At 59.5% G+C, this 56,161-nt stretch carries 51 protein-coding genes and 3 pseudogenes (1 of these 54 cut by a window edge); 24 read left to right on the forward strand and 30 right to left on the reverse strand.

Annotation, left to right across the window (positions count from 1 at the left end; all coding sequences use genetic code 11):
* Positions 1–149: 149 nt before the first annotated feature.
* Entirely contained in the window at positions 150–689 is a 540-nt protein-coding gene (locus AC13RC_RS20300) for a carboxymuconolactone decarboxylase family protein (protein WP_113352295.1), read from the reverse strand.
* 17 nt (positions 690–706) lie between these two features.
* Complete coding sequence (locus tag AC13RC_RS20305; protein WP_113352294.1) at positions 707–2,032, reverse strand: aspartate aminotransferase family protein; 1,326 nt, start codon at positions 2,030–2,032, stop codon at positions 707–709.
* A gap of 221 nt (positions 2,033–2,253) precedes the next feature.
* Here AC13RC_RS20305 and AC13RC_RS20310 point away from each other — a divergent pair, with 221 nt between their 5' ends.
* Positions 2,254–3,153 (forward strand): MurR/RpiR family transcriptional regulator, encoded by a 900-nt coding sequence (locus AC13RC_RS20310; RefSeq protein ID WP_368518398.1) that lies wholly within the window; start codon positions 2,254–2,256, stop codon positions 3,151–3,153.
* A gap of 12 nt (positions 3,154–3,165) precedes the next feature.
* On the opposite strand, the gene AC13RC_RS20315 is transcribed toward AC13RC_RS20310, so the two are convergent.
* From AC13RC_RS20315 to AC13RC_RS20410, 20 genes and pseudogenes are all read right to left on the reverse strand, one after another.
* Complete coding sequence (locus AC13RC_RS20315; RefSeq protein ID WP_113390739.1) at positions 3,166–4,098, reverse strand: MurR/RpiR family transcriptional regulator; 933 nt, start codon at positions 4,096–4,098, stop codon at positions 3,166–3,168.
* 9 nt (positions 4,099–4,107) lie between these two features.
* On the reverse strand, positions 4,108–5,157 hold the full coding sequence (locus AC13RC_RS20320; protein WP_113352292.1) for a C45 family autoproteolytic acyltransferase/hydrolase: 1,050 nt from the start codon (positions 5,155–5,157) through the stop codon (positions 4,108–4,110).
* Entirely contained in the window at positions 5,147–5,875 is a 729-nt protein-coding gene (gene glnQ, locus AC13RC_RS20325) for a glutamine ABC transporter ATP-binding protein GlnQ (RefSeq protein WP_113331659.1), read from the reverse strand. The genes AC13RC_RS20320 and glnQ overlap by 11 nt, the downstream gene beginning before the upstream one ends.
* The gene (glnP, locus tag AC13RC_RS20330) at positions 5,872–6,528 is read right to left on the reverse strand and encodes a glutamine ABC transporter permease GlnP (protein ID WP_488558278.1); all 657 of its coding nucleotides are present in this window, start codon (positions 6,526–6,528) and stop codon (positions 5,872–5,874) included. The genes glnQ and glnP overlap by 4 nt, the downstream gene beginning before the upstream one ends.
* Before the next feature lie 59 nt (positions 6,529–6,587).
* Positions 6,588–7,325, reverse strand: a complete 738-nt coding sequence (gene glnH / locus AC13RC_RS20335) for a glutamine ABC transporter substrate-binding protein GlnH (RefSeq protein ID WP_113352291.1) — start codon at positions 7,323–7,325, stop codon at positions 6,588–6,590.
* Between the two features lie 457 nt (positions 7,326–7,782).
* A pseudogene (locus AC13RC_RS20340) lies at positions 7,783–8,188 on the reverse strand (NAD(P)H-dependent oxidoreductase); the annotation flags it as partial.
* The gene (locus tag AC13RC_RS20345; RefSeq protein ID WP_113352290.1) at positions 8,175–9,221 is read right to left on the reverse strand and encodes a ketopantoate reductase family protein; all 1,047 of its coding nucleotides are present in this window, start codon (positions 9,219–9,221) and stop codon (positions 8,175–8,177) included. The gene AC13RC_RS20345 and the pseudogene AC13RC_RS20340, both read right to left, overlap by 14 nt.
* 2 nt (positions 9,222–9,223) lie before the next feature.
* Positions 9,224–10,420 (reverse strand): acyl-CoA dehydrogenase family protein, encoded by a 1,197-nt coding sequence (locus AC13RC_RS20350; protein ID WP_113352289.1) that lies wholly within the window; start codon positions 10,418–10,420, stop codon positions 9,224–9,226.
* Complete coding sequence (locus tag AC13RC_RS20355; protein ID WP_113352288.1) at positions 10,420–11,523, reverse strand: LLM class flavin-dependent oxidoreductase; 1,104 nt, start codon at positions 11,521–11,523, stop codon at positions 10,420–10,422. Before AC13RC_RS20355 ends, AC13RC_RS20350 begins: the two co-directional genes overlap by 1 nt.
* Before the next feature lie 141 nt (positions 11,524–11,664).
* Entirely contained in the window at positions 11,665–12,756 is a 1,092-nt protein-coding gene (locus AC13RC_RS20360) for an LLM class flavin-dependent oxidoreductase (RefSeq protein WP_488558279.1), read from the reverse strand.
* A complete protein-coding gene (locus AC13RC_RS20365; protein WP_113352286.1) occupies positions 12,753–14,456 on the reverse strand; it encodes an ABC transporter ATP-binding protein in 1,704 nt (567 codons plus the stop codon). The genes AC13RC_RS20360 and AC13RC_RS20365 overlap by 4 nt, the downstream gene beginning before the upstream one ends.
* A complete protein-coding gene (locus AC13RC_RS20370; protein WP_113352285.1) occupies positions 14,435–15,283 on the reverse strand; it encodes an ABC transporter permease in 849 nt (282 codons plus the stop codon). The genes AC13RC_RS20365 and AC13RC_RS20370 overlap by 22 nt, the downstream gene beginning before the upstream one ends.
* On the reverse strand, positions 15,280–16,290 hold the full coding sequence (locus tag AC13RC_RS20375; protein ID WP_113331855.1) for an ABC transporter permease: 1,011 nt from the start codon (positions 16,288–16,290) through the stop codon (positions 15,280–15,282). The genes AC13RC_RS20370 and AC13RC_RS20375 overlap by 4 nt, the downstream gene beginning before the upstream one ends.
* Positions 16,291–16,323: 33 nt before the next feature.
* Positions 16,324–17,976, reverse strand: a complete 1,653-nt coding sequence (locus AC13RC_RS20380) for an ABC transporter substrate-binding protein (RefSeq protein WP_488558280.1) — start codon at positions 17,974–17,976, stop codon at positions 16,324–16,326.
* Positions 17,977–18,163: 187 nt separating this feature from the next.
* Complete coding sequence (locus AC13RC_RS20385; protein WP_113352283.1) at positions 18,164–20,464, reverse strand: molybdopterin guanine dinucleotide-containing S/N-oxide reductase; 2,301 nt, start codon at positions 20,462–20,464, stop codon at positions 18,164–18,166.
* Positions 20,465–20,773: 309 nt separating this feature from the next.
* A complete protein-coding gene (locus AC13RC_RS20390; RefSeq protein WP_113352282.1) occupies positions 20,774–21,376 on the reverse strand; it encodes a DsbA family protein in 603 nt (200 codons plus the stop codon).
* Complete coding sequence (locus AC13RC_RS20395; protein ID WP_113352281.1) at positions 21,360–21,956, reverse strand: TetR/AcrR family transcriptional regulator; 597 nt, start codon at positions 21,954–21,956, stop codon at positions 21,360–21,362. The genes AC13RC_RS20390 and AC13RC_RS20395 overlap by 17 nt, the downstream gene beginning before the upstream one ends.
* Before the next feature lie 194 nt (positions 21,957–22,150).
* Positions 22,151–23,017, reverse strand: coding sequence for an IS5 family transposase (locus AC13RC_RS20400; protein WP_488558343.1), 867 nt, complete (start codon positions 23,015–23,017; stop codon positions 22,151–22,153).
* Positions 23,018–23,206: 189 nt separating this feature from the next.
* A complete protein-coding gene (locus AC13RC_RS20405) occupies positions 23,207–24,007 on the reverse strand; it encodes a BtpA/SgcQ family protein (RefSeq protein WP_113352280.1) in 801 nt (266 codons plus the stop codon).
* A 53-nt stretch (positions 24,008–24,060) separates the two neighbouring features.
* Positions 24,061–24,915, reverse strand: coding sequence for a DeoR/GlpR family DNA-binding transcription regulator (locus AC13RC_RS20410; protein ID WP_113352279.1), 855 nt, complete (start codon positions 24,913–24,915; stop codon positions 24,061–24,063).
* Positions 24,916–25,065: 150 nt separating this feature from the next.
* Between AC13RC_RS20410 and AC13RC_RS20415 the strand changes: the two genes are divergently transcribed.
* The 7 genes from AC13RC_RS20415 to atzF are packed head-to-tail and all read left to right on the forward strand — an operon-like array spanning position 25,066 to position 32,340.
* Positions 25,066–25,881: an SDR family NAD(P)-dependent oxidoreductase gene (locus tag AC13RC_RS20415; protein ID WP_113352278.1), complete on the forward strand. Its 816-nt coding sequence runs from the start codon at positions 25,066–25,068 to the stop codon at positions 25,879–25,881.
* Between the two features lie 42 nt (positions 25,882–25,923).
* A complete protein-coding gene (locus tag AC13RC_RS20420; RefSeq protein WP_113352277.1) occupies positions 25,924–27,087 on the forward strand; it encodes an ABC transporter ATP-binding protein in 1,164 nt (387 codons plus the stop codon).
* Between the two features lie 14 nt (positions 27,088–27,101).
* Positions 27,102–28,583, forward strand: a complete 1,482-nt coding sequence (locus tag AC13RC_RS20425; protein WP_113352276.1) for an FGGY family carbohydrate kinase — start codon at positions 27,102–27,104, stop codon at positions 28,581–28,583.
* A 2-nt stretch (positions 28,584–28,585) separates the two neighbouring features.
* Entirely contained in the window at positions 28,586–29,197 is a 612-nt protein-coding gene (locus AC13RC_RS20430) for an HAD family hydrolase (protein ID WP_113352275.1), read from the forward strand.
* Positions 29,194–29,865, forward strand: a complete 672-nt coding sequence (locus AC13RC_RS20435) for a cysteine hydrolase family protein (RefSeq protein WP_113352274.1) — start codon at positions 29,194–29,196, stop codon at positions 29,863–29,865. Before AC13RC_RS20430 ends, AC13RC_RS20435 begins: the two co-directional genes overlap by 4 nt.
* On the forward strand, positions 29,858–30,490 hold the full coding sequence (locus AC13RC_RS20440; RefSeq protein WP_113352273.1) for a cysteine hydrolase family protein: 633 nt from the start codon (positions 29,858–29,860) through the stop codon (positions 30,488–30,490). The genes AC13RC_RS20435 and AC13RC_RS20440 overlap by 8 nt, the downstream gene beginning before the upstream one ends.
* A gap of 11 nt (positions 30,491–30,501) precedes the next feature.
* Positions 30,502–32,340 carry an allophanate hydrolase gene (atzF, locus tag AC13RC_RS20445; protein ID WP_113352272.1) on the forward strand — a complete coding sequence of 613 codons (1,839 nt, stop codon included), beginning with the start codon at positions 30,502–30,504 and terminating at the stop codon, positions 32,338–32,340.
* Positions 32,341–32,474: 134 nt separating this feature from the next.
* Here atzF and AC13RC_RS20450 read toward each other — a convergent pair whose 3' ends face one another.
* From AC13RC_RS20450 to AC13RC_RS20460, 3 genes are all read right to left on the reverse strand, one after another.
* Positions 32,475–33,296, reverse strand: coding sequence for a carbohydrate ABC transporter permease (locus AC13RC_RS20450; protein ID WP_113352271.1), 822 nt, complete (start codon positions 33,294–33,296; stop codon positions 32,475–32,477).
* Positions 33,293–34,237 carry a carbohydrate ABC transporter permease gene (locus AC13RC_RS20455; protein WP_113352320.1) on the reverse strand — a complete coding sequence of 315 codons (945 nt, stop codon included), beginning with the start codon at positions 34,235–34,237 and terminating at the stop codon, positions 33,293–33,295. Before AC13RC_RS20455 ends, AC13RC_RS20450 begins: the two co-directional genes overlap by 4 nt.
* Positions 34,238–34,408: 171 nt before the next feature.
* Positions 34,409–35,683, reverse strand: coding sequence for an ABC transporter substrate-binding protein (locus AC13RC_RS20460; protein WP_488558344.1), 1,275 nt, complete (start codon positions 35,681–35,683; stop codon positions 34,409–34,411).
* A 249-nt stretch (positions 35,684–35,932) separates the two neighbouring features.
* Between AC13RC_RS20460 and AC13RC_RS20465 the strand changes: the two genes are divergently transcribed.
* Both AC13RC_RS20465 and AC13RC_RS20470 read left to right on the forward strand, forming a co-directional pair.
* Positions 35,933–37,396: a SidA/IucD/PvdA family monooxygenase gene (locus AC13RC_RS20465; protein WP_488558281.1), complete on the forward strand. Its 1,464-nt coding sequence runs from the start codon at positions 35,933–35,935 to the stop codon at positions 37,394–37,396.
* The gene (locus AC13RC_RS20470; RefSeq protein WP_113352268.1) at positions 37,393–38,418 is read left to right on the forward strand and encodes a questin oxidase family protein; all 1,026 of its coding nucleotides are present in this window, start codon (positions 37,393–37,395) and stop codon (positions 38,416–38,418) included. The genes AC13RC_RS20465 and AC13RC_RS20470 overlap by 4 nt, the downstream gene beginning before the upstream one ends.
* A gap of 18 nt (positions 38,419–38,436) precedes the next feature.
* Here the strand turns inward: AC13RC_RS20470 and AC13RC_RS20475 are convergent, their stop codons facing one another.
* Positions 38,437–38,766 (reverse strand): hypothetical protein, encoded by a 330-nt coding sequence (locus AC13RC_RS20475; RefSeq protein ID WP_488558282.1) that lies wholly within the window; start codon positions 38,764–38,766, stop codon positions 38,437–38,439.
* A gap of 242 nt (positions 38,767–39,008) precedes the next feature.
* On the opposite strand from AC13RC_RS20475, the gene AC13RC_RS20480 reads away from it, so the two are divergent.
* From AC13RC_RS20480 to AC13RC_RS20515, 8 genes and pseudogenes are all read left to right on the forward strand, one after another.
* Positions 39,009–39,296: a hypothetical protein gene (locus tag AC13RC_RS20480; protein ID WP_488558283.1), complete on the forward strand. Its 288-nt coding sequence runs from the start codon at positions 39,009–39,011 to the stop codon at positions 39,294–39,296.
* Positions 39,289–39,705 (forward strand): gamma-glutamylcyclotransferase family protein, encoded by a 417-nt coding sequence (locus AC13RC_RS20485; RefSeq protein ID WP_488558284.1) that lies wholly within the window; start codon positions 39,289–39,291, stop codon positions 39,703–39,705. Before AC13RC_RS20480 ends, AC13RC_RS20485 begins: the two co-directional genes overlap by 8 nt.
* A 458-nt stretch (positions 39,706–40,163) precedes the next feature.
* Positions 40,164–40,907, forward strand: coding sequence for a FadR/GntR family transcriptional regulator (locus AC13RC_RS20490; protein WP_113352265.1), 744 nt, complete (start codon positions 40,164–40,166; stop codon positions 40,905–40,907).
* Positions 40,908–41,075: 168 nt separating this feature from the next.
* Positions 41,076–42,143 (forward strand): sn-glycerol-3-phosphate ABC transporter ATP-binding protein UgpC, encoded by a 1,068-nt coding sequence (locus tag AC13RC_RS20495; RefSeq protein WP_113396168.1) that lies wholly within the window; start codon positions 41,076–41,078, stop codon positions 42,141–42,143.
* Between the two features lie 152 nt (positions 42,144–42,295).
* Positions 42,296–43,609 carry an ABC transporter substrate-binding protein gene (locus tag AC13RC_RS20500; protein WP_112722171.1) on the forward strand — a complete coding sequence of 438 codons (1,314 nt, stop codon included), beginning with the start codon at positions 42,296–42,298 and terminating at the stop codon, positions 43,607–43,609.
* A 66-nt stretch (positions 43,610–43,675) separates the two neighbouring features.
* Positions 43,676–44,611, forward strand: coding sequence for a carbohydrate ABC transporter permease (locus tag AC13RC_RS20505; RefSeq protein ID WP_488558285.1), 936 nt, complete (start codon positions 43,676–43,678; stop codon positions 44,609–44,611).
* Between the two features lie 15 nt (positions 44,612–44,626).
* Positions 44,627–45,526 carry a carbohydrate ABC transporter permease gene (locus AC13RC_RS20510; protein ID WP_488558286.1) on the forward strand — a complete coding sequence of 300 codons (900 nt, stop codon included), beginning with the start codon at positions 44,627–44,629 and terminating at the stop codon, positions 45,524–45,526.
* A 321-nt stretch (positions 45,527–45,847) separates the two neighbouring features.
* Positions 45,848–46,696 (forward strand): annotated as a pseudogene (locus AC13RC_RS20515) (ATP-binding cassette domain-containing protein).
* A gap of 279 nt (positions 46,697–46,975) precedes the next feature.
* On the opposite strand, the gene AC13RC_RS20520 reads toward AC13RC_RS20515, so the two are convergent.
* On the reverse strand, positions 46,976–47,725 hold the full coding sequence (locus tag AC13RC_RS20520; RefSeq protein WP_488558287.1) for a FadR/GntR family transcriptional regulator: 750 nt from the start codon (positions 47,723–47,725) through the stop codon (positions 46,976–46,978).
* A 358-nt stretch (positions 47,726–48,083) separates the two neighbouring features.
* On the opposite strand from AC13RC_RS20520, the gene AC13RC_RS20525 reads away from it, so the two are divergent.
* Positions 48,084–49,235 carry a mandelate racemase/muconate lactonizing enzyme family protein gene (locus AC13RC_RS20525; RefSeq protein WP_113390721.1) on the forward strand — a complete coding sequence of 384 codons (1,152 nt, stop codon included), beginning with the start codon at positions 48,084–48,086 and terminating at the stop codon, positions 49,233–49,235.
* Between the two features lie 24 nt (positions 49,236–49,259).
* The gene (locus AC13RC_RS20530; RefSeq protein ID WP_488558288.1) at positions 49,260–50,564 is read left to right on the forward strand and encodes an MFS transporter; all 1,305 of its coding nucleotides are present in this window, start codon (positions 49,260–49,262) and stop codon (positions 50,562–50,564) included.
* 154 nt (positions 50,565–50,718) lie between these two features.
* On the opposite strand, the gene AC13RC_RS20535 is transcribed toward AC13RC_RS20530, so the two are convergent.
* Entirely contained in the window at positions 50,719–51,687 is a 969-nt protein-coding gene (locus AC13RC_RS20535; RefSeq protein WP_488558289.1) for an SDR family oxidoreductase, read from the reverse strand.
* 242 nt (positions 51,688–51,929) lie between these two features.
* On the opposite strand from AC13RC_RS20535, the gene AC13RC_RS20540 reads away from it, so the two are divergent.
* Together AC13RC_RS20540 and AC13RC_RS20545 are read left to right on the forward strand one after the other, a co-directional pair.
* Complete coding sequence (locus AC13RC_RS20540) at positions 51,930–52,892, forward strand: NmrA family NAD(P)-binding protein (RefSeq protein ID WP_162749463.1); 963 nt, start codon at positions 51,930–51,932, stop codon at positions 52,890–52,892.
* A 235-nt stretch (positions 52,893–53,127) separates the two neighbouring features.
* Positions 53,128–53,256: pseudogene (locus AC13RC_RS20545) on the forward strand (BBE domain-containing protein); the annotation flags it as partial.
* Positions 53,257–53,385: 129 nt separating this feature from the next.
* Here the strand turns inward: AC13RC_RS20545 and AC13RC_RS20550 are convergent.
* Both AC13RC_RS20550 and AC13RC_RS20555 read right to left on the reverse strand, forming a co-directional pair.
* Positions 53,386–53,793: a GFA family protein gene (locus AC13RC_RS20550; RefSeq protein ID WP_113390717.1), complete on the reverse strand. Its 408-nt coding sequence runs from the start codon at positions 53,791–53,793 to the stop codon at positions 53,386–53,388.
* A gap of 340 nt (positions 53,794–54,133) precedes the next feature.
* Positions 54,134–54,745 (reverse strand): dihydrofolate reductase family protein, encoded by a 612-nt coding sequence (locus AC13RC_RS20555; protein WP_113390716.1) that lies wholly within the window; start codon positions 54,743–54,745, stop codon positions 54,134–54,136.
* Positions 54,746–54,943: 198 nt separating this feature from the next.
* Here AC13RC_RS20555 and AC13RC_RS20560 point away from each other — a divergent pair, with 198 nt between their 5' ends.
* Both AC13RC_RS20560 and AC13RC_RS20565 read left to right on the forward strand, forming a co-directional pair.
* Positions 54,944–55,423 carry a winged helix-turn-helix transcriptional regulator gene (locus tag AC13RC_RS20560; protein ID WP_368518412.1) on the forward strand — a complete coding sequence of 160 codons (480 nt, stop codon included), beginning with the start codon at positions 54,944–54,946 and terminating at the stop codon, positions 55,421–55,423.
* A gap of 137 nt (positions 55,424–55,560) precedes the next feature.
* Positions 55,561–56,161 carry the 5' portion of an alpha/beta hydrolase gene (locus tag AC13RC_RS20565; RefSeq protein ID WP_488558290.1) on the forward strand. It continues 320 nt past the right edge of the window, so the window shows 601 of its 921 coding nt (coding positions 1–601); it begins with the start codon at positions 55,561–55,563; the stop codon falls past the right edge of the window.

The following is a 56,161-nucleotide window of genomic DNA, read 5'->3' on the forward strand; positions in this document are numbered from 1 at the left end:
TTATTCCGGCGTTCGTATTCTTTCAAGAGCATTCAGTCCGAGCACTTCTGTTCTGGCGATCTAAAAGACCACAGGGTACAACGGGCAAGAGATCGGTATAATGAGGCAGTCAAAATCTGCTTCTGACGGAGCACCCCACATCACCTGATCTAAGATAATGGTTTTTCAGCTAGCTCTCCGGCAACAGCCTCATCGATCGGAGTGTCATAGGTCATCAGCACATAGCCAAGCACTGTATAGAAGCCGACTGTGGCAATGAGGTCGAACACCCCTTGCTTTCCCAGCAGGGCCGAAAGCCCTTTTTCCAGATCGGGCGGCAGGCGACGCAGATCGAACAGTGCATCGACGGCCTGAGTAATAAGACCGTCCTCTCCCTCCGGCGTGCCTCGTAGTGTACGGATACGCGCATCGGACATTCCGAGCGCGCGGGCGCGACTGACATGGTGCGCCCATTCATAGGCAGAGCCCATCCGGTGAGCAGCACGCAGGATCACGACTTCGGAGCGGATTGGACCAAGGACGTTATCCTTGACGATGTGCTGGCGCAGCGGAGCCCAGGCTTTGAGGAGCGCTGGATGATGCGCCATGGTGCGGTAGACGTTCAGTGCGCCCGCGAAGCCCGGCAGCATGTCGGTAATTTCGTTCGGCCATTTGTCGTCTGAAAGGGGCGGGCAGGGGGATGTTGTCATCACGAGGGCTCCGGAGATCAGGCCGTTACGGCGGCGTGAATAGCATCGGTCAGCCGGTCGGCGATCATATCAATCTCGTCCTCGCGGATGATGTAGGCAGGAGCGAGCAGGACATGGTCCCCGTAGCGGCCATCGATCGTGCCACCCATGGGATAGCACATCAGACCTCTCTGCATGGCTTCCTTCTTGATCCGGGCATGGATCTTACGCGCAGGGTCGAAGGGCGTCTTGCTGTCCCTCTCCGCTACGAGCTCGACTCCGCGAAACAATCCGCGTCCACGAATATCTCCCACATAGGGCGAGCCGCCGAGACGGGCTTCGAGCCCGGCCTGAAGGCGCTCACCCATCACAGCGACATTTTCCATCAGGCCGGGCCGTGTGAGGATTTCGACGACTTTGTTGGCGGCAGCAGCAGCCATCGGATGGCCGATATAGGTATGACCATGCTGAAAAAGCCCCGAACCTTCAGCGAAAGCCTTATAGATCCTGCGTGACAGCATCACTGCGCCGATCGGTTGGAAACCGCCGCCCAGACCTTTAGCGATGGTGACGAGATCGGGCACGATACCTTCCTGCTCCAACGCGAAAATCGTTCCCGTACGCCCCATGCCGCACATGACCTCGTCGAGGATCAGGAGGACGCCGTATTTGTCGCAGATGTGCCTAATCTTCTTGAAATAATCAGCGATCGGACCGACCGCACCAAGCGTGGCGCCGACGACGGGTTCGGCGATGAAAGTCATGACCTGATCGGGCCCAAGTTCCAGGATTTTGGCTTCCAGCTCCGCTGCCAGACGGGTTGCGTAGGCTTCCGGCGTTTCTTGCGGCAACTTATCGCGATATGCGTAGCAGGGCGAGATATGGTGCGTCTCTGGCAGAATGGGCTGGAATTGCGCGCGTCGCCATGCGTTGCCACCTGCGGCCAGCGCACCGATCGTATTGCCGTGATAGCTCTGCCGGCGTGCGATGATATGGCGCCGCTGCGGCTGACCGATCTCCACGAAGTACTGGCGGGCCATCTTAAGCGCAGCCTCCACGGCTTCCGAGCCGCCCGAAACCAGATAAACGTAATCGAGACCCTCAGGCGTCAGCACCACAAGTTTCTCGGCAAGCTCTTCGGCTGCATCCGTGGTGAAGAAGGATGTATGGGCATAGCTGATGCGGCCCATTTGCTCCCTCATAGCTTCCAGCACTTCGGGGTGATTGTGGCCGAGGCAGCTGACGGCGGCACCGCCGGAACCGTCCAGATAATGGCGGCCTTCGCTGTCAATAATGTAGACCCCCTCTCCAGCAATGGCGTGTGGCAGATCGGATGCGATGGAGCGGTGGAGAATTTTGGTCATCGGTGTGTCCTGGCTGCGCGCTGTTCGCGGTGACGGAGAGAATGTCGTCACGAGCCAGATTGCAGATTTAAAGGACGAGTGCAACGATTGTTTTATATTATGCGAAACGAGACGATTGTATCTTCTCTCGACAATTCGGTGCGGAGCGAAGTGGCGCGCTGTAAAATATTGACTTGCGTGCAGGTCTCGGGAACAGCATGATTGAAACAGTGAGGCACGGCATGAACCAAGTGTTGCAGAACGATTCTCTGCGTTCGCATATTGTCGAACGCTTCGACGGTATGTCGCCGCAATTGCAACAGGCGGCTCGTCACATCATCGAGCATCCACAGGAAGTGGCGCTCGTCTCCATGCGGGAACTTGCGCGGAACGCCGGTGTGCAGCCCTCGACTATGACTAGGCTTGCGAAGTTCCTGGGTTTGTCCGGTTATGACGACATTCGCATGCATTATGCCGAGGTTATCCGTGGCGGTGGCGAGGGCTTTGCCGCTCGCGCGGCTCTAAAAGGAGGACATCGGAGCGGTGAAGCCAAAGAAGGCTTGGCGGAACGGATGCTCAGCGGGCTTTCGGCACAGATTGCCAGCCTTTGCGAGCCCCATTCGCTGGAACGGCTCGGTTCGGCCGCAACTCGGCTGCACGAAGCACGCCGGATCTATGTTCTCGGGCTCCGCTCCTGCCACTCCGTGGTATGGCATTTCCACTATGTCATGAACTTGCTCGGCGAAAAAACCGTGCATCTCGATGGTCCGGCTGGAACGGGCGGCGACGGGCTCATTCGCGCCGGCGCGCAGGACGTTCTGCTCGTAATCTCAATCAATCCTTATGCCCGCGTGACGCTTGAACTGGCGGAAACCGCCCGCGGCAAGGGATTGGGAATCGTTGCGATCACCGACAGCGAGGTTTCTCCACTGGTTTCCATCGCCGACGACCTCATTCTCTGTCCGACCGAAAGCCAGACCTTCTTTCACACGTTGACGCCGGCGCTCGCTATCTCGGAAGTCCTATGTGGGTTGCTGGCAGCGCGGGACGAGTCTGCGGGCCTTGAGGAGTTGAAGCGCGTAGATCAGCATCTTAAAGCCCTGAACACCTATGCGACATCTATTCCGCGTCGGAAGATATGAGCCGGATCGCCGTCATGGGTTATCCGCTTCGATCCGCAGGTCCTTGATCAGCGCTTCACGCCTCGCAAGGGCGCTGACGGCGCTTTCGCCCAGAATGCGCGCAACGAGGTTGAGCAGGCCCTCGCAGAAAACGACATAGGCACCCATGCTGTTGCTGAAGAAGCTGCTGGCATGCGGCACGAAAAAAGCATGTTCGGAAGGTGCGACAAGCGGTGACGACCGGGTGTCTGTCACAGCTATCACACGAATGCCGTAACGCGCGGCAATGGTCGCGACATCCGCTACATTTCGCGTATAGGGCGCGCAACTGGCGACGACAAGCACGTCGCCGGCCGCAAGCTGCGCAATCCCTTCCGCTTCACCGAGTCGCGGTGCGTCAAGAAGGCCGATGTCGTCGCGTAGCATTGACAGTCCGTAGGTGAGGAAGCTTGCGAAGGCATGGAATTGCCGCACTCCATAGACGCGAATACGGGGCGCATGGGCCAACAGCGCCGCGGCGGCGCTCAGGTGCCTGTTGTCGAGTTGGGCAAGGAAGCCGTCGATGTTGGCTTTCGATTCCGTTGCCAGCCTTTCGAGCACCGCATGCTCTTCGCCATCGCCTTGTCGTGCGGAAATCAGCCGGCCTGCCTGACGACTGTAGAAGTAGCGCTCGTCGTCGGTGATTGCTTCGCGAAAAATGCCCTGAAAATCGTTGAAGCCACCATAGCCCAGACGCTGAGCCAGCCGGGTGAGCGTCGATGGGTTGACGCCAAGCGCCGCTGACAGTTCCGAAATGGTCCGTACCGCTGCCTGTTCTGGTATGTCGACCAGTCGCGATAAGACATCGAGCGCTTTGCTGCCCAAAGACAGGCTCGTCTCCCCACGCCTTATGCCGACGGTCAGCGCCCGCAGTTCTTCCAGCGTCTGCGGACGCTCAAAAGTGGTTGGCAGGTCGCTGCCCGTCATTCAAAACCCTCAAGCGAAACAAAGCGCATCGTTTGAAAAACGAAAGCGCGGAACCGATTCTGGGCCATCATAGACGGTGCATTCCACCTTGTCCGCCCCGATGGCAAAGTGTGCGGTCGCCAGCGTGTTCTCGTTATCGGGATCGTCTGGTTGCGTGCGATAGATGGGCAACGCCTCCTCGTTCGTGTCGCGCAGAATGGCAAGGGGTTCGACGCCCGCTTCACCGGCCAATGCGATCATCGCATCCCCGCGTCGTTGTCGTGACTGGGAGGAAGCCGTCACCACCTGTTCTTCCTTCCCCATTCGGTCGTGGATCAGATGGTTGGCATGGCTGGAGGGCGCCATCAGCCGCACAACCGATACATCCTCGTGGGTGAATTCGACGCTGAAAATGTCCTTTGCGCCAGGGGAGGCAAGGGTAAGGTGGAAGGCGCCCGATCTCGGCATGGCCCGCAGCAAATCGATAGCTTCTTCCGGAGACGCACAGTCGAGCAGCGCCCGTGTCAAGACCATGCGAGGCAGTCCGTCACCGCTCCGTCGCGAACGGATATTGTTGACGGTCACTACGAGACCAGCATCGTTGATCGCGAATGTGTGGCCGGGAATGGAGGCGGGATAGACGAAAGCCGAGAAAGTGTGACCCTGCTTGGGCCGCACCGTGGCCATCGCGCATCCGGCGCGCAAGCCCGGGTCCCCATCCTCGTTATGGGCGACAACCGGTTGAATGCCCGGGAGCTGCACGGTCGTACAGCCGTCCGGACTCATCGTCCAGATATCGCCTCGGCAGTTCCAGGCGAAGACCTTCTCAAACGGAAGATCGAGCCCTTCGGCAAGGCCATGCAGCTCCTCCAGGTGTTGTGGGTAGTGCTTTTCGGTCAAGGACAGCGCTGTGCGCACACGGTCGCTATCGCAAAAGGAGCTTACGACCGCCCAGGCGTGCGTGCGAACGAGATGATGATGCGCGGCGGCAGCGCCCTGGCGACCGAGCGCCTTGCCAATGCCATGGCTGTCACCTTCCATGGTAATTGATGTAAGCTGATTGGAAATATTAATGGACATGCTGGAGGAACTCACGAAGGCGGGGATTTTCGGGATTATCGAGAAGAGCAGCCGGGTTGCCGTCAACAGTGATCTTGCCGCCCTCCATGAAAATCAACCGCGTTCCCACCTGCCGCGCAAAGGCGATCTCGTGGGTGACGACGACCATCGTCATGCCCTCTTCGGCGAGTGACTGCATCACTTTGAGCACTTCCTGTCGCAATTCAGGATCGAGGGCCGAGGTCGGCTCATCGAACAACATGAGCTTCGGTTTGACCGCGAGCGCACGAGCAATGGCGACGCGCTGTTGCTGTCCACCGGACAATTCCGAGGGGTAGTGGTGGCCCCGCTCCGCCAGCCCCACCTTCGCGAGCAGTGTTTTGGCTTGTTCCGTCGCTTCGGCTTTGCTGAGGCTGCGGACGCGGCGAGGGCCGAAGGCAACGTTTTCCAGTGCCGTCATCTGCGGGAAGAGATTGAATTGCTGGAACACCATGCCCGCTTCCTGGCGGATGAGGCGCACGCGCGAGCGTCCCTCGCGCACGCTGATATTATCGACGACGAGATCACCGCCATCGATTTCCTCCAGCGCATTGATGCAGCGCAAAAGGGTGGATTTGCCTGAGCCGGACGGACCGATCAGCACCACGACCTCGCCAGCCTCGATGTTGAGATTGACATCCTTGAGCACCGTGATTGGACCGAAGGTCTTGGTGACGTTTCTGAATTCCACGATGCTCATAGGATGCGCATCCTCTTTTCGGTGAAGCGGAGGGCGAAAGTCAGGACGCCGGTCAGGATGAGGTAAAGGATGGCGACTGCGGTCCAGATCTCCACGGCACGGAAATTGGCCGCCATGATCTCCTGTCCCTGCCGCGTCAATTCGCCGACACCGATGACGATGAAAAGCGACGTGTCCTTCAGGCTGACGATGAATTGATTGCCGAGCGGCGGGATCATCCGGCGAAAGGCGATCGGCCCGACGACATAGGCCAGCACCTTCCACATCGGCAGGCCGAGCGCGAGGCCTGCTTCCTGGAGGCCTTTGCTGACGGAAAGCAGGGTGCCGCGAACGATTTCCGCTATGTAGGCGCCCGCATTGACGATGATCGCGGTGATGGCGGCCGTCATGGGATTCACGCGGATGTCGGCCAGCATCGGCAAGGCGAAATAGATGAACATCACCTGCACGACGATGGGCGTGCCGCGAATGATTTCCACATAGACGAAGGCGATGGCGTTGAGCAGCCAGTTGCCATAGGCGCGCATGAAACCTGCGACGGCGCCGACGGCGATGCCGCCGACAAGACCCGCAAAGGCGATAAGAACGGTCAAGCGCGCGCCGCCGAGAAGGGCGGGCAGTTCGTCGATGACCACCGACCAGTCGAATTGCATTGGAATACTCCCGTGAACTGCGCGTCGGAGGAACCGACGCGCATGAGGCTACCGGGCGATCAGAGCTTCGGCTCAGCGCCGAACCACTTCTTGTAGATGGCCGTGTAGGTGCCGTCCTTCTTGAGCTTGGCAAGCGAGGCGTTTACCTTGGTGACGAGATCGCTGCCCTTCGGAAAGGCGATGCCATATTGCTGCGCCATCATCTGCTCGCCCACGGCCTTTACCTTTCCGCCGCCGGCGGTTTTGATGTAATAGAGCACGTTCGGCGTATCGTGCATGGCGGCGTCCACTCGACCGGTCTGAAGTTCCATGTAGGCGTTGTCGACATTGGGGAACTGGCGCAGTTCCGTGTCCTTGAAGTTCGCCTTGGCGTAGTCGGCGGCAGAGGTGCCGGTCTTGATTGCGAGCGTCTTGCCTTTCAGGTCGGCTGGGCCGACAATTTTGCTGTCTGCAGGTACCATCAGCAGGAAACCGCTATCGTAATAGCCGTCGGAGAAATCGATGACCTTCTTGCGCTCGTCCTTGATGGTGATGCCGGCGAGGCCAACATCGACCTGCTTGGTCTGGAGTGCAGGGATGATACCGTTGAAGTCCATCGGCTGAAGCGTGTAGGTCACGCCGATATCCTTGGCGACCGCATCCCACAGGTCGATATCGAAGCCTACATATTTGTCGCCTTGTTTGAATTCGAACGGCACGAAGGCGGTATCGGTGGCCACGACGAGGTCTTTCGCCTGAGCGGCACCGAAGGATATGGCGGCTGCAACCGCGCCGATCAGCAGATGACGAATGCGCATTTTCACGGAGACGTTCCCCTTTGTTGACGCGTCCGAAGTTTGCTCTTCGACGCTGTACGCAAATGTAGAACGCTTTATTGATTTTGTCGCATTGAAAATTTGCGTGGCGATTTCGCGTGGAAATCAGCCTCTGCCCCAATTTTGTGCCTTCGTCGTACCCATCACCTCCGTAGGTAGACAAAGATCATGGCGAAAAAACCATATGGCAGAATGACTTAGGATGCACGGGAAGCACGTGCGGACGAACCCTCGTCAAGCCGATTGATTAAACACGATGCGATCTGCTGAAATATGAAACACATGAACCGCATGATGTAAAATCGCAACATCCGTTTCAAAACTCAAGAAAAGCTCAATTGTCCCTGATGTTTCGGAAGGGTTTCGGGGGGCTTGGCTCCCAGTCCGCCGAGGGCGAACAGCCTTGCTATGACCGGTTTCGCTGTCCTGCAGCGCGAGGCATGAAAAATCCAAATAATGGGCGCAACTGGTGCTCCGCCATCAGCGCGTGACGATCGCCGCCGCCAGTTGCCGTGATGAGGATCGGTTTCGACTTGAGCTCATGGGGGGCGATGAGATCGATCAGATGCTTGAACAGGCCAGGATATGTACCCTTATAGGTTGGAGCACCGACGATCAAAATATCGGCGTCGACAATCTCCTCGATGACATGCTGTGCCTTGTCATCGAGTTCTTTGCGCCAGAAGAGAAGTACCGAGCGATGGCCCGACATCAATCATGTCGTAAGTCACCCTATCAAAGCCGTAGCGATCGCTTGCGCGTCCGGCGACATGCTGCACGAGCGCTGTGGTTTTGGAAGGCCGACTAAAGCTTCCAGATATCGCGGCGATCCTAGAGGTTCCCATATCTTTCCTTTCTGTCGGTTTGCGGGGCCGCAGGCCCGCTCAGTGCTGCCCTTTCGGTAATGACGGGATAGAATTCGCCAATATCTCGCGTGCCTAGGGAATGGCCATCGATCGCAAGCCTCGCTGCTGCCCGCTGGAAGGCTGCGTTGATAGGTGCTGCGACGCCGTGAATTCTTCCTAGCCGGACGATTTCGCCGTTCAGATAATCGACCTCGCTTGAGGTGCCGCGGGTGAAGCTTTGCCAGGTCGATTGCTGGCCGGGCTTGATGCCGCTCTCTGGCGCGACGCGCCAGGACGAGATGTCGATCGTCCACTCCGAGGGGGCTGCCGGATCGTAACCGGCAGCAATGAGAACGGCGCGTGCCTCTTGGGCCAACCTGGCTGCGGCCTCTGAGCGAAGCTCGGGAGAACCTGCGAAAAGCTCGACCGCATTGGTAACGTTATGTTCGAGCTTGGCTGCCTTCCATCGCCGGATGTCGGGGCGTGCTTCGGCGAGGTAGCCCGCCTTTGCAAGATCGGCGACGATCGACACGGCCGTGTCGTCGAGCCCTTCGGGATAGCGGCCAAGGGCGACGATGCCGACATTTGGCTCGCCTCCGACGACGACCTCGCCGGTGACGGTGTAGCACGCCGGAATGCGGATACTGGCCGCATAGACACGATCGAAGCGCCGCAGCGCGATATCTTCCGCGGCGAGCCCGTTTTGCAATGTTACGAGAGGCAGTTCCGATGCAGAGCCTTTACCCTCGACCTGCCGCCAGGCCCAGAATTTCGTGGCCGACTCGACATCCTGTGCCTTGACCGCAAGGACAAGAATATCACCGGGGCGAAGCGTTGGCGGCGAAGCTGTGTCGGCGGTCTTGAGCCGGAGCACACTGTGTGCGCCCGCCCGTCGATACGAGAGACCGTGAGCGGCGATATGGGCAATCTGGGCGCCGCGTCCAACGAGCACATAGGGAATGCCATGCGTTTCGAACTCGGCAGCAAGGCTCGCGCCGACCGCGCCGGCACCGATGATGATGTAGCGCGTCATGATCAGGCGGTCTTCAATACGGTGAGACTGACCGGAGGCGCCAATGGCGCGTCCCTTTCGCTCTTCCAACGTTCGAAGGCGGCGCGCCCGAGAATGGAAATGGATGTGTCTTCCTGCGGCGCATGGACGAGCACCGACTGAATGTCCCGGAAATGGCGTTCCAGTCCCAGTTCGTTCCCGAGGCCGGGATTACCAATGCCGCGCACGGCGATCTGCACCGCGTCGCGCAGCTGCCGGCCCGCAAGCAGCCGGGCCCGTATGTGCTTTTCGGCCTCGGCTTGCTTGTCCTTCAGGGCATCGAAAATGATCTGCCGGGCGCCGGAGACGAGGAGGTCGATTTCACCCGAAAGCGTCACGAAGCGTTCCGTGCGGGCGATCGGATGGCCGAGGTTGGTCGGAACACGCTCGTGAGCAAAACGAATGAACGCCTCCTGAGCGGCCTCGGCCACCCCGAGGTAGAGCGCGGTCAGCGCAAGCGTGATTGCCGCGTGGGCGCGATTGTCCTGCTGCGCCACGGAGGGATCGACCAGATCGATGACATTTTCCGGCGGGATTTCGACATCGGTATATTCGACATCGTGAGAGCCGGAGGCACGCATGCCGAGACTGTTCCAGTTCTCGATGACGCGAATGCCGGGGAGTTTGTTCGGAACGACGAATGTTCCGACCCGGGCCGGCGTTTCATCGGTATGTGCCCAGACTAGGAAATGGGTCAGACCGTGCGCGCCGGTAACGAAGCGCTTGCGGCCGGTGATCGACCAGCCGGATGCCGTGCGGCGGGCAACCGTCGCCGGCAGGCCGCCACGGGCGGGTGAGCCGAGGTCCGGTTCGACACGCGCGGCGTTGAGAAGCAGCGGGCGCTGCTTGGCCTGTGTGAGCAGGCCCGTATAGAGATCCTCCGGCCAATGGTTTTTCGTTGCCTGGCCGAGATGGTTGAAGATCGTCATGGCGCTGATCAGCGCGACCGACGGATCGCCCCGGCCGAGGGCCGCAAGGATCGTCGCGGCCTCGTGAAGGGTTGCGCCGGCGCCGCCATATCTCGCCGCGACGGTGCTTTCGAGCAGACCGCTTTGATGAACCGCCCGGACACCGACCCATGGGAAGTCCCCGGTCCGGTCCGCCTCGGGGGCCGCGTCCGCAAGAGTGCGCGTCGTCGCCTTCAGCAGGCCTGGATCGAAAGGCGTGTCATGGGCGATCATCAAGCCGCGGCCTTCTTCTTTGCCTCTTCCCGTTCGCGTATGCCCTCACGCACCAGCGGCAGGATGTAGCGGCCGTAGTCGACGGCGTCGTTGAAGTTGTCGTAGCCGCGGATAGAGATCAGGTCGGCGCCGAGATCGATATAGTCGAGGATCGAATCGGCGATCGTGCGCGGCGATCCGACAAGCGCGGTGGTTGCCCCGGAGGCATTGGTCGCCGTAACCGTCGGATACCATAGGGCGCGATCATGGACGTCGCCGCGTGCGGCAATGTCGAGAAGCCGCTGCGATCCGACATTGGCGGGGCGAGGGGCGGTGGGCGGCGCGCGATGAAGGCCCTTTTCCCGGTTTTCCTTAAGGCGATCGAGGACCCGGTGAGCTTTTTCCCAAGCCAGTTCGTCGGTCTCCGCGACGATCGGACGGAAGGTCACCCAGATTCGAGGCCGGTCGGTCCTACCGGCCTTTGCCGCCTCGGCATAGATCCGCTCGATCTGCTGCTTGGTTTCCGCCAGAGGCTCGCCCCACAGTCCGAAGATGTCGCAGAGAGAGCCGCCAATGCGGTAGGCGGCGTCCGATGATCCGCCGAGCGAGATCGGGATCAGTCCGTGCGTCGGGCGAACGGCACTGCGGAATTGCTTGAATTGGTAGTATTTGCCGTCGAAATCAAAGGGCTCCGTTGAGCTCCATGCAAGCCGCAGGATACGGATATATTCCTCCTGCCGCTCGTAGCGCTGCTCCTTGTCGAGGAAGTCGCCCTCGCGCGCCTGTTCCTCGTCGCTGCCGCCGGCTATGAAGTGGACGACCACGCGCCCGCCGCTCAACTGGTCAAGTGTGGCAAGCGATTTGGCCGCGACCGTCGGATAGATGGTATTAGGCCTGAGCGCGACGATGATCTTGATGTTCTTCGTATGCGCAAGGACGGTGGCGCCAATGGTGAATGGGTCGAAGGAGGAGGACGAGTAGGGGATCAGCGTATAGTTGAAGCCGTAGTCATCGAGCGCGCGTGCATAGCGCTCGAGATAGCTGGGATCCACCGGAGCGTCCGGGATGGGATTGAGATCGTTCGAGGCGTTGGGAAAGCTAACGCTGATGAATTCCGCGGACATGGGAGCTCCTCTGATTGTCGAATGTTGGACAAAAGTTAGGCGGCAGCTAAGAAGTAAGGAAGACAGGTCTTTCTATTTCCATTGAAACTATAGAAAATATTCCCTAATCGCTCCCGCGGAAGATCTGGCCGAGCGGCGGCCTTACCAGTCGGGCGACCAACCGAGGCTTGGAGCGACGGTTTCAGTAAGATCGGTGAGCAGCCGGATGTTCTCGGCAAGGTCGAAGGCAGGCGGCAGAAAGAGGACGACTTCGTCGGCCGCGGCAAGGCCGGGATCACTGAGCACCGCTTCGATGACCTGGTCCGGCGTGCCGTGGAAGACCGGTGAGATCTGGCTTCCTGGCGGCTGATTGGTCCGCGAGCTCGGCTCAAGCGCGCCCTTCGGCCGCGATGCTGCAATGCCTTGGGTGCGACGCTCGAGATCATAGGCGGCGTATTTTTCGCGAAGGTCCGGCGTGGTGCCGACCAGGATTGACGCTGCCACAGCAACAGGCGGCGGCTCGCTTGTCCGTTCCCTCCGCCAGGTGGCTCGGAAAGCCTCGATGCAGCGCGCCTGATAATCTGCGAAGCTCTCACCTTCGGCGTGATCATGCTGTACGGTTCCCGCTATCAGCCCGATGCCGAGTTCGGCGGCTTGTATCGCCGATCCAAGGCTGGCGGAGCCCTGTCTGATGCGCGAGCGAAGGGTCGGACTATGCGGCGTCACCCTCAGTTGGCTGCCCTCCGCGGCACCCTGGCCGGGTCCTGTGATGGTGTGCAGAACTTCGCCTGCGATCGCGGAAAGAAAATGGGCCTGACGGCGCTTGGCTTCCGTCCGGGCATCGGTATCGACCGTGCCGAAGACGGCATCGAAGGCGGCGTTGGAGCCGGTCGAGATCGCCAGTTCCAGCCGGCCGCCGATCAGGAGATCTGTCGTGCCTGCGGCTTCCGCCAGCAGGATGGGGTCCTGATAGCGCATCGGAATGACGGCCGAACCGAGGACGATATGGCTGGTGTGTTGGCCGGCTGCGGCAAAGAAGGGGAGCGGTGAGGACAGATAATGGTCGAAATGGCGCTGATAGGCCCAGCCCGACTGGTAGCCCAGACGTTCGGCCGCCTTGAAAAGTTCGATGCCCTCCCGCAAGCCGTGGGCAGGCCCGGTCTCGTCGTTGAACGAGACGCGCGTGTTGAAGCCAAGCCGCTTCTTCGGACGGAATGACGCGGACGGCGCCGCGGCGGGGGCGATGACGGTCATGCAATCTTTTCCTTGTCGAAGATCGGCCGGTGCTGCGGGGGTTGGGTGCGTGTGAAACGTGCGGCACCCGAAGGGATCGATTCCAACAGCGAGCGCGTATAGGCCTGGCGGGGGGTGTCGAAGATCTCACCCACGGTGCCATGCTCGACGATGCGTCCGCGCTGCATGACCGAGACCGTGTGGGCAAGCTGGCGCACGAGCGCCAGATCATGCGACACGAAAATATAGGTAAGGCCGAGCTTGATCTGCAGCGACAGCAGTACCTCGACAATATCGGCCTGAACGCTGACGTCGAGCGCGGAGGTAGGCTCGTCAAGCACGATCACGTCAGGTTTCAGGACAAGCGAGCGGGCAATGGCGACGCGCTGGCGCTGGCCGCCAGACAAGGCGGCGGGCTTGCGGGACAGGAGATGCTCTCCCAGCCCGACGTTTGCGAACGCCCTGCGCACCGCAAGCGCCCGCTCCTGATGGGGCCCGATCTTGAAGCGGTCCAGCGGCTCGCGCACGAGCCTCTCGACGTTCCAGGTCGGATCAAGCGATGTGAAGGGGTTCTGGTAGACGAGCTGCAGGTGCCGCCAGACAGAGCGCAGCTGTTCGGGTGATCGACCGTTGACCTGTTCGCCGCCAACAGTGATCTTCCCGGCGTCGGGCTGCTCAAGCCCGAGCAGAAGCCGGATCGCCGTTGTCTTTCCGGATCCGGATTCACCGACCAGCGCATGCGTCGTTCCCGCCTGAACGTCGAACGAGACGTCGTTGACGGCGGTCAGCACCTTGCCGTCGACGGTGAAGGTCTTCGTTACGCCGCTGACCTCGATCTTCGGTGTCCTTTCACGCGGGGCGCCAAGATGCCGGAAACCGGGCTCTCGCAACGGCCGGTACCGGTTCGGGTTGAGTGCCGGCACGTCGCCGTGAAGTTTTCTAGCGTAAGAGGAGGAAGGCGCGGAGAATATCGTAGCGGTACTGCCAGCCTCCTGGACGATGCCGTCCTTGAGGACCACGATGGAATCCGCGCGCTCGGCTGCGATCGCCAGGTCGTGGGTGATCAGGAGAAGGCTGATCTGCAGTTCCTCCTGCAACTTCGACAACAGGTCGAGAATCCGCTTTTGGATCGTCACATCGAGCGCGGAGGTCGGCTCGTCTGCGACCAGCAGCGACGGCCGCGGCAGAACGGCGAGCCCGATCAGCACGCGCTGGAGCATGCCGCCGGAAAGTTGATGCGGATAGGAGTCGTAGACGCGCTGGGGATTGTCGAGCCCGACCTGTGCGAATGTCTCAAGAACGAGTGCCTTGCGAAGCACCTTGTCCGTTTCGTCGAGCAGTGCGGCCGCTTCCATCGCCTGCGCGCCGATGGTGCGGACCGGGTTCAAGGAGTTGCCGGGGTCCTGCGGCACGAAACCGATCCTGCGTCCCCTGAATGGACGGAAGCGGCGCTCCGGAAGCCCCAGAAGCTCCTGGCCCTCGAATTCGACGCGGCCCGTGGCATGTCCCGCTGCGGGAAGCAGTCGCAGGACGGCGCGGGCGATGGTCGATTTTCCCGATCCGGATTCGCCGATCAGCGCGAGACCTTTGCCGCGTCCAAGCTCGAAGCCGACATTGCTGACGACCCTATGGGTGTCGTAGGCGACCGACAATCCTTCGGCCCGCAGCAGCGGGGTCGATGGGCGGTTTGAAAGCATGGTCAGTCTGTCTTGCGGAGCCATCGGCTGATCCTGTTTACAGAGAGGACGGTTGCGATCGTGACGAGGGCCGGGGCATAAACCAGCCAGGGCCATTTGAGGTAATCCTTGCCGATCGAGATCAGCAGACCCCAGTCGGAGGCCGGCGGCGGATCGCCGTAGCCAAGGAAGGCGAGGCTGGCGATCACCAGGATGGAATCGCCAAACTGCAGGACGGCAAGCGGCAGCACCGATCGCGATGCGTTCGGAAGCACGTGACGCCACAGAATGTGCCAGCGCGAGCCACCGAGGAGGAAGGACGATTCGACGAATGTGGCCTGTCGGGTCTTGATGACTTCGGAGCGCATCACCCGGGCAAACAGCGCAACGGCTGAGATGCCGGTCGCGATTGCCGCATTGGTCGTGTCGAAACCGATTGCGGTGACGACGATGACCGCCAGCAGGAATTTGGGGATGGCCAGCAACACATCGACGAGCCGGGCAAAGACCGTGTCCACCCAGCCGCCGAAGAAGCCGGCCAGCAGTCCGATAATTCCGCCGGCGACGACGCCGATCACGACTGCAATCAGTGCGCTCGCCACCGAAGAAGCCGTGCCATAGACGACGCGTGTATAGAGGTCGCGGCCGAGATGGTCAGTACCGAACCAGTGTGCCGCACTTGGGCCGAGCAGCTTTTGAGCGGGAGTGCCGTTCACCGGATCGTAATGGGTAAACAGGCTGGGCGCCAAAGACCAGCCGATCGCCAGAGCAACGACCAGAAACGAAAGGATGACGACGGGCGGCACGCGCAGGCCCGTCAGACGGCTGAGCGCGGTCGTGCGGGGGGTGGAGGAAACAGAGGCAAGTGTCATGGGGTCAGCCCCTTGGAGATGGGGAGAGAGCTGTCGTCGGCGGTCGTCGGACGGCGGTCTTGCCCGCCGAGAAGTTTGACGCGCGGATCGAGCAGCGGATAGGTAAGGTCGGCGATCAGGTTGACGACCACGAAGACCACTGCGGCGAGCGAGACGACGGCTTGCAGGACCGGCAGGTCCTGCGTGCTGACCGACCGCTGCACCAGGCTGCCGAGCCCGTTTCGGCCAAACACCGTCTCGGTTATCAGCGAGCCCCCGAGCAATTCGCCGATCGTCAAAGCGACGACCGTGATGACCGGAAGCGATGAGGGCTTGAGCAGGTGCATGACGAAGAGACGCATCTGGCCGAGCCCGCGTCCACGTGCGACGGCGGCATAATCCTGGCTGGATTCATGGTCGAGATTGGCAATCAGGACTTCGGCGATCTGTGCCGAGATCGGAATGCCGAGGGCGATCGCCGCGAAAAGCGTTGCCCAGAAACTGTCGGGCTGGATGACGCGAAAGACGCCGAGCTGAAAGCCGAAGAGATGGATCAGCACCAGGCCGATCACGAAGTTCGGAACCGACAGGAACAGCGACGGGAAGCCGCGGAGCAGTCCCTGGCCAAGCCGCCGGGGCAGAAATTGCGTGCCGTAGGCGATGATTGCCGCCAGGAACAGCGCAACCGCGAGCCCCGCCGAGGCAAGCACGAGTGTCGACGGCAGAACCTCCGCAATCAGCGTTGCCACCGGCCGGTTAGTTCGCATCGACAGACCAAGATCGCCAGTCACGAAGCCGGAAAAGGCGTTCCAGAGCTGCACGGGGACCGGCTTGTCCAATCCCTGCGCGGCGATGATCTCCTTGATCTCATCCGGGGTGAAGCCGTTCTGCGGGTTGTTCAGGACGTTGGTAATCGGATCGCCGGGCAGGATGCTGACGACGACAAAGGTGAAGACATAAGACAATAGGATCACGACGATCGCTTGCAGGAGCCGCTTTCCGGCATACACGAAATAGGCTTTTCTCATGCCCATCACCTCTGTGTCTGTTGAACGGCCGGACTATTCGCTTTTCGTGGCGGTGTAGTAGCTGGCATAGGCGACGCCGTTGTAGACCGCTCCCTTGAGCTTAGGCGACTGCACATAGATGCGCTGGACGATCTGTGTCCGCGGAATGAAATAACCCTGGTCGAGGACGTATCTCTGCAACTCATCGAGCAGCGGTTTGCGGGCTTCGATGGAGCCGGCGCCGGCGATCTTGTCGCGCAAGTCGTTGAGGGTCTTGTCGCTCTCGTCGAGCGCAAACCAGTTCTCGCCATTGTTGGCATTCGTCAGGATGCTGGCGACGGTGCCGGCGTCGATGAAGGAGCGCGTCACCTCATATGCCGGTACGCCCGCGCCGCCATACTTTACCTTCTGCCCGAAGGTGACGACGTCATAGGCACGGATATCGACCTTCCAGCCGATCTTGCCGAGCTGCTGGGCAATCAGTTCGTCGATCGATTTCGATGTCGCGAGGTAGGGGTTGGAATTCAACGTCAGCGACAGCGGCTTGCCATCCTTGACGCGAATGCCGTCCATTCCCTTCTTCCAGCCTGCCTCGTCGAGAAGCTTCTCTGCCTTTTCAGGATTGTAGGCAAGCAGCGGGCTCTGGTCGGTCGCACCCGGAACGTTGCTCTGGATGAACGACGTCGCAAGCTTCCAGTCGGGCGTATAGACCGTGTCGATGATCTCCTGGCGATTGATGCCAGCCTGAAGTGCTTGGCGAACCCTCACGTCGTCATAGGGCGCAAGCTTGGTGTTGATCGCCCAGCCGTTGACGAAGCCGAGATAGCGAGGCGTCGCTACCGTGAGGCCTTCCGACTTGAGAGACTCGAGCTCCTGCGGCGATGCGTTGTAGGCAACGTCGGCCTGCCCGGACTGGACGGCCGCGACGCGCAGCGACGGTTCCGAGACGAGCTTGTAGGTGATCGTATCGAGATGGGCGGGACCGGTCTGGCCGACCGCGGCAGGACCCCAGTTGTAATCCTTGCGCTTGGCAAGCTTGACGTAGTCGCCTTCCTTCCAGGATTCGACGACATAGGGGCCGCTGCCGGAGGTCCTGCTCAGGTCCGCTTGGGCGCTTGCCGGCGAGGCGATGGTCTTCGGGGAGATGAGGATAGAGCCGTGATAGCCGAGTGTCGGGATGAAGCCGAGGGTCGGCTTCTTGAAGAAAACCTTCACGGTCGTCGCATCGACGGCTTCGGCATGATCATAGGTCTTGGGGAACAGGCCGATCGGGTTGATGCCCTCGCTCTTGCGTCCGGCATACCAGATGTCGAGATTGGCAACGACGGCTGCTGCATCGAGCGGGCTCCCGTCGGAGAAGGTCACGCCGCTCTTGAGATGCAGGGTGAATTCCGTCGCATTGTCATTCTGCTCCCAGCGCTCGGCGATCCACGGGCTTACCTTGCCGTCGGCATCGACATAAAGAAGCTTGTCGGTGACATGGCCCCAGATATGGCCCTGAAAGCTGGAGATCGCGCTGTTGTTGGGAATCCAGGTGTCGCCCAGCGAATCGATCAGGAAGACGACATCTCCGCCATCATGCGCGCCGTCCTCAGCCAATGCCGGGGTTACATTCGCTGTTGCGACCAGGGCGGCAAATGCCAGCGCAGAGGTGGCGGTCAGCAGACGACGCCGGGAAAGAAGAAGGCGAGGAGAACGGTCGTTCATGAAGCAGTCCTGTTTGGTTGCCGGGCTAATGACGAACAGGAGCCTATGTGAGCGGATCGGTTTCGAGAAAGACTGGTTGTTCTTTTTCCATCAAATTTGTAGATTATTTTGTCAGCGCGATCTGAAGCACGAGGATCAGGATTTCCGCCGGTCGAGTGCCGGGCGAGCGGGATTGCGTGACGACGGTCTATCCGACGATAAACGTCATTCCATCGAGAATGCGTACGGGCGGCGGTTCACCGGTAAAGCGCTCGACATCGACCTTCGTCAGCTGGCCCGTCGAGCCTTGGGAAAGCTGCGATGTGCCGGCGTCACGGGTGAGGATGTTCGGATTTCCATGAACGCACATGGCCATCGCAGCTTCAGCGTTATCGGGCTCGAACCATGCGCCGGTGGCAAGCTGCATGACACCCGGTCTTACATCCCTACTGATGACAGCGGCGGCGAGGCAACTGCCGCGGGCGTTGAACAGCCTGACGATATCGCGGTCCGAAATGCCACGCTCTGCGGCATCGGCAGGGTGGATGCGCAGCGGTTCCCGGCCGCCGATCTTGGTGGAACGGCTGAAGTCACCATAGTCCAGCTGGCTGTGAAGGCGCGAGTGGGGCTGGTTGCAGACGAGATAAAGAGGATAGGGACCTTCCGCCGCCTCCGTCTTCGGGTCCGGTCCATACCAACGTGGATGGCCGCGGCAATCGTCATAACCAAAGCTATCGATTGTTTCGGAGAAAATTTCGATCTTGCCCGATGGCGTCGGCAACGGATGGGCGTTCGGATCGGCCCGGAATGCGCGCGCAGGCCCGCCGTCGTCGGGTCTTACCGGTAGCAGCAGCTCTCCCTTTTCCCAGAACGTTTCGAAGTCCGGCGCCGGATGACCGGCGGCGACGAGGGCTGTTCGCGTGGTCTCGAAGAGGAAAGCGAGCCACTCACGGCTTGACCGGTTTTCGGTGAATTCAGCGCGCTTGCCGAGGCGCTCTGCAATATCAGCGAATATCTCGTAGTCGGAGCGTGCTTCGCCGACCGGTTCAATCAGCTTCTTCATCGCGATCATCATCGGATCGCGGTCGGCCGCACCGATATCGTCGCGCTCGAGCGTCGTGGTTGCGGGCAGGACGATATCGGCGTGGCGTGCAGACGACGTCCAGGCCGTCTCGTGCACGATAATCGTCTCCGGCTTCTTGAACGCCTGGCGAAGCCTGTTGAGATCCTGATGGTGGTGGAACGGATTGCCGCCGGCCCAATAGACGAGGCGGATGTCAGGATAATGCAGGGCCTGACCATTGTAATGGAACGGTTCGCCCGGGTTCAGAAGCATGTCGGCGATCCGTGCGACGGGAATGAAATCCGGCACTGGATTGTGAAACTGCTTGAGCGTCGGCAGGGGCACGGCAAGCTGGCTTTTGCCGATATTGCCGAGCGCACCAAGCGAATAGGAAAAGCCGCCGCCATCCAGGCCGATCTGGCCGAGCATGGCCGCCAGTACGATCCCCATCCAGACCGGCTGCTCGCCGTAATCGGCGCGCTGCAGCGAATGGCTGACGGTGATCAGCGTTCGGGCATTCGCCATGCTGCGCGCCAAATCCACGATCGTCTCGGCGGCGATACCGCAGATGCCGGCTGCCCATTGCGGGCTCTTCTCGATGCCATCCTCGCGTCCCAGCAGATAGGCCTCAAGGCGTGGATAGCCTGTCGTATAGCGGTCGAGAAATTCCCGATCGTGCCGTCCCTCGCTGATGAGCACGAAGGCGATCGCCAGCATGAGCGCGACATCCGTTCCCGGGATGACCGGCAGCCATTCGGCCTCGAGATCACCTGCAATGTCATCCTTGAGCGGGCTGATGAGGACGAAACGCGCGCCGCGCGCACGGGCGCTGCTCAGCGTCGGGCGTACGACGTGCCGGCTGATGCCGCCGCCGTGGACATCGGTATTCTTCACCGCCATGCCGCCGAAGGCGACGATCAGCTCGCTGCTGCGCTCTATCGCTTCCCAGGTAACGCTCTTTCGGTCGAAGGTATCGTAAGGACCGAGCACATGCGGAATGATGACCATCGCCGCGCCCGAACTGTAGGTATTGACCGATCTGACATATCCGCCGAGCACGTTGAGGAAGCGGTGGATCTGGCTTTGCGCATGATGAAACCGCCCTGCGCTGGACCAGCCGTACGAGCCGCCGAAAATGGCCTGCGGTCCGGCTTCGGCGTGAACACGGCGAAGCTCGTTGGCGACAAGATCGAGCGCTTCCGGCCAGCTGACCTCGACATATCCGTCGCTCCCACGTTTTCCGGCATTATCAGGCCGGCCTTCAAGCCAGCCGCGCCTGACGGCCGGGCGCCGGATGCGGGCGGGGCTATGAGCGATTGCGGACAGGTTGCCGAGCAGGGGCGATGGATGCGGGTCGGCGGGATGGGGACGGATTTCGAGGACGTCGCCCCGGTACCGTCCGTAGAATGCGCCCCAATGAGAGCTGTGGGGTTTGAAGCCGTCCATCGCAGCGTCTCCCGTGAACAAGGGTGGAAAGATCGGCAATCCTCACCCAGGCAGGATCTTGCCGGGGTTCATGATGCCCTCGGATCGCCGGCGTGGGATGGATTCGCCGCGGCCATGCTGGTCACGCAACGCGTGCGAGGTCGATGAGCGGTTATCGAATCTTGCCTGTAATTGGACCGATAGCTCGGGGATAGGATGCCCATCTTTCACGTCCTTTTCCGTGCTGACCGTGACAGCCGGAATCGCGCTATGCCGTCACGATCAGGCATCGATGCGGGTTGGCCGGTACCAAGTCTCACAGACGCGCCGTCAGACGGCGATCTTCTCGCCATTCAGGTGGCGCTCAAGGAAGGGCAGGCTATCCTGCCCCCAGTAGAGCTCATTTTCGTAGCGAAACGTCGGAAGACCGAAGACGCCGGCGGCTTTGGCCATCTCGATGTTGGATCGCCAGATCGACTGGATGGCCTCGGTCTTCGCGCGTTCTTCCAGCTTCGCACCGTTGAAGCCGACGGAACTGGCGATCGCCTGACGCACCTCGCTCCGGCCGATATCCGCCGCTTCGGCCCAGAATGCCGTCTGTAGCGCGCGGGTTAGTTTTAGCCAATCCAAACGATCCGCGATGGCCGCAATGACCATGAAACCCGCGGGAGTCGGGTCCGAAAGGGCGGCGCGATTTTCGAAATTGAGCGTCTTGCCGCGCAAAGCCGCCCAGCGTTTCAGGTCTTTCATCCAGTAGGCGCGCCGAACCTCGGGCCTGTTGCGGGAATAGATACCGCCGTTCTCTTCGATTACGGAAATGACGTGCGGGCGGATCAACATGTCGTGCGCTTGCGCAAGATCTGTAAACGCATCGAGGCCGATGAAGGACCAGGGCGAGCCGATGCCGAAGAAATAGTCAATTACCTTTGTCATGCTGTGCCTTTTCAGCCTTTTTGATCGAAGAAACCGCGACGTCAAATACAAAAAGCGCGCAGTCTCTGGCGGTCAGAACAGCCTGGGGATCGCGGCCGACGGCGACTGTCGCGAGTGCTCCTTCGTAGAGAAAGCAAAGATGGGCAGCCGGCTGGATTGCTTCTACGCCTGCTCTCGCCATGAGCGAGGCAAACAAATGCCTCACCGTTGCTTTGTGGTTGCGCGCGACAGCAGCGACGCGTTCTGAATCGCCATGCTCGGCGACCGCAAGCGCAAATGCGCACCCTCGAAATTCAGGGCTATCTGCTTTTTCATGCAGACGCTCGAAGATCAGGTTGAGCTGATCTCGCGGATTTGCTGCCTCGGCGAAGACGGCGTCCAAAGAGCGGATTACCCGCTCATGGCGATCCTTAAGATAGGCCGCGACGAGATGATCCTTGGATGGAAAATGCCGGTAGAGCGTTGCCTTGGCGACCTTGGTCTCATCGATGATGCGATCGATGCCCACAGCGCGGATACCCTCTCGATAGAAAAGCGCGCCGGCAGACGCAAGAATGTGATCTGAAATGGAGGCTTTCATGGAATTGCTACGGGGCCTTCTCGAAACAGCGCGCTGACATGCGAGTGCAGCGAGGGAGATTTCTATGCCCTCCGACCATTAAGAGAAAGACAGGTCATTCCGCTTGGATGGGTCGCTGGAAATATTTTTGCTCCGACACATGGCGTTGGTGCATGGCTCAAGGAGTGGCCGGATTCCAGTCCATGATCCCGTGGCTATGTCGTAGGCGGCTTGCACCGGACAGATTTCGGGCGTTCGGATGCCAGCATCCGGTTAAGCACGGTGCAGCCAATGGCGACTTCCGTCTGCTGCGTGCGGAAGGATCGTGGCCGCAGTCGATGCCCGACAATCGCGGTCTCAACCAGCGAACGCTTGCCGTGGCAGGTCGCAGCTTGCCATTTCATCCGTCCGCCCGTGTTGATCGCCGCGATGTGCCGGTCTCGTTGACTGGCGGTTTCTGTATCGGAGCAGTTGATCGCATTGTTGCGCGGCGGAATGACGACGACAGCATCGGCGCCGTGCTTGATGACGTCGTTGTAGGTCGGCTTCCCACCATAGGCACCATCGGGCGTGATTTGGCGGATCGGAGTGTCGATTTGGCCGAGCAGCGGTTCGACTTGCGAGCCGTTGCCGGTGTCTTGGTCGGTCATGACGTGGGCGATGATCTCGCCGCTGTCGGCATCCAGTGCAAGGTGCAGTTTGCGCCAGGTCCGTCGGGAGTTGGTGTCGTGCTTTTCCTCCAGCCACTGGCCAGCGCCGTAGACCTCGGCCCCGGTGCTGTCAATGAGGACGTGAACGGGCTCATTTCTCGAAACCGCTCGGCTTTGCCGCCGATCAGACGATCGCCACAAACTTGCCCTCCGGCTCAGCGTGGCATGATGGGGAACGGCGAGATCTAGCCCCGTCAATTGCAGCACCGAAGTCAGCGAACCTTCCATCTGGCGCAGCCGCAAGCTGAATACGAGGGCCAAGGTCAGGGCAGTCTCAATCGGCAGGCACGAGTAGCGTGGCTGGCCGCCACGCATTGTTCTCTTCGGCGCCGGCCGGGATGACAGCGCCGCTGGCGTCATCCAAAGCGTCAGGCTGCCGCGCCGGCGTGGATCGGCCTCTTATTCCGACCAATTGGTCAACTTGAATTTCATCTTGCCAATATGGTGACGGCGGGCGGAATGGTGTTTGTAGGGCATGGACGAAAATCATGGCGTCCGTTGGCGATCCCGCCCGCCTATCGGCAAACCATTGGAATTTGATCCATGCACCAACGCTCATCGTCAGCGAATAGCGCTGACGATGTCCATGAAGCGCTTGACGCGGGCGGGCTCGACCTTGTTCCAAGTATTGCCCTCATATTTGAAATGCGTGCCGATGACGACGCCGCTGGCGCAGGAGAGGATGTCGGTGACATTGTCCTTGTTGACGCCTGTATTGGCGAAAACGGGAACATCCCTCACGGCTTCGCAGACCTTGCGCAAGCCGGACTGATCGACCGGCTGCCCGGTCAGCGGACCGGACACAAGGATGGCGTCGGCCAGCGATGAGAAGACCGCGCTCTTTGCGCGCAGTTCGATCGGGCGCTGGTCGAGCGAATGGGCGAATTCGGCATTGATGTTGAACAGCATCTTCATGTCGGTGCGGCCGAGCTTGGCGCGCAGCCGCGCCGGCGTCGCGCAATCCGGGGCCCAGATACCCATGTCGGAGGCGAAGACGCCGGTGAAGATCTCGCGCACGAAGCTTGCGCCGGTGGCGGCACCGATGGCGACGCTTGCCGTCGGATCCCAGAGATAATTGACGCCGAAGGGAATCTTGAGTTCCGCCTTCGCAGCCTGGACGATCGCCGTCATTGCAGCGATACCCTCCGGCGGTGCCTTCAACTCGTAAGGCCTGTCATTCTCGTTGCCAAACATGATGGCATCGACGCCGCCTTCCTGCAGCGCGCGAATATCTTCCATCACGTCGTCGATGAGTTTCGAGACGCCGCCTTTCGGATCATAATTCGGCGAACCGGGCAATGCGCCGATATGCGCCATGGCAATGATGACCTTCTTCTTGTCACCAAAAAATTCAAAAACCATCGAAAGCTCCGAAATTGGGCGTTAGGGAAAGCGGGTTTCACAAACCGGATGCTTCAGGAGGATGCGCCGGCGACCATCACTTCAACCCTGGCGGCTTCAAGCGCTTTTGCCAGTTCTGGCGGCGGCGATGCATTGGTGATCAGCATGTCGAATTGTGACAGCGGGGCGATATGAACGAGCGACATGCAATCGAATTTCGATGCGTCGCAGAGAACGACCTTCTTCGTCGAGCGGCGGAGATAGACGCGCTTCATCTCCGTATCATCGAAGGAATAATCATAAATACCGTCTGACGTCAGTCCGGAAACGCCGACAAAGGCGATGTCGAACCAAAGTGCTTCGAACTGGGAAATCGCCGTTGCATTGGAGATCGACAATTCATCGTTTCTCATGCGTCCGCCAGGCAAGTAGACTTCCGCCAGGCCTTCCCCAAGCTGGGTGGCGTTGCGCACGCTGTTGGTGAAAAACTTTACATGCTGCTGGCCGGCGAGCAACCGGGCAAGCAGGAATGTTGTCGTGCCGACATCCAGCGCGATGGTGCGAAGTCCTGAGGCGACCCGCGCTGCCGCTTCCGCAATCAGCCGTTTCGGCAATGCGTTCTTGGCAAGGCGAGCCTGAAAGGTCGGCTCGTTGAGGCGCGAGGTGGTTGCTGAAAGGCCGGGTTCGACAATTGTGGTAAGGTCGGTGCTGACTGCTCCGCCATGGGTGCGGGCAAGCCGTCCTTCCTTCTCCAGTTCCGTCAGGTCGCGCCGCACGGTCATTTCAGACACGCCGAGCTGTGCGGCAATTTCCGTTACGGATACGGCGCCCGTTTCGGCCAGCGCATCCAAAATGAAGGAACGGCGCGTGCGCGCGAGAACTTTCGTTTTTTCGACGGTCAGCGTTTCGGCGTCATGGCCTGTGATCATTGGTCTGTCTTTCATTTAGATAAGCTGAGCGGGTGTTTGCGTTCGCATGCTACCGAAGCTCAGCCTTCCCATTACATAACCAGTGCTTAGCTCAGAAAGCGAACAAATTCAAACATAAATTTCGATTGATTTGTAAGTTTTTGTTGTTATATGATCGCGGTGTTGTTTTGGTCGGAGATATGGCTCGTGGGACATCCGAAGTTTGCGGAACTCGACGGTTTGAAGGCGATCGTTACCGGCGGCGGCAATGGAATAGGCCGTGCAATCGCGCAGGCGCTGGCAAAACAGGGTGTCAAGATCACCATTTGCGACATCAATCTGGAGGCGGCGAACACAGTCGCACAATCGATTGCCGGCCATGCGCTGGAGATTGATGTTCGTTCGCGTTCCTCCGTGGAAAAGACGTTCGAACGAGCCGCGGATCTCATGGGCGGCTACGATATACTGATTGCCAATGCCGGGGTCTCTACGATGCAGCATGCGCTGGAGATCACCGACGAGGAGTGGGACTTCAACTTCGACGTCAACACGCGCGGCATCTTCCTGACGAACCAGATCGCTGCGCGCCGCTTCGTGTCGCAGGGCCAGGGTGTGATTGTCAACACGGCCTCGCTTGCCGCGAAGGTCGGCGCGCCGCTTCTGGCGCATTACTCTGCCAGCAAGTTCGCCGTTCTCGGCTGGACACAGGCGCTTGCCCGCGAACTGGCCTCGAAAGGCATCCGCGTCAATGCCGTCTGCCCGGGCTTCGTCAAGACCGGCATGCAGGAGCGCGAGATCGATTGGGAAGCCAAATTGCGCGGCGTCAGCCCCGAGCGCGTCGTTGAAGACTATATCGCCCAGACGCCGCTCGGGCGGCTGGAAACACCCGAAGATGTCGCCGATGTCGTCGTTTTCCTCTGCTCGAATTCCGCCCGTTTCATGACCGGTCAGGGCGTCAATGTCACCGGCGGCGTCTATATGACCTGACAGGCCAGCCGACCGCCCAAGCCGCATCATATCGGAGAGAGCATGGCATCCATCGTCTTTGAGGGAGTGGAAAAGCGTTATCCGGACGGATATGCGGCAATCCAGCACCTCGATCTCACCATCGAGGATGGTGAGTTTCTGGTTCTAGTCGGCCCAAGCGGCTGTGGTAAGTCGACCGCGCTGCGAATGATTGCGGGTCTCGAGGATATCACTTCGGGTCGCCTGTTGGTTGGCGATACGCTCGCCAACGGCCTTGCGCCCCGTGACCGCGACATCGCGATGGTCTTTCAATCCTACGCGCTTTATCCGCATATGACCGTTGCCGAGAATATCGGCTTCGGCCTTTCCGTGCGCGGCGTCGACAAGACGGAAATCGATCGCAAGGTCAGGGAAACGGCCAAGCTTCTCGAACTCGACGCCTATCTCGGCCGCAAGCCCGGGCAGCTTTCCGGCGGTCAGCGACAGCGCGTGGCGATGGGCCGGGCGCTGGTGCGCGCGCCCAAGGCGTTTCTGATGGACGAACCTTTGAGCAATCTCGACGCACGGCTGCGCGGCCAGATGCGGGCCGAAATCGCCCGGCTGCAGAAGTTGAGCGGCATTACCACCGTCTATGTCACGCATGACCAGATCGAGGCGATGACCATGGGTGACCGCGTCGCCGTGATGCGCGCCGGCGTTTTGCAGCAGCTCGGCACGCCGCGCGCGCTTTACGACACGCCCGCCAATCTCTTCGTTGCCGGTTTCATCGGCACGCCGTCGATGAACTTCCTGAAAGCCACGCTGGCGGGCAGTGAGGGCGGTCTGGCTGCTGCCGCCGGAGGGTTCACTCTGCCGGTGCCAGAGCCTGTCATTGCCGCGCGTCCGGCGCTTGCGCGTCATGTCGGCAAGGAGATCATTGTCGGCGTTCGGGCCGAGGCGTTGAGCACCGCGGATGCTGTTGATCCGAGTTTCGGGCGCATGGAAGGAACGGTTGCCTTCATGGAGGATTTCGGCGCCACGAAACTTATCCATCTCGAGATTGGCGGGGCCGGCAAGCTGGAGGAGGTGACGGCGGAGGCAGACGAAGTTTCGCTTTCCGGCCCTCGATTGCGTGCCTCCGTGCCGGCAACACTTCCGCTTCGCGTTGGCGAGACGATCGCCCTGTCGGTCAACCCGGCAGAACTGCATTTCTTCGACGCAGCGACTGAAAACGCGATCCGCGACTGAAAGGTTCTTTCGCCATGCCCGTGTTCATCGGCATCGATATCGGGACGACCTCGACGATCGCGGTAGCGATGTCGGAAACCGGAAAACCGTTGGCCTCGGCCTCGCGCCCCTCGCATTTGTCCTCGCCGCATCCCGGTTTTGCCGAGGCCGACCCTGGGCAATGGTGGGCGAACACGCAGGTCGTGGTGCGGGACATGATCACGCGCTTGCCTGAGGGATGCGAACTCGCCGGCGTCTGCGTCACCGGAATGTTGCCGGCTGTGGTGCTGCTCGATCGCCAGCGCCGCGTCCTGCGTGCGAGCATCCAGCAGAGCGATGCGCGTTGCGGGGCGGAAGTCGAAGCCATGAAAGCGGCGTTGGACGAGGCGCGCTTCCTCAGCCGCACCGGCCAGGGCCTGACCCAGCAATTGGTCGCCCCGAAACTGCAATGGCTCAAGGCGCATGAGCCGGATGTCTATGGCCGGATCGCCCATGTCCTCGGCTCCTATGATTTCATCAACATGCACCTGACCGGGCGCCTGACGGTCGAGCGCAACTGGGCGCTCGAAGCGGGATTCATCGATCTTGACGATCACCGGATTGCGGACGACCTCGTGGTGCTGTCGGGACTTCGCCCCGGCGCCCTGCCGGAGCTCGTCGCATCGCATGAGGTCATCGGCGCGGTGACGGCAGACGCGGCGCAACTGACCGGCCTGCCGGAAGGCCTGCCCGTCTTCGGCGGAGCCGCCGACCATATCGCCTCCGCGCTAGCGGCTGGCCTGACGCAGGCCGGCGATGTCCTCCTCAAATTTGGTGGGGCAGGCGATATCATCGCCATTGCCGGCAGGCCGGAGCCAGATCGTCAACTTTTTCTGGATTACCATCTCGTCCCCGGCCTTTATGCGCCGAACGGCTGCATGGCCTCCTCCGGCTCGCTTCTCAGATGGCTTGCCGCCCTCATCGGTGGCTCGGAAGGTGACGATGTTTTAAAGCAGCTCGACCAGGAAGCGGCGGCCGCGCCTGCCGGCGCGGACGGCGTGCGTGCACTGCCTTATTTTCTCGGCGAGAAGACGCCGATTCATGACCCGCTGGCGCGCGGTACGTTCACCGGCCTCAGTCTCGGTCATACGCGCGGCCATATATGGCGCGCGGCGTTGGAGGCGATTGCCTGCGGCTTCCGCCATCATCTCGATGTTCTTTCGGAAACGGGGCGCCCGGCAACACGGCTGATCGCCTCCGACGGGGGAAGCCGAAGCCGTATCTGGATGCAGATCGTCGCCGATATCTGCGGCCAGCCGATCCATGTCTTGTCGGATGCCTTCGGCTCGTCGATTGGTGCGGCCTGGGTGACGGCGGCCGGATCAGGCGTGGCGGCATGGGGGGATGTCGCGGCCTCCGTGCGTTTTGGCGCGGTGCTGCAGCCTTCGCCCGAAGGTGTCGCCGCCGGCGACCGGATCTATGCCGACTACCGCGATCTCTACCGGTCGCTGAAACCCTTCTTCGCGCGTGGAGACTAGCCATGATCAAGGCAATCGCCTGGGATGTCGACGGGACGCTGATCGACAGCGAACCGGTTCACCACAAGGCGCTAATGGCCGTTTCGGAGCGCTATGGCGTCAACATTGCTGCCGATGATACGCGTTTCATCGGGGTGGCGATGAGCGATGTCTGGACGACGCTCGCACCGCTCTATCCGCTGGGACTTGGCCCGGAGACTTGGATCGCCGAGATTGTCGAAGCCTATATTGAGCGGACCGCCGAATTGCAACCGATTGCTGGCGCGCGGGAGACGGTGCTTGCGCTAGCCGAGTCCGGGCTTGTTCAATGCGCGGTTTCCAATTCGTCTCGCCGCATCGTCGAGGCCAATCTTAAGGCTATGGGGCTCGACCGCGCGATGGCCTTTGCGATCGGGCGCGAGGATGTAGTGCACGGCAAGCCCGATCCCGAGCCCTATCGGCTTGCCAGCGGGCGTCTTGGCCTTGATGCTTCGCACATGCTGGCCGTCGAGGATAGCGTCGTGGGCGCGGCCTCGGCGCGGGCGGCGGGCATGCCGGTGCTGCGCTATGGCGCGGATTTCACCGACTTCGCGGCGATCCTCGACCTGGTTGAGGAGCGGAGGCTTCGCGCATGATGAATTTCTGGCCCTGTAATCCGCCTGAACGCGCCGCAAAGGCGGCGCTCGTCGTGATTGACATGCAGGTCGATTTCTGCGCGCCGGGCGGGTGGGTCGATCAGTTGGGCGAGGATGTCAACAATACGCGCTCCATCATCCCGGCCGTTGCCGAGGCCCTGACAATCGCGCGGGCCGCGGGCCTAGCCGTCTTCCACACCCGAGAGGGCCATAAGCCGGACCTGTCGGATCTACCGGCCAACAAGCAATGGCGCACCCGCATCCATGGGCTCGGCATCGGCGATGAAGGTGCTTCCGGGCGCATCCTCGTGCGCGGCGAACCCGGCTTCGAAATCGTTCCCGAGCTTGCGCCGCTCGCTGGCGAAATGGTGATCGACAAGCCGGGCAAGTCGGGTTTCCACGCGACCGATTTCGATGCGCGGCTGACGGCTCTAGGCATCACCCATCTCATCGTCATCGGCGTCACCTCCGATTGCTGTGTGCAATCGACCTTCAGAGACGGCTTCGAGCGCGGTTATGAATGCGTCATTCTCGAAGACTGCACGGCAGCGGTCGAAACGGCCAATCACGAAGCGACGATGGATATCTTGAAAGCCTTCGGCGGCCGCTGGGGGACAGTGTCCGATCTCGCGAGCTTCCGCGCCGCCGTGGAGGCGCTTCATGGCTGACAACTTCCCCGGCGTTGCCGCCGCCCCGTATTCCTGGCCCTTCGACGGGCAATGGAGCGCTGCCGACAGCGCGCTTCTCATCCTGGGGTTCCAGAACGGTACGATCGCCGCACTCGGTGCGGAGCCGGAGGCTGCTGTTGCGGCAAAGCTGATCGCATGCGCCCGGGAAGCCGGCCTGCCGGTGATTGCGAGCCGGCGCGGCCGCAGCGAGACGCTTTCCCCGGCTGCTGCCCGGCGCGCCGCCATGGGCGATCCCATCTTTGCGCCCGGGACGTCGGAATGGCAGCTTTCCGACATGCTCGGCCTGCAGGTGGAGGCTTTGATCTTCGACCATCCGGGCGACAATGCCTTCTATTCGACTGGGCTCGAAGCCTGGTTGCGGCGGCGCGGCATCCGCAATCTGGTGCTGGCGGGTGTTCCAACCGAGGGCCTGCTGCACGCGACCCAACGTGCTGCCAATGACATGGGCTTCGAATGCATCGCCGTTTCCGATGCGTGCAAGGGAACGACGGATGCACGTCATGCCGGGCAATTGCGCATCACCGTCTTCGGCAACGGGCTTTTTGGCACCGTGACGTGCTCGGATCAACTGCTCTCGGCGCTGAGGGCGCCCATCCCGACCTGAAGAGGATCGACATGTCTGATTTTCACTGGCCGGCCGAGACCGGCAGCCTCGACTTCCATACGCTGACAGCTGCCTATGCGTCCGGTCAACTCAAGCCTTCCACGGTCGTCAACGCCATCTATGACCGGATCGAGGCGCGGGGTGACGACCATGTATGGATCTATCTTGTCTCCCGCGCCGACGCACTGAGAGCGGCAGAGGAATTGGAGAATGCCGGCTATGACGGCCGTCCTCTCTGGGGGATTCCTTTTTCGATCAAGGATTGCAACGACGTTATCGGCCTGCCGACGACGAATGCGCTGAAAGAGGGGACCTATATAGCCGAAAGCACCGGTCAGGCCGTGACTCGCCTTTTCGACAATGGCGCGATCCTGATCGGCAAGACCAACATGGACCAGTTCGGCATCGGCCTTGTCGGCATGCGCACGCCGTATGGTGCGTGTTCGTCGGTGTTCAACGATGATTATATTTCCGGTGGTTCCAGTTCCGGTTCTGGTGTTTCCGTGGCGGCAGGGCTTTCCAGCTTCTCGATCGCCAATGACGCCGCCGGCTCCGGCCGCGTGCCGGCGGGCTTCAACAATATCGTCGGGATCAAGCCGACGCCGGGCATTGTCAGCAATGCCTGCGTATCGGGCGGCGGCTGCGTGAAGACGATCGAGACCGTGTCCGTCTTCGCGCTGACGGTGGAGGATGGCATGGCGGTCATGCGCGTCATCACCGGCTACGATCCGACCTATCCCTTTTCTAAGCCCGAGGCCGATCATGTCGCGCTCGACATGCGGCCGGCCCCGCCGAAGTTCCGCTTCGGCATTCCTGCCGGCGCGGCGCTTCGCTTCTTCGGCGATAGCGAGGCGGAGCGGCTGTTCCAGGAAGCCGTCAAGCGGCTGGATGCCATGGGTGGCGTGGCGGTCGAGGTCGATTTCGCCGCATTCGAGGAAACCCAGCGTATTCTCTACGAAGGCCCGTGGATTTCGGAGCGTGCGCTCAGCCTCGATAAGGTGCTGGCCCAGCATGGCGACGCGATCCATCCGGTGACAAAGAAGATTCTCGAAAACAGCGGGCAATATTCATCCGTTGATACGTTCCGCGCCATTCACCGCATCGCCGAGTTGAAATGCGCGACACGCCCGATCTGGGACGACATCGAAGTGCTTCTGGTGCCGACGACGCCGACGATCTATCGCAAAAGCGAGATTCTCGCCGATCCGATCGCGCTCAACGCGCGCCTCGGTATCTATACCAATTTTGTCAATCTGATGGGCCTTTGCGGGATCGCCGTGCCGAACGGTTTCCGCGCCGACGGGTTGCCCTCGGGCGTCACCTTCCTCGCTCCCGGCATGGCTGAAGCGAAAGCGGCGGCGATCGCGGCCGAATTCCATCGTCGCGCTGGCATCGGGCTCGGCATGAACCTCAATCCCTATCCGACCTATGGCGTACCAACGGAAATTCCGGCCGGTCACCGCGAGATTGCCGTTGTAGGCGCACATCTGTCCGGCATGCCGCTCAATCATGAACTGACGGAGCGCGGCGGCGTATTCCGTGGCCATACCCGCACGACAGGCGATTATCGGCTTTATGCGCTCACCGGCACGACACCGGCTAAGCCCGGTCTCGTTCGCGATCCGAACGCCAAGGGGCCGGGCATCGAGGTCGAGATCTGGTCACTGCCGCTTGCAGGCTTCGCCGATTTCGTCGAGCGCATTCCGCAACCGCTGGGGATCGGTAAGGTCGCGCTTGAGAGCGGTCGTCAGGTGTCCGGATTCCTTTGCGAGACCGTGGCGCTAAGCGGCGCGATCGACATTACCGCGCATGCCGGCTGGAAGAATTATCTGGCTTCGAAAGCGGCTTGAGAAAGGTGCTCGCTGGGAGCGTTTCCGTTGAAACCGAAATCACATGAAGCGCTCCGCACGTTTTGTTTGTCTTGCTCGAAATGCCAAAAGGCGCCCCGCGAGGGCATGCTTTTTAATCGTCGGGGTTTGTCCGCTCAGTTGATGCCTTTGGTCAGTCCCTGCACGAAATAGCGGTTGAGGACGAGGACGATGAGCACGATTGGCACGGTCGAGAAATGCGCCAGCGCTCCCAGCGTCCCCCAGGTGATATCCTTTGTGCCGTAGGCCGAAAGCAAGGCCACCGAGATCGGCTTGGAATCGAGCCGCGTCAGGAACATGGCGAAGAGGAAGTCGTTCCACGAGAAGAGCACGCAGAAAAGCGCCGAGGCGATGATGCCGGAACGCACCGCAGGCAAAGATACTTTCCAGAAGGCGCCGAACTGCCCGCAGCCATCCGTCAGCGCCGCTTCTTCCAGCTCCTTCGGCAGGCCGCGGAAATAGGAAAACATCATCCAGCTCACGAAGGCGGTGTTAAGCACGCAATTGATGAGGACGACGCTGAACCAGCTGCCGATAAGGCCGATATCGCGCATCAGCAGATAGAACGGGATAAGCGCCGCGACAGCGGGGACCATGCGGATCGTCATGAAGAAATAAGCAACGCCCATGGCGGCAGGATGTCTCGAGCGGGCGAGCGCATAGCCGGCCGGAACGCCGAGTATCAGCGAAAGCAGCATCGAGCCGCCTGCAATCAAGAGGCTGGAAGTGATGAGACTGCCCACATCGAAGATGCGCAGCGCATTGCGGAACTGGTCCAGCGTCGGCGTGAAGAAGAGACGTGGCGGAATGGAGAAGATCGCGTTCGACGGCTTATAGGCGGTCATGGCGAGCCACAGGAAGGGCAGCAGGAAGAAGGCGAGGGTCAGCAGCAGGAAGCCGCGCCGTGCCGTATCAAAGACTATGGGGCGTCGCGTCATCGGCCGTTGGCCTTCTTGTCGAAATGGCGGATCATGAGGATGAAGCAGGCGGCGATAATCGCTACGCAGAGAAGCGCGATGTTGGAAATCGCCGACGCCTTGCCGATGTTGAAGAAGCTCAGGCCCTCCTTCACCGCATAGACCATGAGTGTGTTGGTGGAATTGCCCGGTCCGCCACCGGTCGTCACGAACACGCTGTCAAAGACGCGGAAGGCGTCGATGGTGCGTAGCGTCAGTGCCAGCATGACGGCTGGGAGCATGAGCGGCAGGGTAATGGAGCGGAAAGTGCGCCAGGCGGTTGCGCCGTCGACGGCGGCGGCTTCGAGGAGGTCGCCGGGTAGCGCCTTTAGGCCGGCCAGCAGAATGAGCGCGACGAGCGGCGTCCATTCCCATATGTCGATGAAGATGAGCGTGGCCAGCGCGGTCGACGGCGTGGCGAAAAGGCCGCGCGGATCGGTAATGCCCCATTGGGCAAGATAATAGCCGACCATGCCGTAGTCGGCGAGCAGCAGGCCCTTGAAGATGAGGCCGACGACCAGCGGCGTGATGGTGACGGGAACAAGGATCAATGTCAGGCAGACGCGATTAAACCGGTCGTCGCGCCAGAGCGCCAGCGCGATGACAAAGCCGAAGATGAGTTCGATGGCGACGGAAAAGACGGTGAAGATCACCGTATTGGCGATGGCGCCGCGAAAATCGGCGTCTGCCAGCAGGTTGAAGTAATTGTCGATGCCGACGAAATGCGTCCGCGCCGGTTTCAGCAGATTGTATTCGTATAGGCTGTACCACATGCCTTTTACGAGCGGGAAGACGCCGAGCGCGATCACATAGGCGACGGCGGGGAGCGCCATGGCAAGCAGGAACAATTTTCGCCGCGTGGCAAAAGGGACAGGCGAGAAGCCCGTGGCCGCCTTGCTTTCAACGGAGCTGGTCAGGTTCATCGCGTAATTCGTCATCACCGAATGGCCGCTTGCTTCGCGTTTCGATCTGAGAGGAAAATGGGCCGGCGCGCAAACGGAATCTTGCTTTCAGCGTACCGCTGAAGCTCGCGCGACCAGCGCCCTCGAAAATGAAAGGCCCGCATCACGGTCTTTCGTGAAGCGGGCCTGTTCTTAGAACAGCTTGGCGGCTGCTTCCTGCGCCGCGTCAAGCGCGGCCTTGGGCTCGACCGTACCAACGAGGACGGAGTTGACTGCCGTGCCCAGGATGTCCTGGATTTCCGGATACTCCGGAATGCGCGGGCGATAGTCGCCGTCGCCGTTCTCGAAGACTTCGTTGAGGACAGGCAGGAATGGATACTTGGCGTTCAGCTCCTTGTCGGTAACCGTGCTCTTGCGGATGTAGCTGCCCGCACCGAGCATATTCATCTCCTTCTGGATCTTCGGACTGGTGACCCATTTGATGAAGGTCCAGGCGGCTTCTTTCTGCTTGTCCTTCGCATCGGCGTTGATGGCCATGCCCCAGCCGCCGATTCCGTAGATCTTCGGTAAACCCTTACCGCGCGGAGCAAGCGCGACATCGACCTTGCCGACCACCTTCGACGTCTTCGGATCGTAATAGCCGGGCGCGCCGACAGACCAAGTCTGCATCGTGGCGGCAATCCCTTGGCGGAAGCTTTCCTCGCGGCCGCCCCAGTCATAATCGGCGGCGCCGGGAGGAGCTGCCTTCTTGAAGAGATCGCGATAAACAGTCAGGCTCTTGATATTGGCTTCGGAATTGAGCGCCGGCTTGCCGTCCTTGTCGAGGATGGCGCCGCCCATTTCGGCGTTATATTGCATCCAGTCCTGAGCGACCGCCGGGCCTTTCTGGCCGTTGGCGACAAAGCCGTACTGCTTCTTGGCCGGGTTGGTCAGCTTATAGGCGGCGGCAACCAGATCTTCCATCGTTTCCGGCGCCTTCAGGCCGGCGGCATCGAAGAGATCCTTGCGATAGGCGAGAACGTTGGCATAGCCGGCAAAGGGATAGGCGACCTGCTTGCCTTTGTAGTTGCCGAGCGCTTCCATGAGCTTGGGATAGATATCGGCGGTATCGAGCTCCTTGGCATCGCGCTTCATCAGGTCGTTGAGATCAATCGTATAGCCATTGGCGGCGAACTGCCCTGCCCAGACGATGTCCATGGTGATCAGGTCATAGCCGGCGGTGTGGCCCACGAAATCGGCGGTCGTCTTCGTCAGCAGAGAGCCGTAATCCATGATGTCGACCTTGATCTCTGCGCCGGTCGCTTCCTTGAACTCGGGCGCGATCTGCGCCAGCACGGCCGAAAACTGGTCGTTCATGGATGCCAGATTGAGAGTGATGCCGGCCAGCGGCTTGTCGGCGGCCTGCGCCATGCCCGCTGTCAGGGCAAGGATGCAAACGGTAGCAAACTTCTGAAAATTCCCCTTCATGAATGTCATTAGTGTTCTCCTTTTCATGATTGATTGCCACTATACATCAAACAAAAACGCACTCAAGTACACTTGACAAAAAAGCAATAACGGCCCGAATATAACAAAATTGAACAATATCGCTCATTTTTTGCTTGATGATTGTGCAATATGCCTCGTTTTTGCGCATCGGCCGGCTTGCTTAAGAGACTGCGGTCATGCCGGACTTGGCGCGAGGCCGTGTCAAAGAAAAAAATGTCAGGATCGAACATGAATGGGGGTCTCAGCATATCGCGACTTGAAACGCTAGAAAAACGGCTCGTCGCCGAGATGGAGGCCACGGAAGCGCTCGGGCGGGTCTGGGCTCCAGCACCGGAGCCAGGACCTGCTTGTATCTCGCGCTATAATGTCGTGATCTGTGGGGCCGGCATGTCGGGGCTCGCTATCGCCTTTGGCCTGAAACGGCGTGGGGTTGCGGGCGTTCAGGTGATCGACAAGGCCGGGAAGGGGCGGGAAGGGCCTTGGATCGGCTGCGCGCGCATGAAGACGCTGCGCTCGCCGAAATATCTCGCGGGGCCGGATTTTGGCCTGCCGTCGCTGACGCCGCGCGCCTGGTACGAAGCCGTCCATGGCACAGACGCCTATGAAAGCCTCGACAAGATGTCACGGCAAGACTGGATGGCCTATCTCGGCTGGTATCGTGCGGTGACGGAGCCTGATGTGGCCAACGGCACGAGCCTTGCCGGTATCTCGCAAGTCGGCGGCTGGTTGCGGCTTGCGCTCGAAGCGGACGGTGAAACGCAACAGATCGAATGCCATCGGCTTGTGCTGGCGACCGGTATTGATGGCGGCGGCGCGCCCATGATCCCCGATTTCGTTCGTACCTTGCCCAAGTCGTACTGGACCCATAGTGCCGAGATCGCAGACGACAGCCATCTCAAGGATCGAGATGTCGCCATTCTGGGTTCGGCGACCTCCAGCTTCGACTGGGCGGTGACGGCTTTGGAAAAGGGTGCGAAAAGCGTGGCGATGATCGGCCGCTCGCGCAATTTCGGCCGGACGGAAGTGTTGGCCTGGACCAATTTTCCGGGCTTCCTCGGTCATTTCGGCGATCTGTCGGATCTGCAAAAATGGCGCTATATGCGGCTATACAATGGCTTCAAGATCCCGCCGACACAGGATCAGTTCGACCGTGTCGTGTCCGATCCGCGCTTCACGATGGCGCTGGGCCACAAGGTGCAGTCCGTGACATTGGATGCCGCGCGGGTTGTGATCGAAAGCGACAGCGGCATGTTCAGCGCCGATCATCTCCTGCTTGGAACCGGTTATACGATCGATTTCAACCAGCGCGCGGAATTGAAGAGCATTGCGCCGCATGTTGCTTTCTGGTCCGATCGTTTCACGCCGCCGGATGGCGAGGCATCGGCCGAGATCGCGGCCCATCCCTATCTCGGGCGCGGCTTCGAACTCACGCCGAAGAATGCGGCGACCCATGGCTGGCTGTCGCACATCCATTTGTTTAATTGTTCAGCCATTGCTAGCCTAGGCCCGATCAGTAACGGTGTGACTGGCATGAAATACGGTCTGCCGCGCATCGTCGATGCGGTTGTGGGTGGTCTCTTTCACGAGGCGGCCGACGATTTTCTCCGTGACCTTGCGGCCTATCGGGAGCATCATTTCGATCCGCGCGGCTATGATGGAGACCTTGAAGGCATGAAGGAAGTGTCATCATGACAATCATACCTACGTTTCCGCTCGACAGGGTTCTGGAAAGGGCTCGGCGTGACAGCGTGGAATTTCCCTATCTGCTCGCCAATCACGTTCCAATGGTCCTCGTGGCGCTCGATCGCATGGGCGCGACCCCTGAGCGTCTCGACGAATGGTACGAGATTTATCGCGTGGCAAACCAGCTCGTTCCCGCGCCGCCAACCGTGGCCCCGATCGAGCGTGAGCATTGGGACGTGGCGCTCGGTGACCGGACGCGGGAATCAGATTATCGCGCCTATTTCGTCGCGGAAGTCGAACGGCTCGGGACCGATGCCGCGATCCGCCATTATTTGCCTCGGCTTATCCAGGGTGTGGCCGGCAGTGCGCTGCACCCGCTGATGCGGCTGGCTTACGCGGTGCTCAACAGCGACCCAGCGGAAGTGGGAACGGCGCTCGGATACTGGGCAACCTGTTATCTGCCCTTGCCCGATCCGACTGGGATAAAACCGGACACGGACGATCCGGCAGCGATTCTCGCTGCTATGAATGATGTTGCCGGCGCACACGACTATGTGCCTGAAACCGATCTTCTCTGGCACAATATACGCGAAGTCGCCGCCTTGCCGGACTTTCCGCCGGTGATCGATCGCTTGCGCATTGATGAAGCGACACCGAAACGCATGGCGGAGACGGCCCTGGCCCTATTCGCCGCGACCATGGATTTCTCGGCGCTCCACGCCGTTACCGGCTTGCATTGGGCTCGGTTGGTCGCGCCGCATCTGGATGCTCCGCTGCCGCTCTACCGTGCCTTTTGGCAGGTGATTGCCACACTCGTTCCGAAGATCGGCTTCCCGGTGCTTCCGACCGCCGAAGCCCTTCAGGTGATGCGTGAGATGCAGGTGCCGGACTGGCCGGAGATAAGGGCCGCCGCGGTGGCCTCTAACGACGAACACGACGTTAGCCTGGTCTTTTCGGCGTTGCAGGAACACCTGGCCTGGGGTGATCCTCTTTATCGAGTCGTGGCGGCGCGCCGCGTCCGGCTGATCTAGAGGTTGGCGTGCTGAGTTTCAGCTCAATTTGAGCCACTTTTTCATTTCGCGTTGTACCAACTGAGTGCAATTATGGTGTTGATCGAAAACATTTTCTTGCGGTGTGGGCGGATCCGTCCAGAAAAAAAAGTGAATTAAATTCGTGCGATAATCAACAGACGGAGTATTAGTCGCTGTCAAAACGGACCGTGCAGGTCTTTGACGCCGAGGCCGGGCATAGTGGAAACCATCAAAGGGCTCGGCGTAATGGACCACGCCGCTGCGTTCCTCTTCGAACACCTGCCAGATCGTTCGATCTCTCTGCTCGGGGTAGCGGTGTGCCTCAGCATAGGCAAGGCTACGACGCATCGGCAACCCCTCTTCGCTTCCAGCATATGGAACGGCTTGATAAGCCGACGAGCCCGTCGAAGTTTTGCCGGACGATGAGCTAGATGATCGAACAAAAGCGATATGAGAGCGCTCTACTTCATCACTGTGTAAGGCCGGATGGAATCATGGGTCAGCTCTCGCAGTATACAAGAAACCTTCCGGAAACTACCAAGAGCTAAAAAGCGTTCTCTTGCTGTGAACCTTATCAGCAGGAGACAACAATGGCGGATAACAGCACCACGACAATCAGCGCCACATTCCAAATACGTCAGGCAACAAATCTTGTCGTCGAACATCTAGTTCAGGAGCACGCAATTTCGAGACCGGACGTTTTCGTTCAATCGGCAAGCGACCGCAACACCGCAGGTTCGGCGCCCTCGGGAGGAGATACCCGGTATGGCGAGGGAGCTCGCGGTGACGCACCGTTTGCGGGCGGGATCGAGATCTCGGCGGATATCGTGCCAAACCCGCGTTACCTTCGCCGAGAGACTTTAAAGCGTCATGGTTGAGATCGTCCGGGTGTTCGCCTTCGGAACCTTGAAGAAGGGTTTTGTGCTACATCAGCGAGGCTTGGCAGGCGCGCATTATTGTTGCCGCGCTCAGACGAAAAAGGCTTATCCAATGGTGATCGCGGGTCAGTGGTTTGCGCCCATGATGTTTGATGAACCTGGAACCGGATCGATCGTCAGCGGCGAACTCTACGAACTGAGTGTGGAAATGCTAAGCAAACTTGATAGGCACGAGTCCGTCGGCCAGCCTGGCCACTTTCGCAAACGGATCGAACTTGAAACCGCTAGCGGCAATCTTGCTGACGCTTTTGCCTATTTCAAGGCTCGCAGGTTGGCGGTGCCGATATATACTGGCTATCTCTCCACCTATGACGACGATCGCTTCGTTCCAACAGAGCGACGAAGCTGAGTGAGACACGATTGTTTCGAGTTGGACTTTGGAAGGAGGGCGCAAGCTGCTTCAATGCAGGTAATGCCGATCCGCTCATATAGTCGATGGACGGATCACCTGGGTCCGCGGGCAAAGATTGGCTTGAGGACAGGAAGGTTCGAAGTGAGCGATTAAGCCTGCACTGAAAACATTGCCAAATGCAATGCGCCTCCCGTTCCGCGCGGGCTTTATCTTCGCCGTCCTGAAACAATCAAGAGGTTTGCCTCAACGGGTGCTTGTGATCAAACTTGTAATCCAATTGAGAAAGGCAGGCGGCGGTCGAGCCGCCCGCTGGTTAGGCCATGCCAAGCGGCGGTATCGTGGAACCAACAGTTAGACTCCGTGTCGGCGGTGGCAAACGAATTTGTCTTGACTGATTTCCTCAACGATCTTTAATTAACTGATCTACTGGACCAACCAGTGGACCGGGGGGAGCGATGGACGAAAGTCCGATCTTGACCGAGGGGCCGAATATCGCGCGGAGTCTCGCCCGCCGAACGGCGCGTGATGTCATCGCCGAGAAGCTGATGGTCCTGATCGCCACCAATATGTTGCGACCGGGCGACGAGCTACCGGGCGAGCGCGAATTGGCCAACGTTCTCCATGTCAGCCGCGAAACGGTGCGTGGCGCGATTCAGGCGCTCGCCGCGCAGGGCATCATCGAGGTTTCACATGGCAGCCGCAGTCGTGTCTGCGAGGTCGATCTCAGCCACATTACCGTGACGATTGCCTCTTCCAATGCAATTGACGGCTACGATCTGGACTCCGTCCATGCCGCGCGTCTTCATATCGAGCTCAAGGTTGTCGGCGATGCCGCCGAGCGCATCGATGACGTCACTCTGGCAAAGCTGCAGGCTCTGCTGGAGGCTCAGCGCCTCGGGGGTAACGATGCGATGCGTTTCCTGATATGCGACCGCGAATTCCACGTGGCGATCTATCGGGCCTGCGGAAACCCGCTGCTGGCCGCCTTCGTCACCGATTTATACACTTACATGATGAATTACCGCCGCCACGTCATGGCCAAGCCGGGCGCCATCGAGGCAAGCTACCTCGATCATCTGGCCATCTTCGAGGCGCTCGCCCGCCATGATCGCGACGCCGTCGTTGCGGCCTTCGAGCATCATCTGACACGTATTTACGATACGACCAAGGTTCAACTGGCGAGCGGCAATCCGGTCTGATCCGACCAGCATGAGGGGATTTGACTGACATGAATGTGAGGGAGACAAAGATGCCGGTCGGCAGCGGGGAATAGGACGTCGAAATTGGATTAATGCGTTCCGGCGGTGGTGTCTCGGAGGAGGGATGACCGCAGGTCAGGAAAGTGAAAGGTTCTGGGAGGGACTTTTATGGCAGGTGTCGAGTTTGTCGATGTCAGGAAATCATTCGGGGCGTTCCCCGTTATCAAGGGCGTGAACATCGAGATAGCGGACGGTGAATTCGTGATCCTGGTCGGACCGTCCGGGTGCGGAAAATCCACGCTCCTGAGAATGCTTGCCGGGCTCGAGAATATTTCCGCCGGCGAGATCCGTATCGGCAACCGCGTCGTCAATGGAGTGGCACCGGGCGACCGCGACATAGCGATGGTCTTTCAGAATTATGCGCTTTATCCACATATGTCGGTGGCCCAGAACATGGCTTTCTCGCTGATGCTCAAACGCGCGCCGAAAGCGGACATGGATCAGCGTGTCAAGAAAGCGGCGGAAATCCTGGGTCTGACCAAACTTCTAGACCGCTATCCCCGCCAGCTTTCCGGCGGCCAGCGCCAGCGTGTCGCCATGGGCCGTGCGATCGTGCGCGATCCCCAGGTTTTCCTCTTCGACGAACCGCTTTCCAATCTTGATGCTAAGCTCCGGGTCGCCATGCGCGCAGAAATCAAGGAGCTTCACCAACGTCTTGGCACCACGACCGTTTACGTCACGCATGATCAGATCGAGGCCATGACGATGGCCGACAAGATCGTCGTCATGCATGATGGCGTCGTCGAGCAAGTAGGTAAGCCGCTGGATCTCTACGACACGCCTGCCAATCTTTTCGTCGCGGGCTTCATCGGTTCGCCGGCGATGAACATGATCAAAGGCCGCCTCGATCCGGAGAGCGATGGCCGGTTCATCGCGTCGGATGGAACCGTCCTGCCCATTGCAAATCCGCCCGCCGGCGCAAAGGGTCGGGATCTCGTCTATGGGTTGCGTCCAGAATACATCATGCTCGATGCCGATGGGCTGCCCGCGGAAATCATCGTGATCGAACCGACAGGCTATGAGACGCAGATGACGGTTCGCTTCGGCGGCAGCGATGTCAATTGCATCTTCCGGGAGAGGATTAGTGCCAAACCCGGAGATACGCTGCGCATTTCCATCGATGTGCCGCATGTCCATCTCTTCGACGCAGAAAACGGTCAGAGATTGACGATTTGATGTCGCTTCGGTGGGGAGCCGGAAGAAGAGGAGTCTTCCTGCTCACCTATCGATGCGGAAGCATTCGACCGGTTCGAATGCGATAGTCGTCGTCCACCAAACGGGAAGGTGGGCGCCGGGGGATTTGCTCCCGTTCTCAAAGGAGGAGTATCATGCCATTCAAGAGACGTGACTTTCTTGCCGCATCGGCGGCAGCGGCCGGGATCGCCGGCCTCGCGCCGCTCGGAATACGCCCATCTTTCGCTCAAGCCGAACCCAGCTACACGCCCGAAAAGGGCGCGAGCCTCCGGCTGCTTCGCTGGACCCCCTTCGTCAAGGGAGACGAGGATGCCTGGCTTGCAAATACCAAGAAATTCACCGAGACGACGGGCGTTGAGGTTCGTATCGACAAGGAAAGCTGGGAAGATATCCGACCGAAGGCCGCCGTCGCCGCCAATGTCGGTTCCGGTCCCGACATGGTCATGTGCTGGTTCGACGATGCTCATCAGTATCCTGACAAACTCGTCGACCTGACGGAACTCGGCAACTACCTCGGCAACAAATATGGCGGCTGGTATGACGGCGTGCGCGGTTATGCAACCCGCGGCGACAAGTTCATCGCCATGCCGCTGACAGCGATCGGCAATGCCGTCGTTTATCGCGACAGCCATGTAAAGGCGGCCGGCTTCAGCGAATTCCCCAAGGACACCGCCGGGTTCCTTGAACTTTGCAAGGCGATGAAGGCCAAAGGCACGCCCGCCGGCTTTCCGCATGGCAAGGCGGTCGGCGACGGCAACAACTACGCCCATTGGCTACTTTGGAGCCATGGCGGCAAGATGGTGGACGAAAGCGGCAAGGTGACCATCAACAGCCCTGAAACGCTGGCGGCAATCCATTATGCGAAGGATCTTTATGCGACCTTCATCCCCGGCACGGAAAGCTGGCAGGACATCAACAACAACCGCGCCTTCCTTGCCGGGCAAGTATCGCTGATCGCAAACGGCGTATCGGTCTATTACGCAGCCAAAAAAGATCCGAAGCTCGCCGAAATCGCGGCCGATATCAGAACCACGAACTTCCCGATCGGTCCGGTCGGCAAGAGTGTCGAGCTGCACCAGACGAGCTCGCTGGTTCTCTTCAGCCATACCAAATATCCCGAAGCAGCCAAGGCCTATATCAAGTTCATGATGGAAGGCGACCAGATGAACGCCTGGATCCAAGGATCGAGCGCCTATTGCTGCCAACCCTTGAAGGCCTTTGCCAACAATCCCGTCTGGACCGCCGATCCCGTCCATGCACCCTATGCACGCGCATCGGAAACGCTGCGCCCGAACGGCTATGCTGGTCCGCTGGGCTATGCTTCGGCGGGCGTGATGGCCGATTACGTGCTCGTCGATATGTTCGCGGCCGCGGTGACCGGCCAGATGACGCCGGAGGATGCGATGAAAGAGGCTGAGCGCCGCGCAAACCGCTACTACAAGGTTTGATCGCCCGCGAAGACCTGCAGCATGCCGGCGACGGCATGCTGCGACTGTCCATCAGGAGATAATGCCATGTCGACCGTGACATCCAGCGATACGACGCGCGGCCCGATCAGATCGCTCATGCAGAACAACAATATGCTCGGCTTCCTCTTCATGTTGCCGGCGGCCATCTTTCTGGTTTGTTTTCTCACCTATCCGCTGGGACTTGGAGTCTGGCTCGGCTTCACGGACACGCGGATCGGGCGCAGCGGCAGCTTTATCGGATTGGAGAATTATCAATTCCTGGCCAATGATTCCGTATTTTGGTTGTCGGTCTTCAATACGCTGCTCTACACCTTCATCGCCTCGATCCTGAAATTCGTGCTCGGCCTTTGGTTGGCACTGCTTCTCAATCAGCACCTGCCATTCAAATCCTTCTTCCGGGCGATCGTGCTTCTGCCCTGGGTGGTGCCGACGGTGCTTTCGGGATTGGCATTCTGGTGGATCTACGACTCCCAGTTTTCGATTATCTCATGGTCGCTGATGAAGATCGGCGTGATCCATGGCCAGATCAATTTCCTCGGCGATCCGACCAATGCGCGGATCTCAGTCATCATCGCCAATGTCTGGCGCGGCATTCCCTTCGTGGCGATCTCGCTGCTTGCCGGCCTGCAGACAATCCCTGCTTCGCTGCAGGAGGCGGCATCGCTTGATGGCGCCACAAGCTGGCAGCGTTTCCGTTATGTAACGCTACCGATGTTGACCCCCATCATCGCCGTCGTGATGACCTTCTCCGTGCTGTTCACATTCACGGATTTCCAGTTGATCTATGTGCTGACCAAGGGCGGGCCGGTCAACGCGACGCATCTGATGGCGACACTGTCTTTTCAGCGTGGCATTCCGGGCGGGCAGCTCGGCGAGGGCGCGGCAATCGCGGTGGCCATGATCCCGTTCCTACTCGCCGCCATCATGTTCAGCTTTTTCGGTCTGCAGCGCCGCAAATGGCAGCAGGGTGGACAAGACTGAGACCGGGAGGACGCCATGACCATCAAAACCGAGACGGCCAATCCCGTTCTGACCGATGACACCCAAGGGATGGGCTATCTGAACCGCCTGCCTCGCCGTATCGTCATGCTCTACCTGCCGATGGCGGTCTTCGTCTTCGTGCTTCTATTTCCCTTCTACTGGATGGCCATAACGGCTATCAAGCCAAACGCACAGCTGACCGACTATAATAACTATAGCCCCTTTTGGGTCGTGGGGCCGACGCTCGATCACATCAAGTACCTATTCTTTGAAACCTCCTATCCGGGCTGGCTTTGGAACACGATATTGGTGGCGGTGGGATCGACGGCGCTGTCGTTGCTGGCATCGATTTTTGGCGCCTACGCGATCGAACGCGTGCGTTTTACCGGCTCTCGTTCGATCGGGTTGCTGATTTTTCTAGCCTACCTCGTTCCGCCTTCGATCCTGTTCATTCCCCTGGCGTTCATCGTCTTCAAGCTTGGAATTTACGATTCCAGACTTGCGCTCATCTTCACCTATCCCACCTTCCTCATTCCCTTCTGCACATGGCTGCTGATGGGCTACTTCAGGTCGATACCCTTCGAGCTGGAAGAAAGCGCGCTGGTCGATGGCGCCAGCCGCTGGCAGATCCTTGTCAAAATTATCCTTCCGCTGGCGGTGCCTGGGCTGATTTCGGCTGGCATCTTCGCGTTTACGCTTTCCTGGAACGAATTCATCTACGCGCTTACCTTCATTCAATCGTCGGAAAACAAAACAATTCCGGTTGGTGTACTGACGGAATTGGTTCGCGGCGATGTCTTTGAGTGGGGTTCGCTCATGGCCGGCGCTTTATTTGGTTCATTGCCGGTCGTTATCCTCTACTCTTTCTTCGTCGATTACTACGTCTCGTCGATGACCGGTGCTGTGAAAGAATGATGGACGCTCCGACAGCGGATCGGTGGTACGCGGTCTGCTGCCTGCGCTTTTCGGCATTTAGTAGATTATCGATCAAGGGGTGATGTCACGTTGTCGAACGATCACTGAGCATCCGGGACGAGGCTGAGTTCAGGTGATGGCGCCAGTAACGCTTTCCAATGCGCCATTGCGCGGATGGCGATGGATGTGAGTGGCGAGAGCGGAGCGTCTGTGACGTGGAGTGACGAAGAGATTCGGGAGGACCGCGGTGCCGACAGGTGCGCCCGGCGATGGTGACCAAAGGGCACGGTGCGGCCGAGGGCAGTATCGCTTGTCTGGTCCATGGTGGAGGCGTGCAATGAGAAGCGCGAGAAAGCGCTGGAAGTCGATCAGCTGAGTCGTGTCTTCGACGTTTCCACTGCCTGGCTCAACCGGATGATCGATCGCAAGCCAAAGTGCTATCTACACGTCGTGCAGGATGTCGCTCTCGTCATCGAGAGAGGCAAATCCTGGCGCTTGGGGGTGAATCCGACTGCGGCAAGTTCATCGTGGCGCGACTTGTCATCGGGCTCCATGGCCCCAGTGAAGGCGTCATCGTGTTCGGGCCGTCCTCAGACGGCCGCCCGATGGAGGCGCAGATGATCTTAGGATCCGCATGCCAGCCTCAATCCGCGCTGGCGGGTCGGCGACATCATTACCGAGCCAATCCGCGAGTTTGGCTTGCGTGAAGGACATGACGCGATCGATGAGCGCGTAGCGGAACTGCTGCGCACCGTCGGTCTTTTGCCCGATGATGCCAAGCGCTTTCGCACAAGTTTTCCGGTGGGCAGCGACAGCCATATCGATCGCTCGCGCGCTGGCAAGCGAGCCGGAATTTCTCGTTTGCGACGAACCAACATCGGCGCTCGACGTTTCTGTTCAGGCGCAGGTCCTCAATCTTATGCATGAACTGCAAGACGAGCTTGGGCTCACCTATCTCTTCATAAGCCACAATCTTGCCGTCGTCCGTCCCATGGCTGACCGGATCGTCGTCATGTATCTTAGCCACCAAGCCCCCTTGAGCCCCCGGAAGGATGTGCCTTTCATCCCCGCTGTCCGAAAGCGACTGAGATCTGTTAGTCGGTCACCCCTGACGTACGCCTGCGTCGGGGCGGCGGCGCGATTGCCTGTCATCTGGCGTCAAAAGACTAGATAACGATTGTAGAGTTCTACGACGCGCGAAGGAATGCACGGTTCGCAATGGAAATTACTCGCTTCGCCGAATGCAAGAAGCAGATGGAATATTGCCGACAAGCAGAAGACCTTTTGTGCACTTGGAGATAAGATTGCACACAAGCGCGGATTCTCGACGCAGATCGGCTAAGCGACGGGACGAACCCGCATATCGTCACGAGTGCTCGAACTTTATAAATCCCATCTATAACGTATTCTAAGCGGGTGGGAGCATCCGAAGATCTTATCACCTGGCAGTCAGATCGGATTGGGCTGGTCTCCCGCGGGTGGCTCTGGTGCAGTAATCGACCGATGATCGAGACGGTCCGCGCCCTCGGCGCCGCGAGCTATCATCGCCATGGCGATATGACGGGCCTCGTCCGCGAAGCCTCCCATGATGGCATTGGCGAGCGCCAGATGAATGATCGGGTTCGGATCATAAACGAGATCGCGATCGTGCAAACTCAGATCCGCCGTGAACAGGGTACGAAGCATGATCTCCAGCGATCTGCCTATGCCGAGTAACAAACTATTGTGGCTTGCTCGCAGGACCGCGAGGTGAAAGGCGATGTCTTGCTCAATTGCCGCGACCGTCGGAAGATCTTGCATGGCCATTGCAAGCGCTTGAAGGTGTTGCTTCTCTTCGGCCGTCGCATTTCGAGCAGCCATGGATGCGGCGCCGGGCTCGATAAGTTCCCGCAATTGCGCGACCTCACGTCGAAACATGGCGTGCGATTTGCGATCTTTAAGTTTCCAACGGATGATGTCGGCATCCAGCCCGTTCCATTCTTCCTTCATGGCGACGCGGGACCCGTAGCGGCGCGCGGTCCTGATCAATCCTTTGCCTGCCAAGACTTTGACGGCTTCCCGCAAGGCGTTTCTTCCGACACCGAAGCGAGAGGCGAGTTCAGATTCCAGCGGCAACTGCTCTCCAGGTTGCCAATCACCTTCCACGATGGATCTGCCGAACCTTTCGACGGTGTCCATAATCACGCCCTTCGGAAGCATGGTCTTCTCCTGCTTGCAAACATTCTAGATCCTATCTATAACGCATTTAACGCTTGGGGAGGGCAAGCAGTCATCGGCAAATGTCGCAGATGTTGGTTTGATAGATCAAGTCAGGTCTAACCCGCAATCCAGGGAGGAGCCGATCCTGTGCGAACATTTATAGGAAATCTGTCGCAGCGATGCTGGGCCGGATAACAAACCTCACATCAGAGGCTGGATCCAGAGCACCAGCGCATTTGGCGTCCTTTGACTGCTTCGCTTGCGTTGAAGGGCGACGTTGTCAGCGCGGCCTACCTTCCTGGGCGTCACGGTTTGACGAAACTCACATTAGTTCATTCTCCCAACGGACGAATATCCCATGAAAATTGAAAGAATAGAGTGCTTCACACCACGGGTTGGTCATCGCAATCAGCTGCTGGTCAAGGTGACGACTTCAGATGGAATTCATGGTTGGGGCGAGTCCGGTTTAACGGGCAGGGAACATGCCGTCATCGGGGCGATCCGTCATTACGAACAGTTCCTGATCGGCCGCGATGTTCGGCGGGCCGGGGCTCTGTGGCAGGAAATGTACCGCAGCCAATATTTCGAAGGTGGTCGTGTACTGACGGCGGCAATTGGCGCGCTGGACATCGCCTTCCACGATATTCGCGCAAAGGCGCTCGGCGTGCCCGTTTACGACCTTCTCGGGGGCAAGCATCGCGAGCGCGTCCCAGCGTTTGCGACCGCGCCGGCCAATCCCGGTCCCGAGATGATCGAGCAGGCGATAATCCTGAAGGATGCGGGCTGGAACTCCATCCGCTTCGTTCCGTGGGGCCAACACTCCTTTGATCTTTTCGAGCCGCGAGAGTCGATCGCGCGCACCGCTCCCTGGATGATTAAGGCGAGAGAGGAGGTGGGCGCGGAAGTCGTTCTGGGGATCGACTACCATCACCGGCTCAGCGTCGCCGAAGCCGCCTCGTTCTGCCAGAAGATGCCTTCCGGAACCCTCGATTACATCGAAGAGCCGATCCGTGACGAGACGCCGGAGGCCTATGAGGCGCTTCGAAAAATGACCGATGTACCCTTCGCGATCGGCGAGGAGTTTTCCTCGAAGTGGCAATTCTTGCCCTATATCGAGCGCGATATTCATCAGTTCAATCGGTTGGATATTTGCAATGTGGGCGGTTTTACCGAAGCCATGAAGGTCGCCGGCTGGAGCGAGGCGCATTACGTCGACCTGATGCCACACAATCCGCTGGGACCTGTCTGCACGGCGGCGACCGTGCATTTGGCAGCGGCGGTGCCCAACTTCGCTTGGCTGGAGTGTCGGGCGTCACCGGTCGAACAGCTTGGTTTTGATTCGCGTGAACTCTTTCCGTCACAGGCCGAGTTGAATGGCAGTTCCTATGACGTACCGCAGTTTCCGGGTCTGGGGATCGAGGTGAACGAAGACGCGCTGAACAAGCTCGACTTTCAATATTTCGAGCCGCCCCACCTGCGCCGTGGCGATGGAAGTTTCACCAATTGGTGATTGGAGGACCGGGAGGAATAGACTATGGCAATTTCAACATACTATGCGTCGGCGAGCCGGACGCGATATGTCATTACCGCACTCTTATTTATAACCGGTGTGATCAATTACCTCGATCGCACCAATCTGTCGATCACGGCACCGTCTTTGTCGGCGGAACTGAAAATCGACCCGGTGACCATGGGATGGTTGTTTTCGGCATTTGGATGGACCTACACGGCCATGCAAATCCCTGGCGGGTGGCTCGCTGATCGTGTCCATCCGCGAATCGTCTATCCCCTAACAATCCTCGTTTGGTCGGTGGCGACTTTCAGTCTCGGTTTCGTCGCCGGGATCGTCAGCCTCTTTATCCTTCGACTTGCCGTAGGCGTTTTCGAGGCGCCGAGCTATATCGTCAACAACAGGATCGTCACAACCTGGTTTCCCGAGCGAGAACGGGCCACCACAATCGGCATCTATATCTCCGCGCAATATGTGGGTCTCGGCTTTCTTACGCCGGTTCTCGTCTGGATTGAAGCCGCCTACGGCTGGCGTTCAGTGTTTGTCCTGACGGGTATCCTCGGTTTGATCGCTGCCATTTTGTGGGCGACGATCTATCGCGATCCAAGCAAGTTCAAAGGGACAAACGACGCGGAACTCGATCTTATCCGGGAAGGCGGTGGCGTTCCCGAGCTGAGTTCACGCTTGGTGAGGGAACAGGCAGGCCGCAAATCCTTTACCTGGTCCGATCTTGTGGTCGTGCTCAGCAAGAAGAAGCTGTGGGGACTCTATATCGGTCAGTTCAGCTACTTGGCTTCTGCTAACTTTTTCCTTACCTGGTTCCCGACGTATCTGGTTCAATACCGACATCTCGATTTCATCAAAGCCGGATTCTATGCCTCCGTGCCGTTTCTCGCCGGTTTTGGGGGCGTGCTCGTCTCCGGCTTCATCTCGGACGCGCTTCTTCGTGCCGGCTATAGTCTGAGCGCCTCACGCAAAATCCCGGTCCTTACGGGTATCGCTCTCTCCGTCCTGATCGTGGGTGCGCAATTCGTTGAGAGCCCCGGACTCATCATCATGTTTTTGGCCATCGCATTCTTCGGAACGGGAATGGCCTCGATTACCTGGTCCTACGTATCAGCATTGGCGCCGGAACGATTGATTGGCTTGACAGGTGGCGTCTTCAACCTGTTCGGAGGCCTCTCGAGCATCGTGATACCAATCGCAATTGGTTATCTCGTCAATGGTGGGAGCTTCGCGCCTGCGCTCGCTCTATGCTCCGGCCTGGCGGTAGTGGCGGCTTGCTGTTACATTTTTCTCGTCGGGCGAATGGAGCGGGTAGAAGAGTAGATATTCGTCGCAAGACCATCCATCTGGCAACTGTTGACAGAATTCGATTTGGGGAGCCGGTTGGCTTTAAACTAATCCAACTGACAGCACACGTGTATTCAATTCCTCGACCATCTGGCTCACGAGAAGCCTCGTGGCGCCACTTGCGCCGTTTTCACTGCATCCCGCCCCTCGGCGCGAGGCGAGATTGGTGCGCTCGATCTGCCTCCTTAGGCCGCCACCCGCCCAATTTGTCCGCGTGTTTCTGTGTAAAATCCGCAAACCATGTCGGTTGGACGCCAAACGTCTGATGCGTGGCCATCAGCACCTTAGCGACGGGGTGCCTCAGCCGCTCCTCGGTTTGTTCGTCGAGCGCGTCGACGAAGTCTTCGGGCAGCCCCCTGTCAAGCAAATCCCGACGTCGCTCTTCAGGGGTAATGCTGACATATTTTACCGGCTTCCCGATTGACGCGGAAATGCGCGCTGCAATTTCGTCCATCTTCAGGGCTTCAGGACCGGTCATGTCGAGACTTTCCCCCTCGTGACCACCGTCTCGAAGCAGACGGTATGCGATCTTGGCAATATCCTCGGCGTCTATTGGCGAAAGCGATATGTTCCCGAAGGGAAGGCGGAGCGTACCCGTTGCCATGATGTCGGGCGCCTCGCGTAGATAGACCTGCATGAATTGGCTGGGGCGCAAATGAGTCCATGCGAGGCCCGACCCTTCCAAGTAATCCTCGATCTCTTCATGCATCCGCGTGAAGCGAAACTTGGTTGGGTCGAACCCCGGCTCACCGCCGGAGAACTTCACGACGTGTCGCACGCCGGCTGCTTTGCATGCGTCAATGAAGTTGCATTGCGTTTCCCTCATATCAGGCGCTGCCCCCGAGATCATGAGCACGCGCTCGATGTCCTCGAGCGCGGTGCCGAGGGTGCCGGGCTGACGCATGTCACCCACGACGAGGTCCACACCCGGGAGCTCGCTGAGCCCTGCCGCATCGGCCCTTGCAAGATTCCGGACGAGTGCCCGTACCGGCGTCCCCATTCGAACAAATTCCCGAACCGCAAGCTGCCCGCTCATTCCCGTTGCGCCTGTTACCAGTACCATCGATATTCCTTTCTGCCTTTGGGTCTGGCGGGTCATGTTTTGACCTCGCCGGTTACTCTGTAGAGACGATCCGAAGATCGCAAAGGATTCATGCCAACTTCGTTTTCCCCGCCAGGCCGAAAAGCGGTGCCAGCCTACCGAGACGCGGGATTAGGCTACCGTTTCTGCCGTGCCGTGCTCAGACATAGGACTGCTCCGAAAAAATCGCGCCAAGGGAGAATCCTTTTGCGATGCTCGATCGTCACTGGGCCATGGATCCACTACAAAGGAACGGGCCAATGACGGATAGAAGGATATTTGCTGTAACGGCGGCATCAGGTCATGTCGGGGGGTACGCCGCGCGCGCCCTGCTCGAGCAAGGACACGTCGTTCGCGCGATGGGTCGCCACATGGGTCGATTGCAGGGCCTCGTGGACTCAGGAGCAGAACCCTGGATAGGCGACCTGCACGATGCATCCTATGTGGAAAAAGCCGTTACAGGCGTCGACGGAGCGCTGCTGATCGTGCCGCCCCATCCCGCTGCCGTTGATTTCCAAGCTTACCAGAACGAGATTGCGGCGGTCTTTGCCGCCGCGGCGCCCCGAAGCGGGTTGAAGCAGGCAGTGTTCATTAGCGTGCTTGGAGCCAGTGACGACCGCGCTGGCGGGCTCATCGCAGGCCACGCCGATATCGAGCGCCATTTGAATGGTGTGCCCGGTCTGAACGTCGTCCATCTACGGCCGAGCGGTTTCATGGAATTTTTCTATTATTTGCTCAAGCCGCTTCGGGAAGAAGGTGTGCTCCGATCGCCAATCGGCCCCCATGCCAATCTCGAGCTGGTGGCGGCTCGTGATGTCGGTCGCAGCGCGGCCGCCATCCTGGTGGAGGGCCATATTCGCAACGTCGGCTTCTTTGATCTGCCCGCAATCCGCTCAGTAACGCTGAGTGAAGTAGCGCGGCTCATAGGCCAGGGGCTTGGTCGTCCTGTAACTGTCGAGCAGTATACTCATGAAGAGGACATTCGCGATCTCATGGCCGCAGGAACCGGCAAAACCTTCGCAACGATGCTCAACGAGACCTGGGCGATGATGAACGCGATGGGCGAAATGCCTCCGCTCGACGTCCGCCCGGTAACGGCGGCAACTTACAGTATCGAAGACTTCGTCAAAAACGATTTGGTGCCGGCGATTCTGTCGTCTCGACCGATTTCGGATTTCTCAACCGCAACGAGGCCTCGACCAGCCGAACTTGAGGCTGCCTGACCGAGAAATCCGCCAAGGTGCACCTTATTAGGCTGGATTATCCGTGCAGATCTGCGCTCGGATAATCCAGCTACGGCGGTGATTTGCGAGATCGTAAAGGCGACGGCCGAGTTGTCTGTTGAGCCCTTGGTTTGCAATGCGGACGACCTTCGCGCTAATAGAGGCGACGAGCGGCCCGCCGGCATTCTACGTGTCAGAGACAGACTATTTTCATCAGCACTGACAGGAAGCATTCTGGCGGGACAACGACCCGCGCCTCCTCGCTGTCAAGAGGAGCTATTATCCATCGGGCTTTTTCAAGGTTCATCATGGCGTGAGTAGCTGTGGACTCGCGACACCTTCTTGTGCTGGACGCGCAGCCTGAGTGCATAAGGCGCAAAGTGACTGCGTTTCCTCATCCGCAGTGGTTCAGCTTAACGTCCGATCGGCTAGCCTCAGTACACGTTCGCCGCGCTCCACGCTGTTGCTGACCCACCTCCGGTGTGAGAACTGGTCAAAGATGCCGTACCTCCTGCGGCCGATCTCCCCATTTATCATGAAGGCCATCGTAGAAAGTGATGGGTGCCGCCATAAGTTCATCAATGTCGACGGCTTCGAGGCAGGCGATATTGATATTGAGATACTCATGGCCTGACATGTTGGGCATTCCTATGCGCTGGAACGGGCGTATCCCGCACCGTTTGCAGAACGGATGCTCCGCTGCCGGATTAGGCCCTCGGAATACGGTCATCGTTGCGGGCGAAGAGATTAAACGAAGATCAGAGGGTAATGCGTCGACCGACCAGAATCTGCTTTTCGCGCATATAGAGCAATTGCATTTGTGCGTTCCAGCCGAGATATCGGCCATCACCTCAAATTGCACGTCATGGCAATGGCATCTGCCCGTGTATAGGCGTTTCATTGATATTGTCCTCGTGGTGACCTAGCATTCCATAAAGTTTCGATAGTCATGAGCGCTTCAATCGAAAAGGCGCCCTTCTGCCGTTGTGGGCAGATTGTCATGCATTGCGGTCGAGCGTCTGCTCGGAATATCACCGGCTTCGTTCGGCAAGCTCTGCGAATGTGCCGTGCACTGTGGTCTATCATGTTCGGCGTCCTCCGGAGATCACGGGCACTCGTTCGGTTGCTGGCGAGCGGCGGCGGCGTGCCACTCACCCCAGGAAGACGATCCGAACCTCGCAAAAGATTCACGTCATGCCGATTTTTTGTAAGAAGCCCCGAAGAGGCGATCGAAAGGAGGTTCAATTTTCTGAGGAGTCCGGCTGAGAAGAAGTTGGCACATAGCGGTTGGCAACGATGCCGCACGCGTATGCTTTCGATCCTGCCAACCTCAAATCGCGAAAGCCTGAGCTCTGGAAGATATTTGGCCCGCTACCGAGAGCCGCCGGGTTGATGAAGAATTGGTACTCATCAACCAAACCATGGGCGATGAGCGCGGACGCAAATCCGTGACCACCGAACACGGCTATATTGCCCTCACCGGCACGCTTTAATGCGCCAACTTCGCTCGGTAGATCGCCGTGGGCCACTGTCGTTCTCTCCCAACGCGAATGGTCAAGTTTGCTGCTCAAAACCACCTTTGTTAGGTCCGTGATCTTCTTTGCAAACGCGTAAAACGGATCTCGGGGATAGCGTTCGGCAGCTTTCGCCCAGTGGTTGATATAGCCCTCTTCGGCCATCTTGCGGCTTAGGAGAATCGTACCGACAGCTTGGAAGAAGGTGTTAAAATCCTTCTTCAAATCTGCATCCCATGGGCAATCGCTCACCCAATCCCAGATTTGCCAAGCCTGTTGGCCATCGCCGCCGACGAATCCGTCGACTGACATCTGCATTTGAAGAACGAGCTTTCTCATTGCGTGCCTCCTGATGCCGTCCAGGTTCACGGGGGGAGCGCCGCCCTTTCGCCGACCTCACCACTCGAACCGTTCTTTTCGCGCCGGCGCTCACCGCCACTCTCTTCGCGCGTTCCGGCCGCGTGCCTGCGCTCGTTCACACGACCTCATTTGGTTCGTGTGCTCAGGCAGTCTCCTGCAGGCGGTGACGCCTTGCTGGTGGATACATTGACACCGCACTCTTATGATTGCAATAGTAAAGCGATTTACAAATGGAATCATTCAATGTCCACGAAAGAACGGTCTGGATGCCCGATCAACCTGTCCCTTGAGCTGTTTGGCGATCGCTGGACGCTCCTGATCGTGCGTGACATTGCATTCGGCGGCAAAAAGCACTTCAGGCAGCTTCTTCAATCAGACGAAGGGATTTCGTCCCGCACGCTCTCCGAGCGCCTGCAGATGCTAGAGGACGAGGGAATCGTCACGCGCCATGACGATCCGGCGCACAAGCTCAAAGTGGTCTACCGCCTCACCGAAGCGGGCATGGATCTGCTGCCAGTCCTGATCGAACTTGGCGCCTGGGGTGGCAAGCATCGCCATGCCGACGACGACCTCGCGCGGTTCGCGAGACAGTTGAAAGCCGGAGGAAGTGAGCTCATCGAACGCAAGAAGGAAGAGTTGCGGGGCAGACAGGCTTGACCCTGTCCTCGTTGCGTCACCAGGGACGCACCTGCCGCGAAAAAACCACGCCGAGCGAATCCTTTCGGTCGTCTCGCACGTCTCTTCTGCGCAAGGTGTCTGTCCGCTGGGACGGACCCATTTGGAGATAGAGATTGATGGCAAGCGAGCAGAGTCTGGCGAACAAGGCATATTGGGAAGCGGCGGCCGCGCAAGGCCCGCTCGCGCCGGAGGCAGTCATCGATGGCGTCGATATCCGCTGGACGCCGCTCTCCGGAGAGCCCGGCGGTGTCGACTACCTAGAAGTCGATGCCGGCGGTATCCGGGCTATGTGGGTTCGGCCTAAGGGCGCCGCCGATGATCGCGTCATCTTCTATGCGCACGGCGGAGGCTTTGTCTCGGGCTCGATCTATACCCACCGCAAGATGGTGGGACACTTGGCGAAGGCAGCGGGTTGCCGAGCTCTCTTGTTCGAATACCCTTACGCACATGCTCAGAAACATCCTGCCCAGTTAAACGCCACGGTTGCGGCGTATCGCTGGCTCTTGGCCGAAGGCATCGCTCCCATGCACATTGCCGCTGCAGGCGATTCCGCTGGCGCAATCCTGACGTTCGGCTTGCTGCAGCAAGCCCGGAACAATCGCACGCCGCTACCTGCGGCGGTGATGATCTTGTCCGGATGGCTCGACCTGGCTCTCTCCGCGCCTAGTTTCGAGACCAATCGCGAGAAAGACGCCTTCTTCACCAGAGATGTGGTGG

This window comes from Martinezella sp. CNPSo 3890, assembly GCF_057784455.1.

Excerpts from the sequence above, each read along its gene's own strand:
- AC13RC_RS20300 (WP_113352295.1), bottom strand. The coding sequence starts at position 689 with ATGACAACATCCCCCTGCCCGCCCCTTTCAGACGACAAATGGCCGAAC.
- AC13RC_RS20305 (WP_113352294.1), bottom strand. The coding sequence starts at position 2,032 with ATGACCAAAATTCTCCACCGCTCCATCGCATCCGATCTGCCACACGCC.
- AC13RC_RS20310 (WP_368518398.1), top strand. The coding sequence starts at position 2,254 with ATGAACCAAGTGTTGCAGAACGATTCTCTGCGTTCGCATATTGTCGAA.
- AC13RC_RS20315 (WP_113390739.1), bottom strand. The coding sequence starts at position 4,098 with ATGACGGGCAGCGACCTGCCAACCACTTTTGAGCGTCCGCAGACGCTG.
- AC13RC_RS20320 (WP_113352292.1), bottom strand. The coding sequence starts at position 5,157 with ATGTCCATTAATATTTCCAATCAGCTTACATCAATTACCATGGAAGGT.
- glnQ (WP_113331659.1), bottom strand. The coding sequence starts at position 5,875 with ATGAGCATCGTGGAATTCAGAAACGTCACCAAGACCTTCGGTCCAATC.
- glnP (WP_488558278.1), bottom strand. The coding sequence starts at position 6,528 with ATGCAATTCGACTGGTCGGTGGTCATCGACGAACTGCCCGCCCTTCTC.
- glnH (WP_113352291.1), bottom strand. The coding sequence starts at position 7,325 with ATGCGCATTCGTCATCTGCTGATCGGCGCGGTTGCAGCCGCCATATCC.
- AC13RC_RS20345 (WP_113352290.1), bottom strand. The coding sequence starts at position 9,221 with ATGACGCGCTACATCATCATCGGTGCCGGCGCGGTCGGCGCGAGCCTT.
- AC13RC_RS20350 (WP_113352289.1), bottom strand. The coding sequence starts at position 10,420 with ATGATCGCCCATGACACGCCTTTCGATCCAGGCCTGCTGAAGGCGACG.
- AC13RC_RS20355 (WP_113352288.1), bottom strand. The coding sequence starts at position 11,523 with ATGTCCGCGGAATTCATCAGCGTTAGCTTTCCCAACGCCTCGAACGAT.
- AC13RC_RS20360 (WP_488558279.1), bottom strand. The coding sequence starts at position 12,756 with ATGACCGTCATCGCCCCCGCCGCGGCGCCGTCCGCGTCATTCCGTCCG.
- AC13RC_RS20365 (WP_113352286.1), bottom strand. The coding sequence starts at position 14,456 with ATGGCTCCGCAAGACAGACTGACCATGCTTTCAAACCGCCCATCGACC.
- AC13RC_RS20370 (WP_113352285.1), bottom strand. The coding sequence starts at position 15,283 with ATGACACTTGCCTCTGTTTCCTCCACCCCCCGCACGACCGCGCTCAGC.
- AC13RC_RS20375 (WP_113331855.1), bottom strand. The coding sequence starts at position 16,290 with ATGAGAAAAGCCTATTTCGTGTATGCCGGAAAGCGGCTCCTGCAAGCG.
- AC13RC_RS20380 (WP_488558280.1), bottom strand. The coding sequence starts at position 17,976 with ATGAACGACCGTTCTCCTCGCCTTCTTCTTTCCCGGCGTCGTCTGCTG.
- AC13RC_RS20385 (WP_113352283.1), bottom strand. The coding sequence starts at position 20,464 with ATGGACGGCTTCAAACCCCACAGCTCTCATTGGGGCGCATTCTACGGA.
- AC13RC_RS20390 (WP_113352282.1), bottom strand. The coding sequence starts at position 21,376 with ATGACAAAGGTAATTGACTATTTCTTCGGCATCGGCTCGCCCTGGTCC.
- AC13RC_RS20395 (WP_113352281.1), bottom strand. The coding sequence starts at position 21,956 with ATGAAAGCCTCCATTTCAGATCACATTCTTGCGTCTGCCGGCGCGCTT.
- AC13RC_RS20405 (WP_113352280.1), bottom strand. The coding sequence starts at position 24,007 with ATGGTTTTTGAATTTTTTGGTGACAAGAAGAAGGTCATCATTGCCATG.
- AC13RC_RS20410 (WP_113352279.1), bottom strand. The coding sequence starts at position 24,915 with ATGATCACAGGCCATGACGCCGAAACGCTGACCGTCGAAAAAACGAAA.
- AC13RC_RS20415 (WP_113352278.1), top strand. The coding sequence starts at position 25,066 with ATGATCGCGGTGTTGTTTTGGTCGGAGATATGGCTCGTGGGACATCCG.
- AC13RC_RS20420 (WP_113352277.1), top strand. The coding sequence starts at position 25,924 with ATGGCATCCATCGTCTTTGAGGGAGTGGAAAAGCGTTATCCGGACGGA.
- AC13RC_RS20425 (WP_113352276.1), top strand. The coding sequence starts at position 27,102 with ATGCCCGTGTTCATCGGCATCGATATCGGGACGACCTCGACGATCGCG.
- AC13RC_RS20430 (WP_113352275.1), top strand. The coding sequence starts at position 28,586 with ATGATCAAGGCAATCGCCTGGGATGTCGACGGGACGCTGATCGACAGC.
- AC13RC_RS20435 (WP_113352274.1), top strand. The coding sequence starts at position 29,194 with ATGATGAATTTCTGGCCCTGTAATCCGCCTGAACGCGCCGCAAAGGCG.
- AC13RC_RS20440 (WP_113352273.1), top strand. The coding sequence starts at position 29,858 with ATGGCTGACAACTTCCCCGGCGTTGCCGCCGCCCCGTATTCCTGGCCC.
- atzF (WP_113352272.1), top strand. The coding sequence starts at position 30,502 with ATGTCTGATTTTCACTGGCCGGCCGAGACCGGCAGCCTCGACTTCCAT.
- AC13RC_RS20450 (WP_113352271.1), bottom strand. The coding sequence starts at position 33,296 with ATGACGCGACGCCCCATAGTCTTTGATACGGCACGGCGCGGCTTCCTG.
- AC13RC_RS20455 (WP_113352320.1), bottom strand. The coding sequence starts at position 34,237 with ATGAACCTGACCAGCTCCGTTGAAAGCAAGGCGGCCACGGGCTTCTCG.
- AC13RC_RS20460 (WP_488558344.1), bottom strand. The coding sequence starts at position 35,683 with ATGAAGGGGAATTTTCAGAAGTTTGCTACCGTTTGCATCCTTGCCCTG.
- AC13RC_RS20465 (WP_488558281.1), top strand. The coding sequence starts at position 35,933 with ATGAATGGGGGTCTCAGCATATCGCGACTTGAAACGCTAGAAAAACGG.
- AC13RC_RS20470 (WP_113352268.1), top strand. The coding sequence starts at position 37,393 with ATGACAATCATACCTACGTTTCCGCTCGACAGGGTTCTGGAAAGGGCT.
- AC13RC_RS20475 (WP_488558282.1), bottom strand. The coding sequence starts at position 38,766 with ATGCGTCGTAGCCTTGCCTATGCTGAGGCACACCGCTACCCCGAGCAG.
- AC13RC_RS20480 (WP_488558283.1), top strand. The coding sequence starts at position 39,009 with ATGGCGGATAACAGCACCACGACAATCAGCGCCACATTCCAAATACGT.
- AC13RC_RS20485 (WP_488558284.1), top strand. The coding sequence starts at position 39,289 with ATGGTTGAGATCGTCCGGGTGTTCGCCTTCGGAACCTTGAAGAAGGGT.
- AC13RC_RS20490 (WP_113352265.1), top strand. The coding sequence starts at position 40,164 with ATGGACGAAAGTCCGATCTTGACCGAGGGGCCGAATATCGCGCGGAGT.
- AC13RC_RS20495 (WP_113396168.1), top strand. The coding sequence starts at position 41,076 with ATGGCAGGTGTCGAGTTTGTCGATGTCAGGAAATCATTCGGGGCGTTC.
- AC13RC_RS20500 (WP_112722171.1), top strand. The coding sequence starts at position 42,296 with ATGCCATTCAAGAGACGTGACTTTCTTGCCGCATCGGCGGCAGCGGCC.
- AC13RC_RS20505 (WP_488558285.1), top strand. The coding sequence starts at position 43,676 with ATGTCGACCGTGACATCCAGCGATACGACGCGCGGCCCGATCAGATCG.
- AC13RC_RS20510 (WP_488558286.1), top strand. The coding sequence starts at position 44,627 with ATGACCATCAAAACCGAGACGGCCAATCCCGTTCTGACCGATGACACC.
- AC13RC_RS20520 (WP_488558287.1), bottom strand. The coding sequence starts at position 47,725 with ATGCTTCCGAAGGGCGTGATTATGGACACCGTCGAAAGGTTCGGCAGA.
- AC13RC_RS20525 (WP_113390721.1), top strand. The coding sequence starts at position 48,084 with ATGAAAATTGAAAGAATAGAGTGCTTCACACCACGGGTTGGTCATCGC.
- AC13RC_RS20530 (WP_488558288.1), top strand. The coding sequence starts at position 49,260 with ATGGCAATTTCAACATACTATGCGTCGGCGAGCCGGACGCGATATGTC.
- AC13RC_RS20535 (WP_488558289.1), bottom strand. The coding sequence starts at position 51,687 with ATGACCCGCCAGACCCAAAGGCAGAAAGGAATATCGATGGTACTGGTA.
- AC13RC_RS20540 (WP_162749463.1), top strand. The coding sequence starts at position 51,930 with ATGACGGATAGAAGGATATTTGCTGTAACGGCGGCATCAGGTCATGTC.
- AC13RC_RS20550 (WP_113390717.1), bottom strand. The coding sequence starts at position 53,793 with ATGAAACGCCTATACACGGGCAGATGCCATTGCCATGACGTGCAATTT.
- AC13RC_RS20555 (WP_113390716.1), bottom strand. The coding sequence starts at position 54,745 with ATGAGAAAGCTCGTTCTTCAAATGCAGATGTCAGTCGACGGATTCGTC.